General features: G+C 67.9%; 49 protein-coding genes and 3 pseudogenes. 28 read left to right on the top strand and 24 right to left on the bottom strand.

Going from position 1 to position 57,026, the window contains the following annotated elements; all coding sequences use genetic code 11:
• Positions 1-1,060 precede the first annotated feature (1,060 nt).
• The 5 genes from ABWI04_RS04645 (at position 1,061) to ABWI04_RS04625 (ending at position 10,628) form a co-directional block, all read left to right on the top strand.
• Positions 1,061-7,324, top strand: a complete 6,264-nt coding sequence (locus tag ABWI04_RS04645) for a DNRLRE domain-containing protein (protein WP_353831522.1) — start codon at positions 1,061-1,063, stop codon at positions 7,322-7,324.
• A 111-nt stretch (positions 7,325-7,435) separates the two neighbouring features.
• Complete coding sequence (locus tag ABWI04_RS04640; protein WP_345180059.1) at positions 7,436-7,882, top strand: hypothetical protein; 447 nt, start codon at positions 7,436-7,438, stop codon at positions 7,880-7,882.
• 1,131 nt (positions 7,883-9,013) lie between these two features.
• A complete protein-coding gene (locus ABWI04_RS04635) occupies positions 9,014-9,577 on the top strand; it encodes a Uma2 family endonuclease (protein WP_339153616.1) in 564 nt (187 codons plus the stop codon).
• Positions 9,578-9,812: 235 nt separating this feature from the next.
• Complete coding sequence (locus ABWI04_RS04630) at positions 9,813-9,938, top strand: hypothetical protein (RefSeq protein ID WP_353831521.1); 126 nt, start codon at positions 9,813-9,815, stop codon at positions 9,936-9,938.
• A 57-nt stretch (positions 9,939-9,995) separates the two neighbouring features.
• Positions 9,996-10,628, top strand: a complete 633-nt coding sequence (locus tag ABWI04_RS04625) for an RHS repeat-associated core domain-containing protein (protein ID WP_353831567.1) — start codon at positions 9,996-9,998, stop codon at positions 10,626-10,628.
• Positions 10,629-10,849: 221 nt separating this feature from the next.
• On the opposite strand, the gene ABWI04_RS04620 is transcribed toward ABWI04_RS04625, so the two are convergent.
• The 8 genes from ABWI04_RS04620 to ABWI04_RS04585 all read right to left on the bottom strand — a co-directional run bounded on the left by ABWI04_RS04620 (position 10,850) and on the right by ABWI04_RS04585 (position 20,456).
• Entirely contained in the window at positions 10,850-12,460 is a 1,611-nt protein-coding gene (locus tag ABWI04_RS04620) for a PucR family transcriptional regulator (protein ID WP_345180063.1), read from the bottom strand.
• A gap of 202 nt (positions 12,461-12,662) precedes the next feature.
• On the bottom strand, positions 12,663-13,679 hold the full coding sequence (locus ABWI04_RS04615; RefSeq protein WP_339153615.1) for an aromatic/alkene monooxygenase hydroxylase subunit beta: 1,017 nt from the start codon (positions 13,677-13,679) through the stop codon (positions 12,663-12,665).
• Between the two features lie 36 nt (positions 13,680-13,715).
• Positions 13,716-14,024, bottom strand: a complete 309-nt coding sequence (locus tag ABWI04_RS04610; protein ID WP_339153614.1) for an MmoB/DmpM family protein — start codon at positions 14,022-14,024, stop codon at positions 13,716-13,718.
• A 46-nt stretch (positions 14,025-14,070) separates the two neighbouring features.
• Positions 14,071-14,499: a Rieske 2Fe-2S domain-containing protein gene (locus ABWI04_RS04605; protein WP_353831520.1), complete on the bottom strand. Its 429-nt coding sequence runs from the start codon at positions 14,497-14,499 to the stop codon at positions 14,071-14,073.
• Positions 14,496-14,774 (bottom strand): toluene-4-monooxygenase system B family protein, encoded by a 279-nt coding sequence (locus tag ABWI04_RS04600; RefSeq protein ID WP_345180068.1) that lies wholly within the window; start codon positions 14,772-14,774, stop codon positions 14,496-14,498. The genes ABWI04_RS04605 and ABWI04_RS04600 overlap by 4 nt, the downstream gene beginning before the upstream one ends.
• Positions 14,775-14,860: 86 nt before the next feature.
• Positions 14,861-16,336, bottom strand: a complete 1,476-nt coding sequence (locus ABWI04_RS04595) for a YHS domain-containing protein (RefSeq protein ID WP_353831519.1) — start codon at positions 16,334-16,336, stop codon at positions 14,861-14,863.
• A 77-nt stretch (positions 16,337-16,413) separates the two neighbouring features.
• Positions 16,414-18,414 (bottom strand): hydantoinase B/oxoprolinase family protein, encoded by a 2,001-nt coding sequence (locus tag ABWI04_RS04590; protein WP_353831518.1) that lies wholly within the window; start codon positions 18,412-18,414, stop codon positions 16,414-16,416.
• A 5-nt stretch (positions 18,415-18,419) separates the two neighbouring features.
• Positions 18,420-20,456: a hydantoinase/oxoprolinase family protein gene (locus ABWI04_RS04585; RefSeq protein ID WP_345180072.1), complete on the bottom strand. Its 2,037-nt coding sequence runs from the start codon at positions 20,454-20,456 to the stop codon at positions 18,420-18,422.
• 541 nt (positions 20,457-20,997) lie between these two features.
• Between ABWI04_RS04585 and ABWI04_RS04580 the strand changes: the two genes are divergently transcribed.
• From ABWI04_RS04580 to ABWI04_RS04565, 4 genes are all read left to right on the top strand, one after another.
• On the top strand, positions 20,998-21,339 hold the full coding sequence (locus ABWI04_RS04580) for a hypothetical protein (protein WP_345180074.1): 342 nt from the start codon (positions 20,998-21,000) through the stop codon (positions 21,337-21,339).
• A 140-nt stretch (positions 21,340-21,479) separates the two neighbouring features.
• Positions 21,480-23,123: a purine-cytosine permease family protein gene (locus ABWI04_RS04575; protein WP_353831517.1), complete on the top strand. Its 1,644-nt coding sequence runs from the start codon at positions 21,480-21,482 to the stop codon at positions 23,121-23,123.
• Between the two features lie 156 nt (positions 23,124-23,279).
• Entirely contained in the window at positions 23,280-24,701 is a 1,422-nt protein-coding gene (locus tag ABWI04_RS04570; RefSeq protein ID WP_353831566.1) for an NAD-dependent succinate-semialdehyde dehydrogenase, read from the top strand.
• A 7-nt stretch (positions 24,702-24,708) separates the two neighbouring features.
• Positions 24,709-25,953 carry an NAD(P)/FAD-dependent oxidoreductase gene (locus ABWI04_RS04565; RefSeq protein ID WP_353831516.1) on the top strand — a complete coding sequence of 415 codons (1,245 nt, stop codon included), beginning with the start codon at positions 24,709-24,711 and terminating at the stop codon, positions 25,951-25,953.
• Positions 25,954-26,082: 129 nt separating this feature from the next.
• Here the strand turns inward: ABWI04_RS04565 and ABWI04_RS04560 are convergent, their stop codons facing one another.
• Positions 26,083-26,664 carry a M20/M25/M40 family metallo-hydrolase gene (locus tag ABWI04_RS04560; RefSeq protein ID WP_353831515.1) on the bottom strand — a complete coding sequence of 194 codons (582 nt, stop codon included), beginning with the start codon at positions 26,662-26,664 and terminating at the stop codon, positions 26,083-26,085.
• A 199-nt stretch (positions 26,665-26,863) separates the two neighbouring features.
• Positions 26,864-27,490, bottom strand: a pseudogene (aac(3), locus tag ABWI04_RS04555) (aminoglycoside 3-N-acetyltransferase); the annotation flags it as partial.
• A 137-nt stretch (positions 27,491-27,627) separates the two neighbouring features.
• Here aac(3) and ABWI04_RS04550 point away from each other — a divergent pair.
• The 3 genes and pseudogenes from ABWI04_RS04550 to ABWI04_RS04540 all read left to right on the top strand — a co-directional run bounded on the left by ABWI04_RS04550 (position 27,628) and on the right by ABWI04_RS04540 (position 29,661).
• Complete coding sequence (locus ABWI04_RS04550; protein ID WP_353831513.1) at positions 27,628-28,596, top strand: right-handed parallel beta-helix repeat-containing protein; 969 nt, start codon at positions 27,628-27,630, stop codon at positions 28,594-28,596.
• A 367-nt stretch (positions 28,597-28,963) separates the two neighbouring features.
• A pseudogene (locus tag ABWI04_RS04545) lies at positions 28,964-29,185 on the top strand (hypothetical protein); the annotation flags it as partial.
• Positions 29,182-29,661: a hypothetical protein gene (locus ABWI04_RS04540; protein ID WP_353831512.1), complete on the top strand. Its 480-nt coding sequence runs from the start codon at positions 29,182-29,184 to the stop codon at positions 29,659-29,661. The pseudogene ABWI04_RS04545 and the gene ABWI04_RS04540, both read left to right, overlap by 4 nt.
• A 160-nt stretch (positions 29,662-29,821) precedes the next feature.
• Here ABWI04_RS04540 and ABWI04_RS04535 read toward each other — a convergent pair whose 3' ends face one another.
• From ABWI04_RS04535 to ABWI04_RS04525, 3 genes are all read right to left on the bottom strand, one after another.
• Positions 29,822-30,061, bottom strand: a complete 240-nt coding sequence (locus ABWI04_RS04535; RefSeq protein ID WP_353831511.1) for a transposase family protein — start codon at positions 30,059-30,061, stop codon at positions 29,822-29,824.
• Between the two features lie 135 nt (positions 30,062-30,196).
• Positions 30,197-30,307 carry a transposase family protein gene (locus tag ABWI04_RS04530; RefSeq protein WP_353831565.1) on the bottom strand — a complete coding sequence of 37 codons (111 nt, stop codon included), beginning with the start codon at positions 30,305-30,307 and terminating at the stop codon, positions 30,197-30,199.
• Positions 30,308-30,562: 255 nt separating this feature from the next.
• Positions 30,563-31,909: a hypothetical protein gene (locus ABWI04_RS04525; protein WP_353831510.1), complete on the bottom strand. Its 1,347-nt coding sequence runs from the start codon at positions 31,907-31,909 to the stop codon at positions 30,563-30,565.
• Between the two features lie 1,779 nt (positions 31,910-33,688).
• Here ABWI04_RS04525 and ABWI04_RS04520 point away from each other — a divergent pair.
• Positions 33,689-34,687, top strand: coding sequence for a DMT family transporter (locus ABWI04_RS04520; RefSeq protein ID WP_353831509.1), 999 nt, complete (start codon positions 33,689-33,691; stop codon positions 34,685-34,687).
• Positions 34,688-35,527: 840 nt separating this feature from the next.
• Here the strand turns inward: ABWI04_RS04520 and ABWI04_RS04515 are convergent.
• Positions 35,528-36,058: a hypothetical protein gene (locus tag ABWI04_RS04515; RefSeq protein ID WP_353831508.1), complete on the bottom strand. Its 531-nt coding sequence runs from the start codon at positions 36,056-36,058 to the stop codon at positions 35,528-35,530.
• Between the two features lie 480 nt (positions 36,059-36,538).
• On the opposite strand from ABWI04_RS04515, the pseudogene ABWI04_RS04510 reads away from it, so the two are divergent.
• A pseudogene (locus tag ABWI04_RS04510) lies at positions 36,539-37,771 on the top strand (IS110 family RNA-guided transposase).
• A gap of 427 nt (positions 37,772-38,198) precedes the next feature.
• Here ABWI04_RS04510 and ABWI04_RS04505 read toward each other — a convergent pair.
• Positions 38,199-38,384: a hypothetical protein gene (locus ABWI04_RS04505; protein WP_353831507.1), complete on the bottom strand. Its 186-nt coding sequence runs from the start codon at positions 38,382-38,384 to the stop codon at positions 38,199-38,201.
• Between the two features lie 142 nt (positions 38,385-38,526).
• The gene (locus ABWI04_RS04500) at positions 38,527-38,886 is read right to left on the bottom strand and encodes a hypothetical protein (protein ID WP_353831506.1); all 360 of its coding nucleotides are present in this window, start codon (positions 38,884-38,886) and stop codon (positions 38,527-38,529) included.
• Between the two features lie 398 nt (positions 38,887-39,284).
• Between ABWI04_RS04500 and ABWI04_RS04495 the strand changes: the two genes are divergently transcribed.
• Positions 39,285-39,605 carry a hypothetical protein gene (locus tag ABWI04_RS04495; RefSeq protein WP_353831505.1) on the top strand — a complete coding sequence of 107 codons (321 nt, stop codon included), beginning with the start codon at positions 39,285-39,287 and terminating at the stop codon, positions 39,603-39,605.
• 15 nt (positions 39,606-39,620) lie between these two features.
• Here ABWI04_RS04495 and ABWI04_RS04490 read toward each other — a convergent pair whose 3' ends face one another.
• The 3 genes from ABWI04_RS04490 to ABWI04_RS04480 all read right to left on the bottom strand — a co-directional run bounded on the left by ABWI04_RS04490 (position 39,621) and on the right by ABWI04_RS04480 (position 41,292).
• Positions 39,621-40,031, bottom strand: a complete 411-nt coding sequence (locus ABWI04_RS04490; protein ID WP_353831504.1) for a DUF1330 domain-containing protein — start codon at positions 40,029-40,031, stop codon at positions 39,621-39,623.
• Positions 40,032-40,113: 82 nt separating this feature from the next.
• A complete protein-coding gene (locus ABWI04_RS04485) occupies positions 40,114-40,404 on the bottom strand; it encodes a nuclear transport factor 2 family protein (protein WP_353831564.1) in 291 nt (96 codons plus the stop codon).
• Positions 40,405-40,716: 312 nt separating this feature from the next.
• Entirely contained in the window at positions 40,717-41,292 is a 576-nt protein-coding gene (locus ABWI04_RS04480) for a DUF1579 family protein (protein ID WP_353831503.1), read from the bottom strand.
• Positions 41,293-41,334: 42 nt separating this feature from the next.
• Here ABWI04_RS04480 and ABWI04_RS04475 point away from each other — a divergent pair, with 42 nt between their 5' ends.
• Together ABWI04_RS04475 and ABWI04_RS04470 are read left to right on the top strand one after the other, a co-directional pair.
• Entirely contained in the window at positions 41,335-41,673 is a 339-nt protein-coding gene (locus ABWI04_RS04475) for an ArsR/SmtB family transcription factor (protein ID WP_353831502.1), read from the top strand.
• A complete protein-coding gene (locus tag ABWI04_RS04470) occupies positions 41,670-42,095 on the top strand; it encodes an SRPBCC family protein (RefSeq protein ID WP_353831501.1) in 426 nt (141 codons plus the stop codon). The genes ABWI04_RS04475 and ABWI04_RS04470 overlap by 4 nt, the downstream gene beginning before the upstream one ends.
• A 529-nt stretch (positions 42,096-42,624) precedes the next feature.
• On the opposite strand, the gene ABWI04_RS04465 is transcribed toward ABWI04_RS04470, so the two are convergent.
• Complete coding sequence (locus tag ABWI04_RS04465) at positions 42,625-43,170, bottom strand: hypothetical protein (RefSeq protein ID WP_353831500.1); 546 nt, start codon at positions 43,168-43,170, stop codon at positions 42,625-42,627.
• 428 nt (positions 43,171-43,598) lie between these two features.
• On the opposite strand from ABWI04_RS04465, the gene ABWI04_RS04460 reads away from it, so the two are divergent.
• The 3 genes from ABWI04_RS04460 to ABWI04_RS04450 all read left to right on the top strand — a co-directional run bounded on the left by ABWI04_RS04460 (position 43,599) and on the right by ABWI04_RS04450 (position 46,104).
• The gene (locus ABWI04_RS04460; RefSeq protein ID WP_353831499.1) at positions 43,599-43,949 is read left to right on the top strand and encodes a hypothetical protein; all 351 of its coding nucleotides are present in this window, start codon (positions 43,599-43,601) and stop codon (positions 43,947-43,949) included.
• Positions 43,950-44,213: 264 nt separating this feature from the next.
• The gene (locus ABWI04_RS04455) at positions 44,214-44,777 is read left to right on the top strand and encodes a dihydrofolate reductase family protein (RefSeq protein WP_353831498.1); all 564 of its coding nucleotides are present in this window, start codon (positions 44,214-44,216) and stop codon (positions 44,775-44,777) included.
• A gap of 982 nt (positions 44,778-45,759) precedes the next feature.
• Entirely contained in the window at positions 45,760-46,104 is a 345-nt protein-coding gene (locus ABWI04_RS04450) for a hypothetical protein (protein ID WP_353831497.1), read from the top strand.
• A 28-nt stretch (positions 46,105-46,132) separates the two neighbouring features.
• On the opposite strand, the gene ABWI04_RS04445 is transcribed toward ABWI04_RS04450, so the two are convergent.
• The 3 genes from ABWI04_RS04445 to ABWI04_RS04435 all read right to left on the bottom strand — a co-directional run bounded on the left by ABWI04_RS04445 (position 46,133) and on the right by ABWI04_RS04435 (position 49,662).
• The gene (locus ABWI04_RS04445) at positions 46,133-48,166 is read right to left on the bottom strand and encodes a HEAT repeat domain-containing protein (protein ID WP_353831496.1); all 2,034 of its coding nucleotides are present in this window, start codon (positions 48,164-48,166) and stop codon (positions 46,133-46,135) included.
• A 627-nt stretch (positions 48,167-48,793) separates the two neighbouring features.
• A complete protein-coding gene (locus tag ABWI04_RS04440; protein WP_353831495.1) occupies positions 48,794-49,378 on the bottom strand; it encodes a transporter permease in 585 nt (194 codons plus the stop codon).
• A complete protein-coding gene (locus tag ABWI04_RS04435) occupies positions 49,303-49,662 on the bottom strand; it encodes an SLC13 family permease (protein WP_353831494.1) in 360 nt (119 codons plus the stop codon). The genes ABWI04_RS04440 and ABWI04_RS04435 overlap by 76 nt, the downstream gene beginning before the upstream one ends.
• Before the next feature lie 101 nt (positions 49,663-49,763).
• On the opposite strand from ABWI04_RS04435, the gene ABWI04_RS04430 reads away from it, so the two are divergent.
• From ABWI04_RS04430 to ABWI04_RS04395, 8 genes are all read left to right on the top strand, one after another.
• Positions 49,764-50,822 carry a DNA polymerase III subunit beta family protein gene (locus tag ABWI04_RS04430; RefSeq protein WP_353831493.1) on the top strand — a complete coding sequence of 353 codons (1,059 nt, stop codon included), beginning with the start codon at positions 49,764-49,766 and terminating at the stop codon, positions 50,820-50,822.
• Between the two features lie 76 nt (positions 50,823-50,898).
• Positions 50,899-51,408: a hypothetical protein gene (locus tag ABWI04_RS04425; protein ID WP_353831492.1), complete on the top strand. Its 510-nt coding sequence runs from the start codon at positions 50,899-50,901 to the stop codon at positions 51,406-51,408.
• 587 nt (positions 51,409-51,995) lie between these two features.
• Complete coding sequence (locus tag ABWI04_RS04420; protein ID WP_353831491.1) at positions 51,996-52,760, top strand: DsbA family protein; 765 nt, start codon at positions 51,996-51,998, stop codon at positions 52,758-52,760.
• Entirely contained in the window at positions 52,757-53,605 is an 849-nt protein-coding gene (locus ABWI04_RS04415) for a cytochrome c biogenesis CcdA family protein (protein WP_353831490.1), read from the top strand. Before ABWI04_RS04420 ends, ABWI04_RS04415 begins: the two co-directional genes overlap by 4 nt.
• 381 nt (positions 53,606-53,986) lie before the next feature.
• Entirely contained in the window at positions 53,987-54,235 is a 249-nt protein-coding gene (locus tag ABWI04_RS04410) for a NucA/NucB deoxyribonuclease domain-containing protein (protein WP_353831489.1), read from the top strand.
• Between the two features lie 176 nt (positions 54,236-54,411).
• Complete coding sequence (locus tag ABWI04_RS04405) at positions 54,412-54,627, top strand: hypothetical protein (RefSeq protein ID WP_353831488.1); 216 nt, start codon at positions 54,412-54,414, stop codon at positions 54,625-54,627.
• Entirely contained in the window at positions 54,624-55,139 is a 516-nt protein-coding gene (locus tag ABWI04_RS04400) for a DUF6461 domain-containing protein (RefSeq protein ID WP_353831563.1), read from the top strand. Before ABWI04_RS04405 ends, ABWI04_RS04400 begins: the two co-directional genes overlap by 4 nt.
• Before the next feature lie 397 nt (positions 55,140-55,536).
• The gene (locus tag ABWI04_RS04395) at positions 55,537-55,887 is read left to right on the top strand and encodes a hypothetical protein (RefSeq protein WP_353831487.1); all 351 of its coding nucleotides are present in this window, start codon (positions 55,537-55,539) and stop codon (positions 55,885-55,887) included.
• A 44-nt stretch (positions 55,888-55,931) separates the two neighbouring features.
• Here ABWI04_RS04395 and ABWI04_RS04390 read toward each other — a convergent pair whose 3' ends face one another.
• Positions 55,932-56,450: a hypothetical protein gene (locus ABWI04_RS04390; protein WP_353831486.1), complete on the bottom strand. Its 519-nt coding sequence runs from the start codon at positions 56,448-56,450 to the stop codon at positions 55,932-55,934.
• Positions 56,451-57,026 lie beyond the last annotated feature (576 nt).

The following is a 57,026-nucleotide window of genomic DNA, read 5'->3' as shown; positions in this document are numbered from 1 at the left end:
TCTAGGTATACGTGCTTAAGTAAAAGGGCCGGTCCTGCGTCACCGAAGGCCCACATTTTGCCGTTCCGGATTCTCGTTGTTATGTCAGCGCTGCCATGGACTTGCCCAGCTGACGAGGTGCAAGTTCCGCAGCCGGTGGGCTGTCGCACGAGATGTGGCGTCGTAGACGACCAGCAACGGCTCGTTTCGGTTGAGTCGCGGAGCGCGACGTCTTTCAGGTCCACTGTCGGCCAGAAAATGGTTCGAAGTAAGGTGCTTTTGGGTCACCCCAACTGATGATTTGATGCTGACCGTAAAGCGGGCAATCATCGACGACTCCCTAGCTCGACAGCTCATATTTCTCTCAGGTTATTCTTGATGTTTCTGCGGAAGAACGGCTTGAGTGACTCAAGTTTCATCGATTTCAAAGTCGGATAATGGCATCTGGTTTGAGTCGAAGTCTATCCAGATTGACAGAATGAGATATTTCGCTCGCGACTTTCGTATAGGCAGTCCATATATCTTTGCTGGCAGCCAACGCGAATTCGCATCGACAATCTTTTGCGTTCCTATTTGGCGATGCCACAAACCTTGACTCGGCGTTGCTGTACGCTCTTGACCTGAGAATTTGCATAATGATTGCAAATATGGGCTGTGACCTTTAGACGGTGTGCGGGGTTGTCTGTCGCGATTGGGAGAGCTTTGCTGGGCAGCCTGCTTCTCTGTGAAAGTCGCCTCCTTTGCGAGGGGATGCTTGACGAGTGCTCGCGGTGACCTGGTCTACTATCCGCTCCGTCGCGGATCGTCTTGTCTTGCGATAGTTTCTTGGAGTCGGATTATCTCGTGAGCCGTCTCCCGGTACGGATTTCATGTCAGAGTCGTTATTTGTGATTCCTGAGCGACGCGTTGCCAGGGGAGTCCGTTGTCTGCACCTTGAGTGATCTATGTCATAGCCATGTGCGAGAACCTGACCGTTCCTCTGCGAGGACGCGCTGGTTACGTTTAGGCCGACGTTGGCGATCTTGCCTATGGGTCTGCCTCTGGAGCTTGTGTGAGCTGGTTTCGGCGTGTAGCAGCTGTTATGTCGGTGTCGTTGGCAGGATCGTTCCTCCAAATCAGCCCCTTTTCGCTGATGAACGCGGCGCTCGCGGATCCCGCGTCGCAGGCCGGCAAGCCGGGGCAATGGGCCACGAGCGCAGAGACTGCGGCCTCGGCTCGGATGCTCGCGCGATTGTCCCGACGACCTGTGGAAGCGTTGTCCGAGCGGACGGAGACTTCTTCGACCTGGGTAAACCCGGATGGCTCGCGTACAACTGAGCTGTACGCAGGACCGGTCCGCTTCGTGCAGGCGGGAAAGTGGATTGACGTTGACGTCACCTTGCAGGCAGTCGGTGCGGATGGTGCGGTGGTCCCGCGCGCGCATCCCCGGGGCCTGAGGCTCGGAGGCCAGGGCGGGAGACGACTACGATCCTTCGGCGAAGCGAAGGCTGCCGAGCGTGATGCCCGTGATCTGGTAACGCTCGGGTCAGGCGACGAGCAGGTTGTCCTGCAGTGGAGGGGTGGGCTGCCGAGGCCGCTTCTGGAGGGAAACCGGGCTACCTACCCCGATGCCATCGACAGGTCGGCGGACGTGGTGGTCGAAGCTACGCGAATGGGTTTCGAGCAATACGTGAAGCTCAAGAAGCCACCGACGGGCTCAGGTGGCCTCTCCTACACGATGCCGTTGAAGGTCAAGGGCTTGAAGGCGGACGCCCAAAGCGACGGGTCGGTGCTCTTCGCCGAAGCTGAGACAGGAAAACGCAGGGCGTACCTGCCTGCGCCGGTGATGTGGGACTCCACGTCGGCAGACGGGGTGAGCGACCATCCGCATAAGGCCAAGGTCGGGGTGAAGGTGAAGACGCGGCGTTACGGCGTCGATCTGGTATTCACGCCGGACCCGGGATTCCTTGCCGACCCGAAGACGGTTTGGCCGGTGACAGTCGACCCGTCCACGAGCGCGTTGGCGAACGTCTTCGACACTCGGGTACAGCGGGGCGAGACGGTCGACTGGTCTGCGGACTCCGAGTTGTACTGGGGCAATCCAGGAACCAAGAACGCTGACGGCACCAGCCGGGAGGCACGGGCGTTCATCAACTGGAAGACCGCACCGATTGCCGACGCGCTTGTGTCCAAGGCCACGCTGTCCTTGTACAACTTCCACTCGGGAAACTCCGATTGTGCGGCGTACACGTGGGAAGCTGTGGACACCGCACTTGCTTCAACGGCCTCGCGCTGGACGGCTCAGCCGGCTTGGAGGACCACCAAAGCGACCTCGACTGAGACCAAGGGGCGAGACGGCTGTGGAGGCGACGGCTGGATCAATGCAGACGTCACCAACCTAGCCCAGACCTGGGCATCGGCGAAGAACACGACTTCCGGCATGGGACTGCGGGCACCCGACGAGGTCAGCACCAAGTACTGGAAGCAAGTGAACTCGGGCAACGCGGCGAGCAATGTCCCCAAGTTGACGGTCACCTACAACTACCGTCCGAAGACTCCCACGAACCCACAGGCGGGTCCGCCTTACCTGGCGCACGGCGGCGTCTACGCAGTCAACACCCTCCGACCGACTCTGCGTGCGACGATCGGCGATGCCAACGGCGACAAAGTCAAAGGCAACTTCCAGATCTTCGATGCCGCGACCAACACACAGGTCGGAGATGTGCTGTCGTCAGCGTCCGTCCTCCCAGGTCAACAAGCCTCGGTCACAGTCCCGGACGGTGTGTTGAGCAACGGCAAGACCTACAAGTTCCGCGTAGGCGGCTATGACGGCACCCACTACGGCACTATCTGGTCGGATTACTGCGCCTTCACGGTGGACACCACCAGCCCGTCCGCGCCAAGCGCCGTGGGATCAACGGACTACCCGTCCAACGCATGGGTGAAAGGTGCCGGGCAAGCGGGAAAGTTCACCGCCACACCACCCTCTGCGGACCACCAATGGTTGGAGTGGTCGCTGGATGGGACGAACTGGAACAAGGTGGTAACGAGCGGCGCAGCGGGTGCCAAGACCTTCTCGGTGACGCCGCCCAGTGACGGCACCCAGGTTCTACAGATCCGCACGATGGACAAGGCCGGCAATGTGTCCGAGCCGGCCTCCTACACCTTCCACGTCGGTCCCGGCGGGTTCGACAGCCCGACGGAGGGCCAGCGCACGGCCCGTCGCGTGCCCTTGGTGGCCGAAGGCAACCCGACCAAGTATGACAAGGTGACGTTCGCCTGGCGGCGAAGTGACGCCGACCCATGGACGCCGATCCCGCCCGCTCACATTGCCTCCGGCGACACTGCGCTTTCCTCTTGGCCGGTCCCCCTGACCAACGGCAAGAACGCATCACTCGCCTGGAACGCGGTCACAACGGTCAACCCGGACGGCAACGTCCAAGTGCGAGCTGAGTTCGCCGGCCCCAACGGCGCCGTCGGCCAGTCGCAGCCGTTGGCCCTTGTGGTCGACCGCAACGCAGACGGTGCCGCGACCAAGACGGTCGGTCCAGGCGCAGTGAACCTTCTGACCGGTAACTACTCTCTGCAGGAGACCGACGTCTCGCTTTTCGGAATGTCGGTGTCCCGCACGGCCTCGTCCCGGTTGCCCGGCGCCGGGGCCGAGCAGGAAGGGCAAGCCCCCATTTTCGGAGGTCAATGGGTAGCGGGTGTCTCCGCCGACCCGACGGACACCGACTACTCTCACCTGCGTAAAACCTCGGAGACCTCGTTGGACGTGGTTGAGGAGGACGGATCAGCGCTGCACTTCACGGCCAATGCTGACCAGACGGGGTGGGTTCCCGAGCCTGGGAACGAAGACCTCAAACTCACAGGCTCCTTCACCGGCACGTTCACGTTGACCGAGAGCACATCTGGAGCCGTCACCCGCTTCGCCAAGACCGAACCGAACGCGGTCACCTGGCAGGTGACGACTTCCTTGCGGGCTGGCTTGGACGACACTACGGCCAACGTCGTGTCCGAGGCCGTAACGGTCGATGGCAAGAAGCTCGCTCGTCCGAAGCGAATCATCGGTGCCTCCAGCGGCGTAGCATCGAGCACCTGTGAGAACTCTCCCTCGACCCGCGGATGCCGCGTGCTCGAATTCACCTACGCCACCGCCACCACCGCCACGGCTAGCGCGTTCGGCGACTATGTCGGCCAGGTCAGCGAAGTAAGGCTGTGGGCCACCAAGCCTGGAGCCAGTGCCGCTGAGGCGATCCCGGTCGTCCGATATGCCTACGACGACAGAGGACACTTGCGGCGGCGATGGGATCCACGGATCACTCCGCTCCTGCAGACCCAGTACGGCTATGACGACGCCGGACGAGTAATCGAGCTGACGCCGCCGGGGCAGCTCCCCTGGACCTTCACCTACGGAAGCGCGGGGAAAACCGAGACGGCCGGTGCGGGCATGCTGCTGAAAGCGTCGCGCCCCGCGCTCAAGCAGGGCAGTACCGACACGGTTGAGGGGGACGCCGTCACGGCGCTCGTCTACGATGTGCCCGTCACCGGGGCCAAGGCTCCTGTGGAACTCGGCATCGTCGGACGGTCCCGGTGGGGGCAGACCGAGAGTCCGACCGACGGGACCGCGATTTTTCCCTCCGACGCGACACCCGCTTCCCACACAGGTGATGACCTGTCGGCCGGAGACTACAGACGCGCTGCCATCACCTACCTCAACGCCTCCGGCCGGGAAGTGAACACCGCGAACACCGCCAGCTTCGTCACGACGACCGAATATGACCGATACGGCAACAAGGTGCGTGCCCTGAGCGCCGCCAACCGGAACATCGCGCTCGGCGGAACCGCCGCCGACCAGCAAGCCCTCACTGAGCTGGGGATCGCGAACCTGCCGAGTGCTGAGCGCGCCGAAATGCTCTCCGAACGGACCACCTACAGCGACGATGGGGTGCAGGAACTACAAAAGCTAGGACCGTTGCATCAGGTGACCCTCGATCAGGATCTGATCGTCTCCAATGAGAAGGTCGCGGCATCTGGCTTGCTGGTCATGGCGCGTCCCTGGAAACAGAACGAGTATGACGCGGGACGCCCCACCGACGGTTCCGCCGTCGTCCAGGATCAGGTCACCAAAGTCAGCGAGGGAGCCCAGTTGCCCGCCTATCCCACCGTACTGGCGGACGGCCGAGTGCAGACCACCAGCTATGACTGGGCCAAGGGCGTTCCCTCCGCCACCACCGAAGACCCCGGAAGCCTGTCGATCACCCGGCAGGTCGAGTACGACTCCAGAGGCAGAGAGACCAAGAGCACGCAGCCCAAGAGCTCCGGCACGGACGCCGGAGCGAGAGTGACCACCTACTACAGCGCCGACGGCACCGGGCCCTGCGGTGGACGCCCCGAATGGGCTGATCTGGTTTGCACGACCGGACCGGCCGGAGTGATCACTGGCGGTGGCTCCAATCCATCGGAACTGGCGACCACCCGTACCGAATACGGACTGTACGGGCAGCCCACGACCGTCACCGAGACCGCCAACGGTGCGACCCGGACTACGACGACGACTCACGACGATGCCGGGCGGCCTGTCAAGACCACCGTCTCGGGCGGTTCGGGCGCGGCGGTTCCCGAAACTACGACCACTTATGACAGCGTCACAGGGCTGACCACGACCAGCGCTTCCCCGACCGGTGGAACGATCACCCGCGGCTACGACAAGCTAGGCCGGCAGACGTCCTACACCGACGCCGACGGCGGCATGACCAAGGCCGAGTACGATCGGCTGGGCCGCCCGGTCAAGGTGACCGACTCGGCACCGTCCACCACCACCTACACCTACGACACCGCGGTAGACCCCCGCGGTGTGCCAACCGCGATCACTGACTCAGTCGCCGGTACCTTCAGTGGCCGGTACGACGCGGACGGGCGAGTGTACGAGCAGACGCTTCCCGGCGGATACACCACGACCACCACCACCGACACGGCCGGGAACCCCGTCGCACGCTCCTACACTCGCAACAGCGACGGCATGATCGTGGCCAGCGACACCCAGACAGTCTCGATCTTCGGGCAGGCCACCACGCGGGTCGGCACACCCGGCGGTGTCACACAGCAGACCTACCGATACGACAAGCTGGGCCGCCTCGTCCAGGCTGAGGACACCACGGACAACATCTGCACCCGTCGCTCGTACGGCTTCGACGACAACACCAACCGGAACCTTCTGAGAACTCTGGTCAGCGAGCCGGGGATCGACTGCCCTGCCAGTGGAGGAACAAGCCTGACCTCCAACTACGACTCCGCCGACCGGCTGGTCAACAGCGGCTACGCCTACGATGCCTTCGGTCGCACCATCTCTGTGCCCGGCGGTGCTGGCTACTCCTACTACGCCAACGATCTGGTCCGTCAGCAGACCGCCGGGAGCCAGCGCAGGACCTGGCAACTGGATGCAGCCATGCGCTATCGGTCATGGACCACCGAGACGAACACGTCTGGCACCTGGAACCAGCTCGAGGCAAAGCTCAACCACTACGGAGACGACTCCGACAGACCCCGCTGGATCGTTGAGAACACCGCCACTGGCGCCATCAGCAGGAACATCGTCGGGCTCACCGGCGAACTGGCCGCCACCACCGCCAAGACTGGAGGTACCGCACTCTATCTGAACACCCTGCGCGGCCACGTCGCGGTCATCTTGCCACTAGACGCCGGTCAAGCGCCGACTGTCATCGACACCGACGAATACGGCAACCAACGCCAGGGCTCGCCATCCATCCGCTATGGCTGGCTCGGCGGGTACCAACGCTCTAGCGAAACCCTCACCGGGGTGTCGCTCATGGGCGTTCGCCTCTACGACCCCAACACTGGCCGCTTCCTGCAGACCGATCCCGTGCACGGCGGAAACGAAAACGCCTACGAATACTGCACCGCGGACCCGGTCAACTGCACCGACCTCGACGGCAGAATCTCTTGGCGAAAGCTCTTTCGGCACTTCATCGAAAGCGGTGTCTGCATGCGCCTGGGATTCGGTTCGTGTATCAAGGCGGTCAGCATATCGGTAAATGCTGCTAAATGGTCAAAAGGCCTGGGGGGCAGTGGAATCACCAACGCTGTTCGTCATTTCATCTGGCAGGGTAGCCTCACGTTCTATCTGGGCTACAGGGCGGCGAAGCTGATCGGAGACGCTCATGAGATCTACGAGTCTGGCAATGATACGGCGAAGGATCGATACAATAACTTCATAGCCCGGTGGTTCGCGCGTGCCTATCGAGGCACATTGCGGGTGTTCAACTACTACTGGGGAGCTAACGGCGTCTTCTACCTCCTTAGATATTATGGATACTGGTACTATCGTTACGGCTATCTAATGTAGCGACGCATCGGCGCGGCCAAAGCTTGGCCGACCCGTACCGCGCTCCTAGCGCAAGGGCGTGCGGAACGATGGGATGCGACTGTCTCACCGAAAAGCAAGGACGGTTCTTCGATGTCTGCCAAACGCGCCCTTCCTTGGGGGTTGGTAGCTTCGGTTCTGCTGGTTCAAACCCTGTCGGGGTGTGGCCCGACACAGCCGGTCGATCTTCGGTGCGGCAAGGATGCGAAAAGGGTTCTTCAGCAACTTGAAGATGCCGTGATTCCGTTCATCCCACGAGGTGATATCGGCTCAATCGAGCGACTCGAAGGATGTGATTCCGGTGACAACCCGACACTGACCGTCAGTTTTCGAGAAGGCGTCAGTCGGGCTGGCATCGTGAAGGGTCTTGCCGTTTCGCCTTGGAGGCCGGCGACGGCTGCGCTAGTCGAACGATATGGTGCGAGAATGGACTCCAACGTCTACGAACGCCCAGTGGCGTCACGTCGTGTCGTGGTCATGGTCGAAGAATCTCCGCTAAACCAAAGCGCTGTGGAGTTGACCGCGGAATTCTTTGACTGAGCCTTTAGGGAAGGTGTCTTTATGAGTGGTGATCGCCCCGGAAGTGCGGGTGGATGGATAATTGACCGGCTTCCGCGTCAAAGCGAGGCCGCGCTTTAATGACCTTTGGCTCGCATTGGTCCTCTGCTGCGCCAAGCGGGCACCCCTGGTTTACCTGACGCTGCCTGGGGCCCCATCGGAGAGCGCCTGCTCGTGGACTGTCACGGTAAGCCACCTTCGCGGTCGGCTGCGGTCGGCCACGCGCCGGTGACAGAAACAGCGCGCTATCTGTGGGAGAGCGCAGTGGACTTGATCTGCCCTGATGTGCGCTGTGCTGTGCTGAAAGATGTTGTCTGACCTGCGACGATGTCGAGAGGCGGCTTTTCTCGGGCTTGATCGATCGTGTTCACCGAAGAGGCCACTGGTTCGAACCCAGTATCGCCCACCCCAAGTTTCCACAGGTCAGAGCGTTGTCCATGGCGCGATCTCGTGTGTCGCGATGGTCGCTTCGTAGTCTCGGGAGCCAGTTTCGGGAGCCACCGTACGCTTCGCAGATTCCCGAAGCGCTCACCCAGGCGGTCGATCATGGTGACTGCGTCGTTCTGGTCGGCCGAGTTCGGCAACGGAAGCCGTACTGGCCTTCTTGAGAACCTCGTTGGCTCGCTTGCAGTCAACGTCTCGGGCGCAACCGCTTCAGCTGCTGGCGCTTGACCGAGGAGCGCGATGAAGGTCTTCGGCAAGGCGGCCGCTGACAGCGTCGGACCCGCTCTCGGCGGCCGCTGCCCTGGCCGACAGTTGCAGGCCCGCAGAGTTCGTCGTGCTTGACGACGCCTTCCGCGGCGGTGATGCGCGCCATGGTCGAGATGCCAGTGACCGGCTGTGCCCGTGCAGCCAGGCTGGGCGTGGGCCGGGTGGGCCGGGTGGGCCGGTCCTGGTAAGTGCTGTGTGCTGCTGTCCGGTCCAGGCCTCTTGCGTGGGACGTCCAAACGGTCATCTTTACACCGAAGGGGCCGTTGGCGACTCGCGTTGCCGTCGAGCGCAGGTGTTGCGGACCTTCCTCCAGGTCCGGGTCGACGTCCAGTCCGAGGGCGGGCCTCGGTGCTAGTTTGTGGATGAGCTGCCAGGACCGTTGAGACCGCGAGGAGAGCTCTGATGACGGCGATGCCTGAAGAGCCGCCGTTCGTCCGTGATGACCTGAGAGAGGCGCTCGCCGCGCTCGAGGTGATGCCGGGTTTCCGGGCCGAGCTGGTGGATGGAGAGATCATCGTGTCCCCGACTCCCGATGGGCAGCACGAGACCATCATCGTGGCGGTCGACGACTGGGTTCGTGACGTCCACGGCCTGCGGTTGCACCGAAACCTGACGCTGATCAGCCCGGAGGGGGAGTACGTACCCGACGGGATCGCCGCTCCCAAGGGTGCGTTTGCGGGACGCGAGTGGCACAGCAAGCCCGACGGGGTGGCGATGGTGTTGGAAGTGACGTCGGGGAGTCGGCGGGATCGCAAGGGCGCCGAACGGGACCGCGGGCCCAAGCGGCGCGGCTACGCTGCCGCCGATATCCCGCTGTACCTGCTGATCGACCGGTTGGACGGAAAGGCCACGATCTTCTCCGAGCCGCGCGGGGATGACTACGCCCACATCGTCTCGGTCGCCTTGGGGGAGGACCTCCCCATCCCCGCCCCGCTCGAAGGCGTGCTCCCCACCCGCGATTTCTGACCGCTCCCGCCCCGGCGCATGGAACCCCGCGCTGCGGGAGTCGTACCGTCGCGCGACTCCGTCGACCGATAGGCGGCTTCTTCTTCGTGGACGTCGGGACGGGCGAGCCCATCAGCGGCTCGCTCACCGAGGCCGCCGGCGGGCGAGTCGGAGCCGGAGTCGTCTGCCGCCGAGGGGCGGACCTACACCTATCCCGCGCCTCTGGGCGACAGCGGTGTCGCCAACTCGGCACGCGTTGAAGTCGCTCAGCGGAAACGACGGGACCACCGAGACCACCGACCTGTACACCTACGACAAGGTCGGCAACACCACCACCCGCCCGGCCAGAAACTGGTCTATGACGCCGCAGGCAACCGCCTGATCCGCAGGGACACCAACGGCATGACCCTCTAGCTGCCCAGGCAGGAAGTGAAGGTGTCTGCGGGCGGGGCCCATCACCGCGGTCCGCCACTACAGGCACGCCGGTCAGAACGTCGCCTACCGGACGGGTGTCTCCAGCTCCACCGTCCAGTTCCTCGTCCCCGAATACCAGGGCAGCGCCGACACCACCGTCAACGCCGTCTACCAGGACAACTGGAGCGTCCGCCGGTTCGCGCCTTTCGGCAACGAGCGCAGCAGCCCGATCGGTGTTTGGCCCACGCTCATGGACAGGGGCTACGTCGGCGGCACCAAGGACACCACCACTGGCTTGACCCACTTGGGCGCGCGGGAGTACGACCCGGTCACCGGCCGGTTCCTCAGCGCCGACCCCGTCACCGGCGGCGGTGACCCTCTAACCGCCAACGGCTACTTCTACGCCGGCAACAACCCGTCGACCACGCCGACCCCACCGGCCAGTACCGCGACGACGGCTTCCGGCCAGGGCCCAGCAGCTACGCCAACTACGGAGCACGCGAGCTGGGACGACGCCAACCAGCACCACAACTCCTTCAGAAGAGGAGGGGCGGCGGCTGCTGGGTCGGCTGCAAAGGCAGCGGGGGCGGAAACCCGGTACCGGTCAAGAAATCGTGCGGCTGGAGCTGCAAGGTCGGCAAGGTCGGCGGCTTTCTGAAGAAACACCAGGCCACTATCGCCGGAATCGCAGCAGGCGGCCTCTGCGCCGCCGCCACCGGCGGCACCGCAGTCGTCGGCTGCGCCGCCATCGGCGGATGGGTCTACGGCGTGGTCTCCCAGCACCAGAACACCCCATCCGACCAACAAACCCTCCTAGGCGGCTTCAAGGCCGGCCTCACCGGCGCTGCTATAGATGCTGGCCTCGCGTTGAGCGGTCTACTAGCCCAGTGCCGCCTTGGCGTGGCCGGTCCGGTCGTCGTGGAGGGTGAAGACCGAGCCCGCCCTGTTGCGCGCGATGACCTGGACGGCGAGGAAGACGTCGACGATGGTCGGCAGCGAGCGCAGCGATCCGCCGATCAGCTCCTCGGCTCGGCCGATCCGGTACCGCACCGAGTTGGGGTGGATGTTCAGCACGTTCGCGGTGTCGTTGATGCTGAGGTCGTTCTCCAAGTAGACGATCAACGTCTCGAGGAGGTGTTCGCTGCCCTCGATCTTGGCGAGCAGGTCGTGCGACCGCCGTATCAGCTGGTCCTCGTCGGCGGTGCTGACGGCGATGTCGGCGACGGCGAAGTCCTCGAACCGCTGCACCGCGGGGCCGTCGGCCGGGCGGTGCAGGCTGCGGGTCAGCGCCAGCCGCGCGTCCCGGTAGCTGTTGCCGATCAGGTCGAGCGAGGCCACCCTGCGACCGATGCCCGCCGACGCCTGGAGGTCGCGGGCCCGCAGGACGCGTACGGACTCGTCGAGTAGGCGGCTGTCGGAGCACTGCAGGATCACGACCGCGACGCCCTCGTGGGAACCCACCAGGTGCGGCGAGGAGGAGTTGGAGACCAACCCCCGCAGGATCTGCGTGACGTCCCTCAGCTGCTGCGAATGCAGGTCCGGGTCGAGTCGCCGCTGGCTCCAGTTCGGCAGGGCGATGGCGGCGACGAAGCACGGACCGTGCGGCTCGAACCCGAACCGGCGGACATGGTCCCAGCCGAACTTCTCGTAGCCGTTGTTCGAGACCAGCCGTTGGAGGACGTCGGCCCGCTGCAGCGCCTCCTCGTTCGCCGCGGCGCGCCGGCTGAGGGCGATGACGTCGAGCAACTGCTCGACAGTCGTGATCAGCTGGGACACGATCTCCTGCGAGGTGGGATGGCCGCGCCTCGCCAGCACGATCCAGCGGTGCGCCTCCTCCGGCCCGTTGATCAAAGAGGCCACGACGTGCCACTGCCCGACGGTGAACTGCTGCCGCTCCTGGGAAGACTTGTCGATCCGCTGCCAGATGACGCTCGCGGGGCCGTCCCCCGTGGCGGCGAGGAGCCGCCCGTCCGGGTAGTAGAGGATCACCGTGCTGTTGACCAGGGCGCCCAGGCGGCGCAGCAGCGAGTCCGTCGGATCGGGCGTCGACACGGCGGCGATGAGGCTGGACTGCAGCGCGAGCAACTGCTGGTAGAGGACCAGCTCGCTGCGGGCCACACGTTCGTTGACGGCGTCCTTGATGGCGCGCAGGGAGGAGTCGGCCGGAGCCGAGAGCAGCGGGAGGTCCGCGGCTCCGGCGGCCGCCACCATCGCCTCGGGCGGTTGGTCGGCGCCCGCCGCCAGCGTGTGGACGATTCCGACCGCGCCCGCGGCCTTCGCGGCCGCGACGAGCGCCTCCGCGCTGCCGGGACCCGCCCCCTCGGGCAGCCCGCTGGTGAGCAGCAGCACCGCCCGGTGCTCGGCCGCCGGGAGCCGTCCCAGTTGCAGCACCTCGGCACGGGCGATCTCCGCGGTCTTGGCCCGGTTGCCCCCGACGGTCAGCTGGAGCCCGAGATCGACGTTGCGTTGCAGGTCTCCGATAGTGAACATCGCACTCGTCCCTAAACGACACGTTGACGGGAGCGTTCTCGACACTCTACGGCGTGCGGCGGGTTGGATCCATCCTGAATTCGCTGGTCAGGGGGCTGAACTCGGGCGGGAACCGGACCGGCCCGGCGGCATGGCCCGCGGCGCCCCGCAGGGTCGCGCCGCCGCGGGACCGCCTCTCGGAGACCGGTCCGGTGCGACCGGGCTATCGGGCGGCGACCGGCTCCTGGACGAACGAGGCCCTGGCGCTCGCCGCCGTCCTCTTCACCTCCGCGCCGAGATCGCTGCCGGGCACCAGCACGTCGCAGTACGCGTCGATGGCCTGGTCGGCGAGCGCGCCCCACTTGTCGAGCCAGCCGCGGACCAGGTCGCGGTTCGCCTTCCCGTGGTCAGCGGATTCCAGGGCGTAGTCGACGAGCGCCCGCGACCACTTCTGGGTCCGGTCGCTGTCGACGAGCTGGGCACGGCACAGCAGGGCCAGCAGCGTGTCCCCGTTCTCCTGGGCGACGGCCGAAAGCGCCCGGAGCATGGCCGCGTCGATCGCCGGCCGGGCCACGAGGTTGACCGCGACGAACTGCTCGGCCCAGTCCCACGCGACGAGCGCGCGCTCCATCAGCTCCCGGAATCCCTGCCACGCCTCGTCGTCCTCCCAGCGGGCGCGCTCCTGACGGCCGAACCCGGCCGAGGGATGGGCGGTGGCGAGTTCCGCCGTCCGGTAGGCCACGCGCGAGACCCACCGCAGGTGGTCGCCCGACTCGAAGATGAAGCAGTTCTCGATCGTGCTCGACGGTGCGAGCGCCGCGAGGTAGGCGGCCGACATCTGCACGGTGTGCAGCAGGTACCGGCTCGGCGTGTAGAGGCGCGCCAGCTGGGCGACCCACTCGTCGGACATGCCGCTGTCGTGCTCGTTCTTGCTGTGGTCGTCGAGCAGGCCGTCGACATGCGACTCCTGCCCGTCCTGGATCATGTTGTACGTCCGGTAGACGATCTGGTCGGGATCCCGGAAACCGTCCCAGTCGGCGTGCCTGAGGGGCGATTCATTGCGGTATTTGACGTACCACTTGCTCAGCGGCACATCCGGCCCCATGGCCCAGGGGGCCTCGTCGTCGGTGCTCCAGAGCAGCTTGGTCGAGACGATCTCGTACTCGGTCGGCCGGCGCCGGTTCTTCGCCAGGTGACTCCACGTCTTCAATGGCCTGGAGACGTCGTTGGCATCGCTCATGGGTTTCTCCTCGGTCTTTTCCTTCAGGGGTGGACGTCAGGACTGCTTCAGGAAGTACCAGCGCATGTATTCGTCGTGCGTCTCGATCTGACCGGAGTAGCCGGTCAGGCTGACCTCCAGTTCCTGCATCGAGAACGTCCGGCCGAGCAGCTGCTCCATCGTCCGGCGCCGGATCACCAGTCCCCCTTCCGCCTCGACCCGGACGTAAGTCCGGTGGTCGGCGACGTGGATCTCCTTGTCCGGGTTGTCCTGCTCGATCGCCTCTACGGCCACGACGGAGATGTCGCCGCCGCGAAACAGCGGGCCGGCGAGATTCGACCCGCCGTGCACCGGTGTGGTGGTCATGTTCTGTCCTGTTCTCGCCTCGACGAGGTGATCGGCGGTCACCGTCTCAGGCGTGCGAGTACTTTCGCTTGATTCCCTTGACCGACACGAGGACGTTGCCTTCGCGGACCTCGACCGGGTACCGGGCGAGTTCCGCGTCGTCCGGATTCACGCCCTGACCCGAGCACGCGTCGAACTCCCAGAGATGGGCCGCGCAGATCAAAGTCGTGCCGTCGAAGTCGCCGTTCTCGAGCGGATGCTCCTGGTGCGGGCAGATGCTCTGCAGGGCGCGGATGTCACCGTCATCGGTGCGCAGCAGAAGCACCTTGACACCGGCGACCGAGCAGAGCCGCATCTCCCCTGCCCACAGGTCGTCCTCCGCGCAGACCTCGTGGAACTCGGCCTCCGGCGCGGAGGCCGTCCGATCCCCGCCCTCCCTGCGCCGGTCCGCCGACCCGACCCCCGCGGGAAGGTCGGCGGACCCGGCGCCGTTCACTCGCCCTCCGCCACGAACACGTCGATCTGCTGGAAGTGCCGGAGTCCGGCCTCCTCGACCGTCATCGTCCGCGGGAAGGGCGCCGCGTCGTCGGTGTCGGTGGTCAGCCGGACCAGCAGGGTCGCGCCCGGCTTGGGGTGGCGGGCCTGGTATCCCACCGCGGGAGCCAGGCAGGCCTCCACGACCTCGTCCATCGTGTAACCGGTCTCGACGTCGATGATCCGGGTGTGCGCGTCGTACTGGAGCCGTCCGATCACGGCAAGGGGCGTAGACATCTCGGTCTCCTCTCGTTCCTGAAGGACGGCCGGGGGCGCGGGCCGCGGCCCGCGCCCCCGGCCGGTGCGGGGGGCGGGGCGTGCCGTCAGGCGTGCGCCCAGGCCAGGTCGTGCGCGTCGGTCCCGCCGGGGCTGATGACGCCGGCGCCCATGTATCTGAGGATGTTCTCCGGCGTGTTGGGGGAGATCTCGCCGTTGTACATCCGGTCGGCGATGGTGTCGAAGGTCTTGTACCGGTCGGGCTCGAGCTCGAAGATCCACTTGCAGACGGTGCTGCAGAAGCTGTACAGCCGGCCCTCGTGGTCCAGCTGGTGCGCGCGGGCCTGCCAGACCGTTCCGCCCTTGTTCGAGATCGGGATCTGGCACATGTTGCATATGGCCGGCATGCCGATCGCCTCGGACTTCTCCGGGTGCCCCGCGCGGATGTTCTCGATGATCACGTCCCAGTACCGTCCGAACGTGTCGTTCCAGCCGGGGTACTTGCTCTCCAGCCAGGCCCGCTCGCGGGGGCCGACGTTGCCCGTCGGGTTCCACCACAGCGTGTTGCGCCATGCCCACGTTGCGGCCGCCTGGCAGTGGTGGTGGGTCTCGACGTCCTCGAGGAAGATGTCCCAGTACCACGGGCGCTCCAGCCCGAGGTCGAGCAGCTGGCGCTCGAACTGCTCGCCGACGAACTCGGTCATGTACTCCTTGAAGGAGCGGTCGCGCTTGTCGAGCGGGATCCAGTAGTCCATCGGGATGCCGGTGAGGATCGCGAAGAGCCTGTGGATCCGCCAGAAGGCGATGTCGACGGCCTCCTGCGCCTCCGCCTTCCGCCCGTTCCTGATCAGGATCTCCAGGACCGGAGTGCCGATCTGCGCGTGCCGCGCCTCGTCGGACTGGATGCTGGTGATCAGGTTGGAGAATGTGTAGTCCCCCATGTTGGCCGCGTCCGCCGACAGGCCGATCATCTGGATGTTGGTCAGGCCGGTCTCGAACGCGAAGTTGAGCATGACCGAGGTCGTCACCGCGTCCCGGGTCATCATCACGTCGTCGAGCGCGTGCCGGCCGGCGATCGCGGCCCAGTTCTTGCTGTGGTGCGCCTGGTGGGCCCAGTCGAACTGGCGGTCGAGGGTCACCAGCTGGTGCGGGAAGTACAGCTGGATCTGCCCGTGCCGCATCTCGTCGAGCATGCCGAACGTCGCCATGTTCCGCATTCCCGGGGCCTTCGAGAAGCGGGTCATCCGGGCGTCGGACTGGCACGCCGCGTACTCCGACAGGGCGATCGCCCCGTAGTGCAGCTTGAGCATGCTGAGGTAGGCGGGGTCGGCGTCCTCGTAGTAGCGGGAACGGGCGAGCGCCGCCTTCACCGAGTAGGCGCCCGCGTCCTTCTCGCGCTGCACGCTCACGTACTCGCGGTACGAGACCTTGTAGGGCTCGTCGAAGGACTCCCACTCCTCGACCGGGATCCCGTAGGGATCGCTCTGGTCCGGCGGGAACAGCTCGTCGATCTCGACGTACCGCGGCGTCCAGTTCGTGTCGCGGGCGATGTCGTACCAACTTGATCGTTCCAGCAGCGCCATAAGGAACCGCTCCTCTCGATTTTCCCGCGCGCTCACGCCCGGGAATGGCGACCATGTTTTGTCAGGAATTCGTGCCGCTACTCGGCGAGCCAATGCGAGCAGCAGCGCTCGCGCAGGATCGCGCGATATTTCTGGGTGGTTTCCGGAAGAAGCTCGCCCGAGCCCCAGTCGACGATCACGCCGTACTGCCGGACGAGGTCGTAGGCGGTCAGCTCGCCGTCCCGGTACCGCTGGGCGACGCGCACCGGGTCGGTCTCCAGGAGACCCGCCCGGGTCGCCCGCAGTCTCCGGCGCTCGGCGGCGGTCGCGACCTCGTCGACCCGGTGCAGGTCCGGGTCGTCCGCGTCGCGCACCACCACCACGCCGTAGTCCTTACGGGCCCGGTCGATCGAGACGTAGCCGTCGATGACGTCCTCGCGGACGGCCCCCGGGGCCCGGCGGAGGGGATCGCCGTACCCGCCGCCGCCTGCCGAAGGCCGCTCCAGCGAGTCCCCGGGAACGACCGGGACCCGCGACGCCAGGGCGCCCAGGTACCTCTCGCCGCTGGAACCCGGGTTGACCCACAGGCCGTGCGGGCAGCTGGGCGACCCGCCGAGGCTGCCGATGATCACCGATCTGGCGCGGTCGGAGCAGTAGGACATCACCGCCCCCTCGCAGTCGGTGAGGATCACCTCCTTCACCATTCCGAGCCCGCCGCGGAACTCGCCCGGCCCGCCCGAGTCGGTCTTCAGCTCGCAGGTGCGGGTCACGATGGGGGAGGTGAGCTCCTGCATCTCGGTCGACTGCAGGGCGTGGCCGACTCCGAAGATCGACGCCGTGGCGCTGGACCCGTCCTTCCCGTTGCGCCCGCCCCAGCCGCCGGCCATCCAGTCGTAGTACATGAACTGCTCCTGGCCGTGGTGGCGCACGTCCCTTCCGCCGAGGAGCAGGTATTCGAGATTGAACGAGGTGGCGATCGCGCGCCCCGGCATGATCTGGGACCAGATCCGGAAGATGGCGTTCACGATCTTCTCGTACGGCCCCGCGTAGAACCCGGTGACCGCGGTGGGCCAGGACGCGTTGACGACCGTCCCGCGGGGGCCGAAGTCCACCGTTACGGCCCGGTAGAAACCGGAATTGAGCGCCACGTCGGGGAAGAAGGGCTTGGTTCCGGCGATCACGGCAGAGAAGCTGCCGCCGAAGGCCGAGTTGAGGAAGCTTCCGATGGCGGGATGCGATCCGCCGAGGTCGTAGTGGACACTGTCCCCGGAGATCCGCATCCGCACCTTGATCGGGACCAGGCCCTCGCCCGCGCCCGGGTCGCCGTCGATGAAGTCCTCCGCCTCCCACGACCCGTCGGGCAGCTTCGACAGCCGCCGGCGCACGACGCGTTCGACATAGGCCTGGGACGCCCCGAACGCCGCGATGACCGTCCGCCGGCCGTAGCGCTCGATGAGCCGGTGGACCTCGCGCTCGCAGACCCGGGTCGCCTCGGCCTGGGCGCGCAGGTCCCCTTCGGCGTCCTCCGGGGACCGCGTGTTCGAGGCGATGAGCCGTCCGACGTCCGCCAGGTAGCGTCCGCGCGACCAGATCCGGACCGGGGTGATCCGGAGCCCCTCTCCGAAGTGCTCGGTCGCGCTGGGGTCGAAGGAGCCGGTCGCGGAGCCGCCGACGTCGGCCCAGTGGCCGTTGCACTGGGCGACGGCGATCAGCGCGCCCTCGCTGAAGACCGGCCGCAGGACCCTGACGTCGTTGAAGTGCGTGCCGCCGCAGTACGGATCGTTGAGGATGAACACGTCGCCCTCATAGATGTCGCCGCGGAACGCGTCGAGCACCGCTTTCGCGGCGAAGTGCAGCGTTCCCACCTGCACGGCGACATCCTGGCTGCCCTGCGCGACGGTGTCTCCGGCGGCGTCGCACAGCCCGCCGGAGAAGTCGCGTGCGTGGATCACAAAGGAGTGGCAGGTGCGCAGCAGCTGTTCGGCCATCAGGTCTACGGCGGTCATGAACGCGTTCCGCAGGACTTCGGCCGTCACCGGGTCGAGGTCGTCCGCCCGGTCGTCTTCGATCATCTGCAGCAGTGCCCGCTGATTCGCCATGATGCCTACCTGTCCGCGTTCATGGAGATGCGCAGGTTCTCCATCGGGTCGACCAGCGCCGTCCAGTCCGGGGGGACCAGCGTCGTCGCGTCGGGTTGGGCGATGACCGCGGGGCCGGTGACCTCGACGCCGGGGTAGAGGTCGGACCGGTCGTACACCGGTGTCTCCAGCCGGCATCGCGGCTCGACGAACCTGACCATCCGCCGCCCCACCGGTTCGACCGGCCTGCCGTTTCCGCGGCCCGCCACCCCGAACCGCGGCCTGTCGATGACGCCCAGGGCCGAGACCGACAGCTGGAAGAGATCGACATCGGAGTGGTCGCGGCTGAATCCGAACTCGCCGCGGTGCTGGACGTGGAACTTCTCGACCAGGCCGTCGATCGCCCGGACCGGCTGGTCCACGGCGATCGGCATCGAGCGCGACTGCCCCCGGTACCGCATCTCGATGAACCGCTGCATGCTGATCCGCTCGGTCTCGACGCCGTCATCGAGGAGGCTCTTACGGGCGTGCGACTCCAACCTCAGGAACGTCGATTCGATCTCGTACGGGTCGGCCGCGTGCGCCTCGCGGATGAACATGGCGCTGGAGTCGTGCCTGATGTCGACGAGCAGGCACCCGAACGCCGAGGTGACACCCGGATGCGGTGGGATCACGACCGCCGGGAGGGAGAGCTCGCGGGCCAGGTGGACCGCGTGCATGGGGCCGGCGCCGCCGAAGGCGACGAGCGCGAAGTCGCGCGGGTCCTGCCCGCGGCGGATCGACACGATCTTCAAGGCGTCGGCCAGATTCGCCGACGCGACGCGCAGGATGCCGACCGCGGCGTCCTCGAGCGAACAGCTCAGTTCCTTGGCGATCCGGCGCACCGCCCGCCTGGCGAGCTCGACGTCGAGGATCTGCGACCCCGCGGCCAGCGAGGTGTCGATCTGCCCCAGGACGAGCTGGGCGTCGGTCGTGGTCGCCGCCGTGCCGCCGAGCCCGTAGCAGGCGGGGCCGGGATCCGCGCCGGCCGACTGCGGGCCGACGCGCAGCGCGCCGCCGTCGTCGACCCACGCCATCGAGCCGCCGCCGGCTCCGATGGTCAGCACCTCGAGGTTCGGAAAGCAGATCGGGTGCCCGAAGTCCACCGACCAGTTCCGTGTGATCTTCAGTTCGCCGCCGGACACCATGGAGATGTCGGCGCTGGTACCGCCTATGTCGAGGCCGAGTGAGTTCTCATAGCCGCAGGCCAGCGCGATGTGCCTGCTCGCCACCGCGCCCGCCGCGAGGCCCGAGGACGCGAGGCGCGCGGCGTGCCGCTGCGCGGCCTGCGTCGTCATCACGCCTCCGCCGCCGTGCATCAGATGGAGCCTGCCGGCGTATCCGGACTCCGCCAGCCTCTGCTCAAGGCTCGCCGCGTAGTGGCCGATCAACGGTGACAGCAGGGCGTTGGCCACGGTCGTCGAGAAGCGTTCGTGTTCGAGGATCTCGTCCAGCACCGCGCTGGAGACCGAGACGGCGACGTCGGGCAGCTCCGCGCGCAGGAACTCCATCATCGCGATCTCGTGCACCGGGTTGACGTAGGAGTTGACGAAGCAGACGGCGACCGTCCGGACCTGCCTGCGCCGGAGCGTCTCGACCAGTTCGCGGGCCTCGCGCATGTCCAGTGGCTCGATCACCCGGCCGGTCGCATCGACCCGTTCGGTGACGACGAGCCGGTCGCGGCGCGCGATGTAGGGAGGGGCGACGTCCTTGTAGGCGTCCCACAGGTCTTCCTTCGTCCCCCTCCTGATCTCGATCACGTCGCGGAATCCACGCGTCGTGACGAGGGCGGCACGGGGGAACGTGCGATTGAGCAGCGCGTTGGTGGCGACGGTGGTGCCGTGGCAGAAGAACCAGGTGTCGGCCAGATCCGCGCCGGCCTGTGCGATGCCGCGCATCACACCGTCGATCGGGGAGCCGGCCGTCGTCGGCACCTTGGCCACGCGGGGCGCTTCCCCGTGCTCCCCAAGGACGCAGACGTCGGTGAAGGTACCGCCGACGTCCACCGCGACGCGCGATGCCATCCCGCACCTCCTGCACCTAGGTGTTCGGGCCGGGGCGGGCGCCCCGGGAGTGCCCGATTCAGACGTCATGCCTGGTCGTTGCCCTAGATACTCGTCCGGGCCCCTAGAGCAAGCAATAGTGAAGAGTGAGAGAACGACACGATCGGATTGTTCAGGTCTCCCACACACCGGCTGTGGATTCGAGCCCACGTCCGGGATCTGGAAGGGGCCGCACCGTCAGCCGGCCGGCGGCTCACCGGTCCTGGGCGGGACGGCCGGCCACGCGCGAGCCCGGCGACGGGACGCAGCGGTCGGAGACCTGCACAATCCGATCACCCGGTTCTCTCACTCTTCACTATTGCCCGCCCCAAAGGCCGGGGCGAGTATCTAGGGCGACGACCAGGGATTACACCCTGATCAAGCACTTCACATCTGATCGTGGACCCCCTCACCGCGTTCGTTCGATTTCGACCGAGCGTCCCATCGAGAACGTCAGTGAAAGGCGTGCCGGCGGTTATCTCTGCCGGGGAACGTGTCCAGCCGGCAATTCAAGGAACAGATCATGAGCAAATCCAACGCCGCCGCTCGGCCCGCCGGCCGGACGTACACGAGCTGCGTCACCGGGTCGCGGACCAGCCGGCTCGACCTCACCGGGACGACCCGGCCGGCGGCCGCCGCCCACCGGCACACGCGCGACACCCTGCTCCGCTGGGGCCTGGCCTCCGACCTGATCGACGAGGCCCTGCGGGTCGCCTCCGAGCTGGTCGCGGGCGCCGGCGGGAGCGGGGCGGGCGCGGCCCGGGAGATCCGGCTCACTCTCCAGGACGGCCACGTGAGCATCGCGGTCGACGACCCCGGGCCTTTCCGGCGCACGTTCGCCGGGCGATCGGCCATCGGCGACTAAGGCGACGCGCTTTCCCCAGGCGGCAGCCGCGAGGAATTCCTCGTCCTCACCGGCTTCCGCCGTCTCGACGACCCCGCAACCGACGAACCCCACGAACCGAATCGTCACCCACCCGACGAGATCTCTCCAAGGAGACGGCCATGAGCGAACGCCTGGCACCGGGAAACAGACCGCTCCACATCATCGACCACGACGACCCGGAGGTCGTGCGCAACGCCGCGACGGAGGACTACGCGCTGCACGTCGCCCCCTTCACGTGGCGCTCCGGCCGCGTGTCGCTGCTCATGGCCTGGTACGCCTTCGCGAGCGCGATGTTCTGGCTCATCGTCGGCGCCACCGTCGCCCTCGTCGCGGGCACCGTGGACACCCTGATCGGGCTCGGACTCTCCGCCATCGCCTACAGCGTGATCGGCGGGCTGATCAGCCGCTACGCCGCACGCACCGGGATCTCCAGCGCGCTGTTCTCGCGCTGTCTGTTCGGCTACCTGGGGTCGGTGGTCGCACCACTGATCATCGGGGCCACCGCGCTCTACTACGGCGTGTTCGAGGGCTCCGTCATCGCGTCAGTGCTGCACCAGTACACCGATTGGGGCTCCATCCAGCTCTGGTACTTCGTCGTGGCCGCCTACAGCATCCCCATCGTCATCGGCGGGGTGCGCCAGTGGCTGGACAAGATCAACGGCATCCTCCTGCCCTTCTACTACATCGGGCTCATCGTGGTCGTGATCTGGGCGGTGGCGCGCCACGGCTACTCCAACGACTGGCTCACGGCCGGCCCGGTGGCCGACACGAACTTGCACGCGCCCGGATGGTTCTTCGCGTTCACGACCTACATGGGCGTCTGGATCATGATCCCCTTCACCTGGGACTACGCGCGGCTGGCCAAGACGGGCGACGCCGCGTACCACCGGCGGCTCACCTTCGGCCCCCTCTTCTACATCCTGACCCTGGTGGTCAACGCGGTCGTCGGCATCTACCTGGCCCACACCCTGGTGACCAACGCTCCGCTCAGCGAGCTCTCCGCGGTCGAGGGCATCGTGAAACTCGCGGGGATCTTCGGGGTGGCGCTGGTGTGGATCAGCCAGACCAGGATCAACACGGCCAATTACTACCTCGCGAGCATCAACGCCGAGAGCTTCTTCGCCCGCGCGCTGAAGATCCACCTGTCGCGGCGCGCCTGGGTCGTCCTGGTCGGCATCGCCGCGTTCGGCCTCATGCTCACCAACCCGATCTCCTACCTGCTGAAGTCACTGCAGTGGCAGGGCGTCTTCGTCGTGGCGTGGGTCGCGATCGCGCTGGTGTACCTGGCGTTCGCCCGGCGCGACCGGCGCCCGGCCGAGGAGTTCGAGTTCAGGCCCGGCCGGATCCCCGCCTTCAACGCCGTGGGCCTGCTCTCCTGGCTCGCCGCGTCGGCGGCGGGTATCACCCTGGTCCAGGCGGCGGGCTCGTTCGGTGCGACGTGGTCCGCGCCGATCACGTTCGTGCTCGCGGCGGTCATGTACGCGGCCGGCCGCTTCGCCACCGGCGAGCGGCAGGTCGTGCTGCGCCGCCCGTTCGACCCGCGCTCGGAGGTCGAGAACCCCTGGGAGGCCAGGGTCCTGTGCGCCTCGTGCGAACGGCACTACATCGCTCAGGAGATGGACCGCAACCCGGCGACGCCCGACCGCGCCCCCATCTGCGCCGAGTGCGGCAGCAACGACATCGCCTACCTGCGCGCCTCCTATGCCGAGGCCCGGTCCGGCTCGGCCGGCCACAGCGACGTGAACCTGGTCGCGTCCGACTGACCGCGCGGTCTCGGGCGCGCGGGACCGCGTGCACCAACCCCCGGCCGCACCGGCGGCCGGCGGACACCACACAGGGCTACTGAAGGACGTCCGATGCAGCAAGGAACTGACACCGTCGGCCAGCGGACCCCCGGGTCGGCGTCCCCGCCGACCGGGATGCTCGTCGGCGGGGAGTGGCGGGAGTCCCGCGGGGGTACGAGGTTCCCCGTCCTCGACCCCGCGACCGGGGAAGTCATCGCGACCGTCGCGGACGCCGGCGTCGAGGACGCGGCGGACGCCCTGGACGCGGCGGCGGCGGCGTTCCCGCGGTGGTCGGCGACATCGCCTCGGCGACGGGCCGCGCTGCTGCACGAGGTCTTCACGGCCGTCCACGACCGGGCCGAGGACTTCGCCGCGCTCATCACCCTGGAGATGGGCAAGCCGCTGGCGGAGTCGCGTGCCGAGGTCGCCTACGCCGCCGACTTCCTGCGGTGGTACTCGGAGGAGGCCGTCCGCCTCACCGGTACCTTCCGCACGGCACCGGACGGCACCGCGCGCCATCTCACCCTGAACCGGCCGGTGGGGCCGTGCCTGCTGGTGACACCGTGGAACTTCCCCCTCGCGATGATCACCCGGAAGGTCGCGCCGGCGCTCGCGGCGGGCTGCACGGTCGTCCTCAAACCCGCGGAGGAGACACCGCTGTCGGCTCTGCTCCTCGCCCGCGTGATGGCCGAGGCGGGGCTGCCCGCGGGGGTGGTCAACGTGCTGGGCACGAGCCGGCCCGGCCCGCTCGTCGAGGCGGTCCTGGGCGATCGGCGGATCCGCAAGCTCTCCTTCACGGGATCCACCGAGGTGGGCCGCAGGCTGCTGGCGCTGGCCGCGCCCGGCGTGCTCCGAACCTCCATGGAGCTGGGGGGCAACGCGCCCTTCGTCGTCTTCGACGACGCCGACGTCGACGCGGCCGTCGAGGGCGCGGTCGCGGCGAAGCTGCGCAACGGCGGGCAGTCCTGCGTCGCGGCGAACCGCTTCATCGTCGCCGACTCGGTCGCGTCGCGGTTCGTCGGCGGACTGGCCGAGCGGCTGCGCGCCCAGGTCGTCGGCCCGGGGGACGATCCGCGATCGACCCTCGGGCCGCTGATCAACGAAGCGCAGCGGGATCGCGCGGTCGGGCTGGTCGACGACGCCGTGGCGCACGGCGCGGAGCCCGTCGTCCACTACGGCGCGGCCGGCCCCGGTGACGCGTTCCTCAGGCCCGTCCTGCTGGATCGGGTCCCGCCCTCCGCCGAGATCGCACGGAAGGAGATCTTCGGCCCCGCCGCCGCGGTGTACCGGTTCTCGACCGAGCAGGAGGGCCTCGCTCTGGCCAACGACACCGAGTCCGGTCTGGTCGGCTACGTCTACACCCGGGACCTCGATCGCGCCGTCCGGGCCGTCGAAGCGCTGGAGTGCGGGATGGTCGGGGTGAACCGGGGACACGTCTCCGACGCCTCGGCGCCGTTCGGCGGCGTGAAGCAGTCCGGCCTGGGCCGCGAGGGCGGCGAGCTCGGTGTCCAGGAGTACCTGGAGACCAGGTACGCCTCGATCGGCGCATCCGCGTGAGCCCGGGGTGAGCGTGTCGACCGTCGTCATCGTCGGCGCCTCGGTCGGGGGCGTGCGCACCGCCAGAGCGTTGCGTTCGTCCGGGCACGCGGGCGAGATCGTTCTCGTGGGCGCCGAGGAGCACTTGCCTTACGACAGGCCGCCGCTGTCCAAGGCCTTCCTCGCCGGAACGGCGACCCGCGGGGAGTTGACCCTGCTCGGCGAGGACACGGCGGACGCCGCCGGGATACGGCTGGAGCTGGGGACTCCCGCGACCGCCGTGGACGTGGCCGGACGTGCGGTCGAACTTGCCGACGGCCGGCGCCTGGCGTTCGACGAGCTCGTCGTGGCCACCGGTGCCCGGCCACGTCCCTCCCCGTGGGGCGCCCCGCCCGGCCTGCACGTGCTGCGGACCCTGGACGACGCGGTCGCGCTGCGCGAGGACCTGAGGTGCGGCGGGCCGCTGGTCGTCGTCGGCGCCGGCTTCATCGGCGCCGAGGTCGCGGCGACCGCCACTGCGATGGGTCTCGCCGACGTGACGCTCGTCGACCCGGCGCGCGCTCCGCTCGGCCGCGTGCTGAGTCCCGCCGTCGCCCGGCGCTTCGCCCGCCTCCATGCCGACCGCGGGGTGCGGACCCGGTTCGGGGCAGCGGTCACGGGCGTCGAGGCCGTCGACGGCGGGCTCGTGGTGGGGCTGGACGACGGATCCCGCCTTCCCGCGGCCACGGTGGTCGTGGGCATCGGCGCGGTGCCGAACGACGAGTGGGTCCGCGGCTCGGGACTGACCGTCGCGGACGGCGTCGTGTGCGACCGGTACAGCCGGGCGCGCGGTGCATCGAACGTCCACGCCGTGGGCGACGTCGCCCGCTGGTTCCATCCCCGGCGCCGCCGGCTCGTCCGGGCCGAACACTGGACCAACGCCGTCGAGCAGGCCGAGCGCGTCGCCCACAACATCACGCACCCGGACGATCTCCAGGCACACGACCCAGTCGAGTACGCATGGACCGACCAGTACGACTGGCGGATCCAGATGGTCGGCCGCACGGGCGGAGGCCTTGACCACGTCATCCTCCCCGGCGCCGATCCGGACCACGGCTTCGCGGTCCTGTACGCCGACCCCGCCGGGGAGTTCGCCGGTGCGGTCGCGGTCAACTGGCCCCGAGTGGTGATCGCCTGCCGGAAGGCGCTGCGTGCTCCGGTGTCCCTCGCCACGATGCGGGAGAACATCACGGCCGCGACCGAGCGGCCCCGGAGAACCCGCACAGGGCCCTGACAGGTCTCCGGCTCATGTCCTCCGTGTGCTGGTGCCCGCGCTCGGGCGCGAACCGGCCGGACACGCCGAGCGTGTCCGGCCGGGTTCCGCGTCTCTTGCGGCGGGCCACGTCGTAGAGGGCGCAGCCGATCAGTTCGAGGGAGACGCAGAGGCGTTCCGGGCTGACGTTCTGGGCGATCGTGTCCTCGGGGGTGTGGAGAGGGGCTCCAGCCGGCTGGGCGACTCACCGCCGCGCCAGCTGAAGTTGCCCGCCGGGATGCCGCGCTCGTAGAAGGCCTCGTGGTCGCTGGAGCCCCGGGCGGTGGGGCCCTTGCTCTGGTCGGCGTAGCCGAGCCGCTGCGCGGCGGCGTTCACGGCGGCCGTGGTGGTGTCGTCCGCGCCGTCCACCGGCAGTAGCCAGTACGTGCCCGCCTGCGGGTGGCTGGTGGCGACCATGTCGTTCTGGAAGCAGCCGGTGATCTGCTCGGCGCCCGCGTCGTCGAGTTGCCTCACGTAGTGCCGGGCGCCGACCAGGCCGTTCTCCTCCGCCCTCCACAGGCAGACGCAGACGGCCTGCTGGGTGGGGAGCCGCTTCAGGACGCGGGCCAGTTCCAGGCACAAGACGGTTCCGCTGCCGTCGTCGTTGGCGCCGGGCGAGCCGGGGACGCTGTCGTAGTGCGCGCTGACGATGACCGCCTTGCCCGCCACCTTGGGGGTATCTGGCCATGCCACCGGCACACGCTCACGCCACCAGCCCGTCCACTCACTGAACCGCCATCCCCCGATAACCCTGATTAGCTCGGCTCGCTGGGGAACAGACGAGCCTCCTTGTTTACGGTGGGTTGCACGCTGCCGCTCCCGGCGGGACGTCAATTGCGGGAGAGCGCAATAGACTTGATCTTCCCTGAACTTCGCTGTGGCGTGCCGAAGGGCGCCAGACCCGCCGGCCGTTCACGAGGATGGGCTGTTCGTAGTCCACGAACCTTTTGCCGGGCGCCTCCGCGTGATGCAGCAGTGTCATGGTGTCGAGGGGAGCGCCCAGCAGCAGGACCCGGCCGTTATGGGCCACCGGCCGCGCGAGCGGGCTGTTCGCGCCATGAGGGTCGTCCCACGGATGGTCGGCGGTCAAGTCGGCCGCCGCCCCCAGGGCCGCGAAGCTGACGTCCGGGTGCCGGCTGCGCACCGCCCCCGGCCACCGGCGCAGGGCCTCGGGGAGACGTCCGTTGCCGTGGTCGGCCTCGCTGAGACCGGGGTCGTAGGCGGGGTGCTCCGCGCGCAGAGCGTCCTGCCAGGGCTGAGGCCAGGTGACGAAGTCATAGGGCGGTGCGTCGTTCCAGCCGCAGTACGTCATGAGCGTGCCCCACGGTCCCACCACGTCACCGAGCACGCCGATGACGGTCTGCGGCCCGCCGGCCACGCAGACGATGGCGGACATGCGGGTGTGGAACATGACCGCATCGCCGCGGCCGAGGCCGAGCACTTCCAGGTCGCGGCTGATCCGGCTCCGGGTCACCGGCCCGCCGGAACCGGCGAGCAGGCTCCTCTCATCCGTGATCATGATCATGGGCGGGGTCTTCCGGCCGGAGCGAATTCCTTTCCGGCTGGACGGGATCCGGGGGAGCCGGGTTTAATCCTGCCAAGAAAACGTTCACGGTGGGAAAGGGCGAGGACATGCGCAGAACTGTGCTTCTTTCGATGTCGGCCGCGGTGGTGCTGGCCGGCGCCGCGCTCGCCGCCCCGGCGAACGCCGCGCCAGGCGAGGTGGTCTTCTTCGTCGACCCCGGCCAATCCGGCGTGTCCGGCCTCGCGAAACGGGATGGAAATGCCAAGTCCACGGCCTTCACGTCCTTCCGGCAGGTCCAGGACGTCGCGAAGCGCCGGGGCGTCAAGCACGTGCGGCTGCTCATCGTCGGAGGCGTCCACCACCTCACCGAGCCCATCGTCTGGGACTACTCCCCGAAGGGGTCGAGCATCGTCTTCGACACCGCCCCGGGCACGGGCCGCGTCGTCTTCGACGGGTCGCGGATGAACACCGCGCGGGCCGCCCGCTACCCCGGCCAGACGACCTGCGCGACCTACCTCCTGTGCATCAAGGCCGGGTACGGGAGCTTCACCATCTCCGGCAAGACGTTTCAGAACGCCCCGAACGGGATCAGGCTGAAGGGCAACACGAATATCACCATCACCGGGAACGTCTTCAAGAATCTGAGCGGTTCCAAAGGGTACGGCGGAATTCACACGGAGAGCTCCTCCGGGCTGAAGATCAAGAACAATCTGTTCTCCAAATTGAAGAACTCGGGCAAGATGCACGGCATCTATCTCGTCCGGACTTCGAGGAGCACGATCTCCGGCAACAGGTTCGAGTACGTGACGGGCGACCCCGTCCGCGTCCGCGTCAGCAGCAACAACCTCGTCAGTGGCAACAAGTTCTATCGCTCGGGCTCCTATGCCACGTTCAGCGAGTGGCGGGACACGACGAAGGGCGAGGGGTGCGGCAAGGGCAACGTCTTCAGCAAGAACATTTACGGCAACAGCTACGGCAACAAGAAGAAGCCCATGATCCTTTGGGGCGGGAAGGGCAGCCCGCCGGTCTGGGGCAAGTGCTCCACCCCGTCGATCAAGAACGGCGGCGGCAACAAGTACAGGACCACCAAACCCTGGTAACTCGCCCGCGCGCCCCTGGGGACCTCACGCTCACGTCCGGGCGGGGATCCCTGCCGTAGGCCGCGGGCGCCCGGACATCATGGTCGCTGTCCGACGTGCCGAGACAGGGAAGACGATCCGGTGATTCCGATCTACACGACCGATGGCGTCCCGATCACGAACGCGGGGCCGGTGGAGCGCGCCTGGCCGGTCTGGACGGACGAGGCCGAGATCGGGCACGGCCTCGACCGCCTGGCGTACCAGGCGGCGCAGCAGGGCGCGCACGCCATCGTGGCGTTGAAGATCACCGCCTACTGGGTCCCGGCCGGGGACACCTACTTGATGCCCGTCAGGACAGTGCAGGACCTCATCCCCCGCGCACGGCATCAACGCGATCGAGAGCACCTTCGCCACGATGCGGCACCGCACCAAGGTCACCAAAGGACCCGGCTCGCGGGCCGCCGCGTCGGCCATGGCGTGCAAACTGATCGAGCCGGCCCAGGCCCGCCGGCGCGTAGTGAACGCCCCCCGCCGGGTCGCCCTCGTCCGCGCCGGGGCTCGCTACGACCGCAGCCGGCTTGTCGAGCGTCCCAAAGGAGCGGCCGCGTGAGCAGCCCCACTGACGGCCCCGCCGAGCCGGACGAGCACCGCCGCTACGCCTGCCACCTGCGGGCCCTGGCCGCCGTGGGCGCCGACGATGAGCCCACGTTGGTGAACGAGATCCTGCAGGACCCAGACCAGGAGATGGCACAGTCCGCAGTGGCCCGCCACATCGACGACCGGGCACGCCTCCTGCTGACCGACGAACGGTTTCCTGACTGGGTCCACACCATGACCGGCGTCATCGGAGAGCGGGACTTTCTCACCCGCCGCTTGACCGAATGGACGCTGCTGGCTGCTATCGCTCAGGACGAACCATGGGTGGCCGCCGAAGTCACCGCGGCATCCGACTGGTTCCAGCGAAAGGCCGTCGAAGTTCTGACATCACCCGATGCCCTCGCCCTCCTTGCCAGCCAAGGAAGGACACGACGGGTTCGGGCGGCAGCCAGCCAACGGCTCCGTCAGCAAGGTCACCAACACGGCTGACTTGATCTAAAGTAATTACTCTTCCTCGACCAGCAACGTCCCCACCCGGCGATGCGCAATACCGCCGCCGCACCCAAGCGCACCACATACCCCGGCAACCCCAACCAGGCCCACTTGGAGGAGGTCGTCGAGAACGGCGAGGAGGCTTTGTTTGCCGAGCTTACGGCGCTTCCTGCGTTTGAAGGGGATTCCGATTGCGCCGCACGCTCCGACGTATCTCTTGTCGGCGTTGCAGGCGATCGTGCGGTTGGTGAGCGCGTCGATGATGCCGTGCGCGGGCCGCGGTCAGGTCGTGCGCCGAGCCCGGCAACGCGGGCGAGGCCCAGATCAGCCGGCCGTGCGGGCCGGTCAGGAACTGGATGTTCACGTCGTGCCGGTGGTGCTTGCCGCTGTAGTACAACCGGCCGTTCGCCCGATGCCCGGTCGATCGGCGTCAGGGTGCCGTCCGGGTTCCATACGCCTTGCGCTGTGCGATCCGCATCGCCTCCCGCAGGTCCGGGGTCAGGTCAGCCAACAGGGGATGACCTCGCTGACGCTAGCGGTGCGCGTTTGCGACGCCGACGCCGAACGTGGCGGCCAGGCGGGCGAAGGTCTCGCTGCAGCGAAGGTGCACCAGCACCAGTAGCGCCTGGCCGCCGGAAGACAGCGCTCGCCAGCGCGATCAGCACTCGATCATCTCGGCCACGAAGGTGCGGGTAGCGGGCGGCAGGATCCAGCGCAGCGCGATAGAACAACACCAAAGATTCTGGCAGTGCGGTTGTTTTGGTCGACTTCGGATCTACCAGGGGCCTCGCCGCGTTACCGGCCGACTCCGCCCACCGCAACGACTCTGTGACCAGCACGGTCAAGGTCAAAGAAACTCATTCTTTGCAACCGATGAATGGGGTTATAGCTGATGCACCTAAGAACACCATCGGCCGATCCCCTCACCTGCGAGGATTGAGCGGTTGAGGGGGACCTGAGCAAGAAAGCTACTTCGCAGTGCGCTGTCCGCAATTAGCTCTGCTTTACGCGCTATCTCACGCCGCGCCTTACCAAGAAGGGCTAGAGCTTCCTCCTGTTCGTCTCCAGCAGCCATAGCGACCGCAGCGTGGTACAAGACGTCTTCCGTTCGTAAGGCCGGCATATCTCCGACCTCTTCTAGAATGCGTACGGCTTCGCGGGTCTGCTCCTGAGCAGTAGTCACATCGTTCTGTCGCAGCGCAATACGACCACGCAGGGAATGCGCTGCGATCTTGCTACGGATCATGCCATTGCGCTGGGTTTCGACACAGGTGGCGACGGTCAACTGTTCTGCTTGTTTAAGGAGCTGCTCGGATCTGTTGGGAGCGAGTAGCAGAATCTCGGCATACAGCTTACGGACGAGGGGAATAAGGTTGGCCAGCAGCGTCCTCTCTGTCTCCGCCCACGCATCGGTAATCAGTTCAAGGGCTCGAGGGTAGCCAGCTGATTGCTCTGCGAAAAGGCGTGCGAGCAGGGCCGTGTTGTAGGCGTGCCAACCACTGTCACCTCCGCGGGCGCTCTCGAAGCTGAGAGCTTCCCACAAGATCGCCTCGGCGTGATCATGAAGGCCGAGGCCTTTGTACACTTGGGCTAGGTAGTTGAGTGCTATGGGCAGCTCTACATTCAATGGATCCTCGCGTAACCGCTCGGTGCAACGGCGCAGTCGAGTCAAGGCCTCGCTGAGGTCTCCACTGTCAAAGAGAGTGATGCCAAGTTGCATCTCTCCCAAGTTGCGGGTGCGTCGGAGAACCGGGTCATCGCTGTCGCGAAGACGTGGGTCGGAGATGTACATGTGCTCTGCCTCTTGCAACTGAGTAAGCCCGTCAGTCAACCGTCGTTTGGAGACTTGGCGTCCATACTCGACACGGGCAACGAAGAGCGAGACATGATCAGCATGCTGCTTGGCTAGATCCACGGCCGTGCGGAGCTTGCCCAGGGAAGGCACTAAGCCTTGGGTTACGAGTAGGGTCTTGCCACACAGCAGCTTAGTGCGGATCACGAGCTCGGAACTCTGGCAGCGCCATGCTGCCGCTTCTGCCTCGGCAGCTAGGGCGTCGATGTCTGGCCTATCAGCAGCCTGGTATTGACCTCGCCAGCGGACTTCGGTCAGTGAGAGTAATAGTTCCACCGCCTGCGCAAAACGCTTGTCCCGACTTTTCTCAAGTTCTGGCATTTCCCGGACTGCATGAATCACTTCGATGCCGGCGGCGGCCAGTGAGGTGCGGGCGCTCGATGATGTCGTCATCCACATCGATGGTGGTGACGTGGCCGGTCGGGCTGGCCAGGTAGGCGAGCAGACCGGCGGTGAGGCCTACGACATGCACCGACGCCACCACGCCAACCGCTCCGCTCACGCCCCCAGGACCCCTCCCACGCGAGCCCACCACCGGAATCTGAACACGCCACCGCTACCGAAGTGGGCCAAGACTTCGCCCGTCTCGCGGTCCCATCCGGGCCAGCGGTGGCGGCCGGCATTCAACGGCCGCCCTTGCCCTGCCTACCCGCGACAAGATCGCCTTTCAGGCGTTCCCGTTCGCCAACGCTGGAGACAACTCCGAAGACGCTGCCGCCCTTCGCTCTAACCGTGACCGTTCCGCCGCCCTAGGTATCGACCTGCCTCAAGGTCGCCGCATCCGCCGCGACGGTGTTGGCGAGCCTCCCCGCGGCCATGTCCATCGCGAAGTGGCACTTCTGGTCAGGGTGAAGTCGGTGAGGGTGGCGCCGGTCAGGTCCAGGGAGATGCCCGCCCAGTGGTGTTCGGCGGTGGGCTGGACGTGGGTGGTGAGGAGGCGTTGGGGGGTGAGGCGGACCTGGTGTTTCTCACGGGGGCCTGGACCAGGGGCTGCGGGTTCGAGGGGAGCGGGCCGGTTGTCGCGGGCGGCACGGTAGCGGGCGGCGGTGCGGCGGGCCCTCTCCCGGTGTTCTTCCTGGGGGTCGGAGTCGCCGGTCGGGGGTGTCGCACAGGGCATGCGCAGGTAGGCGCAGATGATGTTGACGATGGTCTGCCGGTGCCGCTCGTTGTCGTTGGCCAGCCGTTCCAGGGTGTAAAGCGCGGTGAGTCGGACCGGGGCCTTGTCGGAGCCGAGTTGCTCGGCAGCGGCGTTGTACAGCTCGGTGACCGCCGCTCGGCCGCGCCCAACTGCCCCAGCGCGGTCGCCAGCTCGGCGTGCCGCTGCCGCCGGAACGCCAGCATCAACCCGACTGCCGCGCCCCCACCGCCGCCGGCGGCCAGGCCGGTGCGCACGGCGTCCACCCGGATCTTGGCCCGCTCGGTTCCGGGCGGGGCGTCATCGGCCACGTCCAGCAGCCAAGCGGTGGTCAGCCAGATCGCCAACGCTGCCGCCCCTGCGGCCGCCAGCATCCAGAACCCCGCCGCCAACGGCCGCACCCGCAACGGCCGCACCCGCAACGGCCGAGCCCCCGCGCCGCTTCCGCGCCATAGTCCAGCGCCGCTGCACTCGCTCCAGTCCACGCCCCACAGATCCACTCACAACCGATCATCCAAGGACACTCGGGAACCGATCAGCGCCGATTCGCCACAACGGGCAAGGTCGCCCGAACGAGTCGAGCTAGACGGTGGGGTCTGCGGTGCGCAGTCGTTGCCTGGCCGCCAGCCTGACCGAGGGCTACCGCCTGGACGTCCTCCGCACCCACCAGGACCAGCCGATCACGCTCCCATCGCCCCGCGAGATCAACATCGACCCCGCCGGCATGGCGGCCGCCGTTGCTCTCGGCGACCTCCCTGGCCTGACCGATGAGGTTTCCGCGCCGCGCCCGTCTGTACGTATGGCCCGTGCCTCAGCACGGGCGCCTCGGGCGAGCCGGCATCCAGTCCGGACGCCTTACAAAGGTCTGGCTCTTGGAGCCATGACGTTTGTCCCGGCCGGTCCGTGGTCGGGGCGTGCCCGGTTCCCTGCAACCGAGAGTGCGTCCTGGCCGACAAGGTCGGGGCGCATGGGCGTTCCTTGGAACTCCATTCGCGTCCCGGCCGAGAGCCGGGGCGCTACACAAACGAGAGGTAACCATGTCCGACAACCGTTCCCGCCGGATCCGATTGGTCGGCGGGGGGATCATCGTGGCCGAGCTGGCCGTTCAGCAGACCGGCTTCGCGTTCACCTCCACGCTGCCCGCTCTGGCGGCGGCGCTGGTGGTGACGCTCGTGGGTTCCTTCGCGCTCGCCAGTTACGTGGGCAAGCGGCACGGCCTGGGGATCCGCGAATTCGACGCCCCGATGTGGAAGCTGGTGGCCAGGCTGGCCTTCAGCAACACCCTGATCGGCATCGCGTACATCTTCGCGGTGCAGAAGCTGGGGCTGGGGCCGGTGGCCGCGATCGGAGCCCTGGGCGTGCTCAGCGTCGGTCTCACCGACGTCTGGCACAGCATCAGCGCCGACCAGCCGAGCCCGGTCAAGGCTTGGGGCTGGCGGCAGTTGGGGCTGCGCGGACTCGCGCTGCTCGGGGTGCTGGTGTTGACCGAGCCGTGGCTCGGTGAGATCGACCTGGTCGGCCTCGCCTGGGCCGTGGCGGCCGCCTGGTGCTTCTGGAACTACATCAAGGTGGTCTTCGGCGGCCTGGCGGCGCTGGAAGCGGCCCAGAACGAGACCAACGGCGAGGACTCGGCGCTGGTCAAGCAGGGCCTGGCCGTCGCCAACCTGCTGTCGGTGCCTTCGATGGCGCTGGTGGTGCTGCCCTTTGGCGGCTGGGGCGAACTGTTCTCGGACTTCGTCCCTACTATCGGCTGGGGCGCGGTGGCCGGCCTGCTGATCCTGTTCGTCCCGGCGCTCTTGCAGGCCGCGGCGGCTGGGAAGGTCTCCGACCGGGTGACCGGAGTGCTCTACTGCCTCGACACGCCGCTGGCGGCGCTGGTCGGAATGGTGGGTGTGCTCTTGGGCCTGCTGGACGAGACGCAATGGCTCGGCCCCTGGGGCTGGGTCGGCATCGGTCTCGTCGTAATCGCCGCGCTCTTCAACACGCTGGTGAGCCCTGAGCCCCCCAGTATTGAGGAGTACAGCACGCAGAACTGACACGGCGGCGTCGACAGACACCGCCGAACATGACCGGGGGAGGAGCACCGCTCCTCCCCCGGCCACTTTCGTAACGCATTCGTCCCACTTCGCGGAAGCGACGACGACGTCGCGCGCACGGCCTCCCGGGTCACCCAGACCCGCGCCGCGGCGTTCCGGCAACTCGTGCTCCAAGCCCCTGCACCCGTCGTCGCTCAGGCCCTCGGATACCACCACGGGACCGCCCGCCAAGCGCCTCACCGCCGCCGGCGGGACCTGGAACCGCTACCCCGGCAGCCGCCCCGTCTGACGCGCCGGTCCGGCCAATACGACACAGACGAATACGGCAGGGTGCCGGTCTCGGCAAAGGCCGACCTGCGGCGAGCCGCCGCATTGGGCGCAAAAAGTGCGGATACCTGAGCACACCCGGAACCGAAATCGGCGGGCTCAGGGTCATGGGCTCGTGGTTCTGGTGCTCGCGCTCGTTGTCTCGGCAACGCCGGTCGGGACGTCCTGCAGCCGTCCCCGGGACGCGCTGGGACGTCCTCTAGCGGGCCGTGGACGTCTAGCCGGACGTCCTCGCTAGGCCTAGCGGTCCCGCTAGCGGCTTATGGGCGGCTGAGTGGCGTCCTAGCGTCTAGCGGCGCGCGGACGGCCGGGCCGGGACCGGCCCCCCAGGCCGCATGCCCGGCCCGGACGGGCCGCGCCCTGGCGGCGGCCCGTCCGGCCGCCGCCCTTCATCCCCAACAGCCCTATTCGGCAACGGACACGAGGAAGGCGGGAGGGGTCACCCCTCCCGCCCTCTGCTTGGCCGTGATACGCCTCACGGCGCTTTTGAGGCCTGAGCCAAATCTCCTTGGCTCAAGCTGCGGTGTCGACTCGGTTGGGCCGGATGGAGTAACTCAGGATCGCCGCGGTCGGCGGCAACCCGCGGCGGCCCAAATCGGCCTGGTAGACGGCCTCGCGGGTGGCGGTGCGGATCGTAAGCGTGTCGAAGCTGTGGCCCTTGGTCGCAGTGCAGCCGTTCAGCACCTCGGTCGCGATGAAGACGGCGTACTCGCCCTTGCTCAGCTGGTTGGGCTCGATGGAGTAGAACACGATCATTGAGCCTCCACCTCGCACCAGCGTCTTCAGCTCTTCCGGGCACCGCTCGTGCTGCAGCGCCGACCGGTAGAGCTCCGTGAGAGCGGTACCAGCCCGCCGGGGGAGGGTGAACGTGTAGGTGCTCTTCTCCGAACCGAACGGGCGCACAGTTTCGAGCGTGATGATCACGAACCACTCGCCAGCTCCGGGACCTCCCGCCGAGCCGGAAGCAGCGAGGAGGCGCTTCAGCTTGGTCCAGATTGCCGCGGCGGTACTGACGGCGCTGGTGCGTCGAACGAACGTCGACATGATGGTTACCCCTTTTGTTTGTAAGGCGTCCGGACTGGATGCCGGCTCGCACGAGGCGCCCGTGCTGAGGCACGGGCCATACGTACAGACGGGCGCGGCGCGGAAACCTCATCGGTCAGGCCAGGGGAGGTCGCCGCGAGCAACGGGGGCCGCCGTGCCAGCGGGGTCGATGTTGAAAGACGTAAGAAAGTTCTAATCAGGGTCGTCGGGTGTCCAGACCGAGGCTGGCAGGTGGGCCTCGCCGCGGTGGCGTTGGTGGCAGGTTGCCGGTCGTGGTTCGAGCTGCCTGCGCGGTGACCCCTGCGAAAGTTCTGAGCCTTGGAGCTCTCGGATGAGACTGGGGCCCGCGCGGGTCGCTGGTATCGCGAACGGCTCCATCGGAGGGAAGGCCTCAGAGCCTTGTGATTAGGGCGCCGCGCGTTCCCGGCCAGACCGCCACCTGCACTGACAGGTCACGGGTGATCGAGGGAGAGGACCGGGGTGAAAGCATTCTGCGGGATCGACTGGGCCGAGGACCACCACGACGTCGCTGTGGTCGACGAGGCCGGCCGGCTTCTGGCCAAGCGCCGAATCGACGACAGCGCCGAGGGGTTCGAGGACTGCTGAAGCTGCTGGCCGACGTCGGGGACGATCCCGGCGATCCGATCCCGGTGGCGATCGAGACGCCGCGTGGGCTGCTGGTGGCGGCGCTGCGGAGCACGGCCCGGAAGGTGTTCGCCATCAACCCGATGGCGGTGGCCTGCTATCGCGAGCGGCGCTCGGTCGCCCGCAAGAAGCCCGACCACATCCGACGCCATGACGCTGGCGGGCATCCTGCACACCGATGCTCACGCTCACCGGCCGCTGCCCGACGACACCGATCTCGCCCGCGCCATCGCGGTGCTGGCTCGGGCTCACCAGGACGCCATCTGGCGGCGGACTCGCGCGTTCAACACGCTGCGGTCGCTGCTGCGCGAGTACTTCCCGGCCTTCCTGGCCGCCTTCGCCGGCGACCGATCCACCAACCTGGCCGGGTGCGACGCCCGCGCCCTACTGGCGCTCGCGCTCACGCCGTCGGCGGCCACAAGGCTGTCGCGCACCCGCATCGCCGCGGCGTTGCGCCGGGCCGGTCGGCAACGCGGCATCGACGAGCCGGCCCGCCGGATCCAGCAGGCCCTGCGGCCGCCGCATCTGCATCAGCCGCCGCTGATCGAGGATTCGATGGGCGTGCAGGCCCGTGCGCTGCTGGACGTCCTGGACGCCGAGTGCGTCAAGGTCGACCGGCTCGGCCAGGCGGTCGCCGAGGCCTTCGCCCAGCATCCCGATTACGAGATCATCACCAGCTTTCCCGGCTTGGGCGATGAGCTCGGCGCCCGGCTGCTGGCCGAGATCGGCGACGACCGGGCCTGGTTCTCCGACGCCCAGGCGCTGAAGGCCTACGCCGGGTCAGCGCCGGTCACCCGCGCTTCGGGGCGCAGCGTGTCCATCACCCGACGCTCGATCAAGAACAATCGCCTGGCGACCACCGGATTCAGATGGGCGTTCTGCGCGGCAGCCAAAGCCGGGCCACCGCGCAGCCACTACCAGCAGCGACGCGACCACGGAGACCGGCACGCCGCCGCATTGCGCAACCTGTTCAACCGGATGCTTGGACAACTCCACCACTGCCTCCAGACCAGGCAGCTCTACGACCAGACCAAGGCTTTCGCCCCGCCCGCCACCGCAGCGGCTTGACGGCTTAGCGCCATCGGAGGTCTCATCCGGGATGCCCATCGACGGGCTTTGGTGCCGCTGAGCTGGGCGTTCGCGCACGGGCTCGTCCGACTGGCCCTCGTCGTCTCGTGGTCCTGGTGCTCGTCGTCGGCGACGCGGTCTGGCTCCGCCCGACTCCGGAGTACGACTGTCGTACACCTCCGCCACCGGGTGTCAATAGGCGTTGCCGCTGGTGGGCGGAGTCGCCGCCAGGGCGGCCGCGGCGCAAGGCCTCGCCCTCGGACGGGTCCTGACCTGCGATGGCTCCTATTCGATGGCGGCCGGTTTCAAAAGCCGGACCGCCGACGAGGCGCGCGGCGGAAAACATACGTTCCCGGGGGCATGAAAGTGGGGCCCGGCATAAGCCGGGCCCCTGAGTCCTGGGCGATCGTCAGCGCTTCCGCGCTGGCTATCGCTGGTTGTCGCTGGCGGCAGGGTTGTCGCCGACGGCGGGGTTGTCGCCGGCGCTGTTACCGTTGTCGCCGTTGCAGACGCGACGGTTACCGTCGCGGTCGATCATGATTCCGTAGACGGTCGGGTTGTCCGGGTCGTCGAAGCTCCGGACGTTTGCGATCCCGAAGACCACGTCGCTCATGGTGTTCATCCTTTGTTTTGGTCTGGTCGCCTCGTCGGGACCTGGTGTCGGGACGAGCTGGTGCGCGCCTGGGCTGATGCACCAGGCGTCGAGGTGACGGCGGGAGGGGAGGTTTTCCCCTCTCGCCGCCGGGTGCCGGCCTTCATTCGCCGCTGAAGGCTCCGGTGATCTGGCCAATGATCTGGCCGATGACGAAGATCAGCAGGAAGCCCACGACGGCGATCGAGAAGACGAAGGGGCCGCCGAGGAAGTAGTTGCCGAGCTGGATGACCAGAAGGGCAACCACGATCCAGCGGGCTGCGATCCTGGGGCCCTCCGAGCTACGGAAGCCGAGCCCCAGCAGGACACCGAGCAGGCCACCGCCCACGCCGACAGGTATCACCGCGATGAAGTCGGGCCGGTCGTAGAGGTGGATGGCCAGTTCGGCGATGTACCAGCCGATGACACCGCCGATGCCACTGGCGGCACTGACGGCGCCGGCGCGTCGAACGAACGTCGACATGATGGTTACCCCCTGTTTGTTAAGGCGTCCGGACTGGATGCCGGCTCGCACGAAGCTCCCGTGCTGAGACACGGGCCACACCTATAGACGGGCGCTGCGCGGAAACCTCATCGGTCAGGCCAGGGGAGGTCGCCGAGAGCAACGGGGGCCGCCATGCCGGCCGGGTCGATGTCGCGTTCCCAAAGACGGTTATAGGATGCGATGGAGTGGTAACAAGGAGTGATCCTATGCTGCATGGGACGCCGCGCCTGGACGGCGTGGCTTTGCGGGCGTCTCGCCTGGCCTGTGGTCTCAGCCTGGATTGACTCGCCGAAGCGCTCGGCGAAGGGGCCACCCGCTGGCAGCTCATCGACTATGAGGCCGGGCGCCGGCGCCCCGATCCGCACGGCCTGGTCGCCTTGGCAGTCCGGTTACAGGTGCCGCCCGAGCATCTGGCAGAGGTCGCACCGCACCAGGCCACCCTGGCCGACCTGCGGCACTGGGCCGGGCTCACCGCCCAAGACGCGGCCGCCCACTTCTGGTTCTCCCGCTGGTCGCTGCTGCGCATTGAAAAGACCGGTCAGATACCGGCCCTCGGACAGCCCAACGACCCCCGGCAGGTGTTCATCGCGACCGCCGCCGACCTCTACGCGCGCCCCTGCGCCGCAATCCTGGCCGCGCTGGCCCGCACCGAGCAGCGTGCCCCCACCCTCCCGGTAACCGACTGGACTCACTTTTGATCGTGTCCCGCCAGGTCACCGCCCAGTGAGGACACAACCCCGCGCCGCCATCTGACCCCCTCCAGCACAACCATCCGCGCCGAATGATCGTTTCCGGCAGATGCTCAGACCCGTGTGTGGCGGACCCATCAGTAGGTGTGGATCACACTGGGGGAGAGCGACCGACGTCGGGGGTTGAGGAGGGTTGGGGGCTGTGGATCGGCTGGGCCTGGGTGAATTGCTGGCGGCGGCCGAGGATGCTGCGCCGGTGGAGTCGGTCGATGTGGTCGCCCGCAACCAGGCGCCCTCCTTCACCTCATGCTGCTTGAAGTGCACGAGGTACCGGCCGCCGTACGGCCCGAACGTGCCGGGAAGCCGTTCGATGTACTCGGCGATCTCCGGGTGCGGCGCGGCATCCCGCAGGTGCGCTATGACATAGGCGTTCATGGCTCTTCTCGATTCGTGCGAATGACCGGGAGCGGCCCCGGCTGCATGGCGGGCCGGGGCGGATCGTTCGTCCCGACCGGGTTCAGGCCGCGGCAGGCACCTTGTCGAGGAAGCCTAGGACCTGGGTGATGCGCCCGTCCTCTCCGATCACCGCGACATCGAAGCCGATGACGACCGGTTCGGCGCCCCCGGGGCCCAGGTGCCAGGTGAACCGGGCGACGCTGTGGTGCGCGTCGACCGCGCCGCCGAGGCTGAAGACGAGCCCGCCGAACTGCGCCTGAACCGCCGCGATCGTGGCGTCGAGACCCTCCCAGCCGCGGACGGAAAGCAGCGGGTCGGTGTACACCGCGTCCTCGGCGAAGACCTCCGCCAGGACCGCCTGCCTTGCGGTGCTGTCGGTCTCGTTCCACGCCGCCAGGTAGCGCTTGGACCAGCTCGTTCACGTCGCTCATGTGTCTCTCCTCAGTGCTCGTGCTCTCTTGTGACTACGACACTAGGGAGCCGGAGAAGACGGGGAATCTGACGCACTTAGGTACTTTCGCGCCAGTACTGCTGAACGCGCCGACTACGCCGAGAGTCCATGACCGGCAACCCCTTCATCGGCGCCAGGCCTGGCGAGGCGGTCCTCTCCGGGGACGCCAGGTTCGATCAACGAATGGCAACGCCGTAAGAGGGGCTAAGCAGTTCAGGCGGTCGAACCAGGTCGATCTGACTCGGCCGAGAGCCTCTCACCTGTACGGACGGCGCTCGGGCTGGAAGCCCTCCCGAAGCTCATGTCCATCCAGTGCTGCCAGTTGGAGCCGTCGTCAGTGCGCTCCCATTCGGCCGTCATGGACTCGCCGTCTTCGGCGATCACCAGCGTCGCCCGTTCCGTCTCGCCGGCGAACGTCCAGACACCCCTGTCGTCGACGCTTGCCCGCATGGTGACGAAGTTGCCGTGGTTGTCGAAGGAGCGCATGGGATAGCTCCGGCTCTCTGGATCGTAGGGCCCGATCATCTCGATGACCTCGACGTGCTCCTCGTTCATGCGCACGTCCACGCGATGGATGAGGAAGTGCTCGCCCGCCAGCCACTCGTAGGTGTCCGACCCGGTGATGCGGATCTCCGGGTCAATCCCGGTGGCCGGTATGCGCCCCTGTGATCGCCAGCGGCCGACCAGCGCGTTCAGGTGGCGGTTTTCCGATCGCGGGGGTACGGGCGTTGCCGTCTCCTGGCATGGCGATCCTCGTCTCCGATAGTATGTAAGATGTTGCTTAAACACTTACATAGCCCTCCTGCAGTGCGCAAACGAAGGCGGTGACCCATGGAGGATGCGCTGCGCGCCGTGGCGGACCCGACCCGCCGCGCCATCCTCGTCCTGGTGCGGGACCGCGAAGTATCGGCAGGCGAGATCGCCGAGCGCTTTCCCGAGATCAGTCGCCCCGCGGTATCCCAGCATCTGCGAACGCTGACGGCGGCCCGTCTCGTCGACGTCCGCCGCGTCGGCAACCGCCGCTTCTACCGGCTGCGTCCCGACGGGTTGGCCGAGGCGGTGACGTTCCTGGAAACGATGTGGCCCACCTCGCTCGGCCGCCTCCAGCACGAAACTGAGCAGGAAGAACGCGCACACACCAGCGACCAGGACGTGAAGGGATCGTTGTGAGCAGGACGATTGAGCAGACGCTGCACATCCGTGCGCGTCCTGAGACGGTCTGGCGGTACTTCACCGACCCCGCACGCCTGGCGAGATGGTGGGGAACTGCCGAGCTGGACGCCCGCCCCGACGGCATTCTGCAGGTCGCGATGCACGAGGGCCCGCGCCCGGTGATGCGCGGACGATTCGTGGAGCTCGTACCGTACGAACGTCTCGTCTTCACCTTCGGCTGGGAACCCACACCAGGGGCGCCCGACATCGCGCCAGAGTCCTCCCGAGTCGAAGTCACCCTGACCCCGGACGGCGACGGCACCGAGCTCACCCTGCGCCACAGCGGTCTGCCCGCCGTACTCGATGAGGAGACCAGCGACGGCTGGGCACACCTACTCCATCGTCTGGGCGAAACAGCAGAAAGCCAGGAACTCCGCTGAGCGTGGTCGTTCGGCGGAGCGACGTCCAGCGGGCGGCTCTGGTGAGAACTGGGCGATCAACTGCCCCGGGCCGGTGTCGGGCGCGCTCTACCCGGTCAGTGGCCCGATCGCGTCATGACCGGTGTCGGCCCGTGGCGGGTGTGTCCCGGTGGCCGATCCCACGGGCCACTCCAGTCGCAGGCGCCCGTGCAGCCCGTCCGAGTCCGAGTCCGGGGTGCACATACTCATCGCGGCAGCACCTACCTCGGCCCCCCCGCCAGGCACACACCCGGCCTGGGCACAGGTGCACATCCGGCCACCGGCATCTCGACCGTGGCGAGCCTCCTCGCTACAGAGGTCGTGAAGCGCGACGAACTCTGCGAGTTCACAACTGTCGGCTATTAAGAGTGACCGTGGCCGCCGGGGGTCTGAGGACCGGTCCCGGCTGCCACGGCCGTGGTGTCGTTTCATATCCCTCCGGTTCCGCTTCCGTAGGCGGTTGGGAAGGGAATGGTGGTGAAGAACTCCACGTAAAGCAGCGTCCTTTTGTTCAGTCGACGATTATGACCTTCATGTCGGCGGAGTAGTAGCCGCTGCCGGCGGTCTTGTAAGTGCAGCCGCGCACGATCCGCAGCTTCACCTTCGGACCGAAAGCGCGACGCGCCTCGGCGAGCACGCTCTTTCGGATCGCCTTCTTGCTGCGGCCGAAGTCGTACCCAGTGTGGTAAGAGCGGTTGTCAACTCCGCCATCCACGTTCTTCGAGCCACCCAAGACGAGCACAGTGATGGTGACGCCGTTGTTGCCGGTCACGGTGACGTTGGCCTCGACTCGTGGGCCGACGGTCTCGACCTTCACCTCGGGGCTGTAGAAGACACCTTCGAGGTTGATGGAGACCGTGTAGTCGCGCACCACCCGCAGTTCCATGTCGGGGCCGAAGAGGGCATGCGCCCGGGCAAGCGCACTCTCCTCGATCGCCTGCGCATCGATGCCGAAGACGCGTTCGAAGGAGTGGACATAGTGCTCGCCGTGCGTGTTTCCCAAGGTGCCCGGCATGGTGAACTGGACGGTGGTCCTGCGGCAGGTCGTGTGGCACATGTTGAATCAACCTTTTCGTTACGGACTGCACGAAGCAGAGCAATCCCACTGAGGGGGAGCCGTGCAAGACCGTGGCAGAGTCGGAGCCGAAAGTCCAGCCGAGTTCGCGATCAAGTTGATCCTCGTCCAACAACCCGCGCCGCGCGGCGGCCCGCGCCGTCCGGCCCTCGCTGACCAACGCGAGATGGGCGCCCACCTGGCCTCCACCTGGATCTGCGGCCTCCGCGCGGCGACGTAACGCCGCACGATTCGATAGCACATCTGCGCACCATGCTCGTCGTCCGAGTGCCGTCGTCCTCCGCTGGCGTTGCGGTTTCTCCATCTCGGGCCGAGTTCCGCTTGCGTATACGCCGCGGGTGTGGCCTATCGTTCCTGAATCGCGCGAGCCGGCATCCAGTCCGGACGCCTTACAAACAGGGGGAATCATCATGTCGACGTGTGTTCGACGCGCCAGCGCCGTCAGTGCCGCCAGCGTCCTCGGCGGCGTCTTCGGCTACCTCGCTGCTGACCTGGGCATCCGCATGTACGACCGTCCCGACTTCGTTGCGGTGATACCGCTCGGTCTGGGCGGTGGCCTACTCGGTGCCCTGCTCGGGCTCGCCTGGCGTCGCTCCGGCGGCGCCAGGCTGGCTGTCTACTGCTTCACCGGGGCCTTCCTGATCATCCAGGGCGCCAACTACGCCCTCGGCGGGGCCTACGCCGCCTTCTCGCTCGCCCTCATGGGCTTCCAGCTGGCCGTCTACAGTGGCCTGGTCATCGGAGCCATCAGCGGCAAGTGAAGGACAACACCCGGCGGCGGGAGGGGAAAGTTTCCCCTCCCGCCGTTTTGTGTTTCCACTCGCCGATCGCCTCCAACAGCGTCCCCCAGCTCTCGCCGCCTCGGATCGCTCGCCCGAGCCCAAGCCGGCAACGTGCATGCGGTGCGGCGGATGAACGTTTGGCGTGGTGAACCCCTCGGTGTGGGGCCGGTGTGGCCTGACCGATTAGGTTTCCGCGCCGCGCCCGTCTGTACGTGTGAGATCGACTCACAGGAGGCTGGCACTATGCGGAAACTGACATACGGCATGAACGTGAGCCTGGACGGCTACGTCGCCGCGCCCGGCGACGAGCTCGGCTGGGACGCGCCGAGTGACGAGCTGTTCCAGTGGTGGTCCGACCGGGTGGGGGCGACGGGCCTGGCTCTGTACGGGCGCAGGTTGTGGGAGACGATGAGCTCCGCCTGGCCGACCGCCGACCAGCAGCCCGGCGCCACACCGGCGCACATCGAGTTCGCCGGCCGCTGGCGGGACGTGCCGAAGGTGGTGTTCTCCTCCACGACCAGGAAGGTCGACTGGAACGCCCGTCTGGTCACCGGCGACGCGGTCACCGAGATCACCCGGCTCAAGGCCGAGGATGGCGGCCCGATGGAGATCGGCGGCGCCACGCTCGCTGCGGCGGCGATGCGGGCCGGGTTGATGGACGAGTACGTGCTGGTCACTCACCCGGTCCTGGTGGGCGGCGGCTTGCCGTTCTTCACCGCGCTGGACAACTGGGTGAACCTGACCCTAGTGGAGACCCGGACGTTCCCGGGCGGCGCACTTATGACCAGGTACGAGACAAGGGCCTGAGTCCTTCGACGGGCCTGGGGACGACCCGCAGAGGCCGCATCCCGTGGCCCGTCGAAGAACTCAGGGCCTGGCGGCCGGGAGCGGGAAGTGCGGTGGCGCGGATGGGGCACAAGAGGGTGCAGTTGTCGCTTGGTGAGCATCGGGTTCAGGCCGCTGCCGGCGGCGAGCGGGTCGGGCAGGGCGGCCACGATGCGGCGCAGAAGGGCTAGCAGGGTGCCGTCGTGGACGAAGCGGGCCACGGAGGTGACGGCCTCGTCCAGGGTCACGCCGCGGGAGGCGGCGGCTACGTCGATGCCAGCGACCCACGGCAGGCCGGAGTTCAGGTGGCGGTCGGCTGCGGCGATGGCAATGGGGCGCCGGCCCGCCGGTGCCAACCGAACACCCAGGGCGGGTAGGCGTCTCGCTCGAGGACGGATTCCACGGCGTTGCGCAGAGAGCGCCGCACGAGACGGTCGGCGAGAGTGGGATGGTGATCCAGTAGTCCTTACCCCAGGCGTGGAACTCGGCGATCCGCGCGGGGGAGGGCTGCCACGATCCGTCGGTCAGGCGAGCCGAGAGCGCGGCGAGACGGGCGGGCAGGTCCTGACGGAAGGCGCGTCAGGTCATGCCGTCGGCGCCGGGGGCTCCGGTGCCGCCCATGCACTGGCGGGCGGCCCGTTTCAACGCGCGTTCGCTGGCGACCTGTCGCATCACAGAGTGCGCGGCCGGGCCCGGTCGTGGCCGGCCGCGCACCGGTCCGGCTCCCAGCCAGACCTGGCCGCGGTGGCGCGCAGGAACGCAGTGGCCACCGCGGCGCGGGTGTGGGCGGCGACCTGGCGGGGGCCGTGCCGGGCGGCCGCGTGGTCCTCGTCGCGGTCCTGTAGCAGCTGCGCTATCAGCTGATCCGCGAGGCGGCCGATCCGGAGCTGTCGACCCAGCAGCGGGGCTGGCTGGCCCGGCAGATCGCCCAGACCACCCACGAGGTCCGTTCGGGGAACCGGTCGTGGTCGCCCGCTCCACGCTGGACCGATGGATCCGGACCTGGAGCGAGCGCGGGTTCGACGACATGGTCCCGCCGTCCCGCAAGCTCACCCCGCGGACCCCGACCGAGGTCTTGGAGCTGGCGGCCGCCCTGAAGCGGGAGACGCCCGAGCGGACCGGCGCACAGATCGTGAGGATCCTGCAGGCGACCACCGGGTGGTCGTCCTCGCGGACGCTGCTGCGCTATTTCGAGGGCCTAGAGCTGTGGCAGCGCCCGGACGGGCGGCCGGCGGCCTCGTTCGGCCGATTCGACACGGGAGTTGGCCTGCCGCATCGGCCTTCTATACAAGATCGCCTTCCCCCATGACTGGCAGTCCTGCGGGCTGGGCGGTGGATCAGTGTTCGGTGAGGGCGAGCAGGGTCGCGGCAAGCTGTCGCATCTCGCGGTCCTCGGTGAAGCTGCGCCAGCCGCCGGAGGCGCGGTGCCGGTGGTCGGCGTCCATGATCGCGCGGAGCTCGTCGCGGCGGCCGTTCGGGGCGGTGCCCAGTGCGGCGAGGTGGCGGACGGCCGGCAAGCTCGCGGGGCGGTGGTCGCCGTCGGCGAGGCGGTCGAGTTCGGAGGCCAGCACAGCGGACCCAACCGCGGGCCGGCCAATCCTGCCCAGCGCGTACGAGGCCGCGAACCGGACGCGCTCGTGTCTGGAGTCGATGAAGTACCGCACCCATGGTTCATGGGCGGCGGCGTGGGGCCCCAGGTCCGCGATGTACGGCAGGAGGTCCTCCGGCAGGCTTCGAGGTCCGGCTTGAGCGTGAACCGCGTCGATCAGGCGCGCGGGGTCGCCCGTGATCCTCCAGTGCGCCCGCGCGAGGGCAAGCCACCGGAGGCCATCGGGCCGGTGGCCGATGTGCCCGCGCTGCCGCAGCTCCTCCTCGACGGCCGGGCCGGCGTCGCCGGCCGCCGGGCCCAACGCCGCGAGCGCCTCCGCGGCCGCCGCCTCCAGCCGGCTGCCGAGCAGGCCGATCAGTTCTGGGACGGCCGGAGTGCCCGCAGCGCCCCACGCCCCGACCAGCCGGACCAGCCCTTCCTCAGCGCGGGAGGGCCGCGCCCGCACATGGGCGTACGGCGGGGTCTCGGGGACGTCGCCGAGACGGTCGCGGATCACCGGCAGCAGCACCGCGGCGTGGTCACCGAGCGGTGCCAGGACGTCCGCGATACCCGGCAGAGCCGTCGAGTACCAATTCAGATTGCCGCCGCCCAGGTCGCCGGGGCCGTAGACGAGGCCCTCGTCGCCGAGCCGAGCGGCTAGGTGCGGCAGGCACCGCGGGTCGCCGCGCCACGCCAGGCCCCAAGCGGCGACGTCCGCGATCAGGTCGGTCCCGGAGCCCAGGCGCCGGTCGTCGTCCAGCCTGGCGGCGAGCAGGTCCGTGTGGGTGGCGGCGTCCGGGCCCATTGCCGCGATCACGTGCAGGGCGTGCAGGGCGTTCTCCACCGCGTCGTCCCCCGCGCGTTCCGCCAGGACGGGGAGCAGCTCCGCGGCCGCGGACCGCCACGCCGCGGCCAAGACCGCCGCGATCTTGACCCCCTCGCCGCGCCGGTCCGCGTCACCGTGGCGCCCGAGCACGGCGCTGAGGCGGATGCGGGCCGCGAGGTCGTCCCCGAGCCGGTCGTCGACCCAGTGGACGAGTTGCCGTGCCGTTCCGCTGTGCAGGCCGAGGAGATCCGGCGGCTCCAGTTCGGGCACGTACCGCCACACCTGGACACTGGGTGCGGCCATCGCTTCAGTCACCGCGTCGGGGTCGGCGCGCTCCGCCCCCACGAGGCGAGCCAGGGAAACCGACGCCGCCATCCGGACGTGCGGACTCCCCTTGGCGGCCCTGTCGCGGAGCCAGATCAGCGCCTCGGGCAGGATGGCGGCCGAGCATTGCCGGGCGAGGTTCGTCACGGCCAGCACGGCGCAGAGCCGCACCGCCTCGTCGTCGTCCTCGGCCCACGCTCCGCACAGGGCGCGCACCGCCGGTTCCGGGTCACCGACCGCGGCCGCGAGCACGCGCGTCGCCGCCAGCCGCACCCCGGCGTCCGGGTCGTCGAGCAGCGCCAGGAGCCCCGGCAGGACACCCCGCAGCGCCGATTCCCACTCCGGATCATGATGGTCGTTCGCCTCGCGGCTCATTCGCGCTAACAGGTTCAGCGCGTCGGCGCGGACCCCCACCTCGCCCGACGCGGCCAGCTCGGCCAAGGCGGGTAGCACCGGTATCGACTCCGCGTACAGCGAACCGGGCAGGAAGAGCCCGCCGCCCCCATTCCGTGGATCTTCATCCATGTCCGTCTGCTCGGCCAGTTCCCGCACCAGGTCGAACAGGGGCCCCGGCCCCCCGGAGGCGAACCGCAGCCGTGCCCAGTCGATCTCGTTTGGCTCCGACAAGGCCATGCTCCGCACCCTCCTCGCCATGGTCACCCGGATACTGCCACGTTCCCAACCGCCCGTCGCACGAATACCGGATACGGACGGCCCGAAAGCGTAGGCATGATCGAGCAGGAGGTGAAGACTTACCGACGATCTTGAGTACTTCGTCGCGGAGGCGGCAGGCTGTCAGCTAGAAGGTCGCCCTGGGACGCCTGCACACCGGTCAGGTCGTCACCATCCACGTCGCCGAAGCCACGCTGGCCATCGAACTGGGCGGCGACGACGTGCGGACAGTCCGCCGGACCATCACCCAGCCCGTCGCAGCATCAAAGCGCCACCTGCCCCACAAGGCGGAAGAACCATTGGACGTGCTGGTTGAACGACTGCCGGGCGCTGGCTTGTTCAAAGAATTCTTGGAGATCGGCACCAATCGCGAACGGTTCCGGATTGGGCGAGAAGTCGATGGTTCCGCTGCAGGCCCATGAACAGCCCGCCGACGCCTGACGGCCCGGCCGCGAATGCGGCTGGGGACCGCGCTCACCCGCGCAGCCCAGGATTTCCTCCCGCGGAGGCGGCCCGTCAGGTGGTGGGTCGCCGATCTTCACAGGTAGCGGAGCCAGAGGTACGGCACCGACAGCGCCACGGTGACGATCAGGCCGTATTTAGTGAATTGCCAGAAATTGATCGGTGTGCTGTTGCGGGCGGCGATGCAGAGGACGACGGCGTTGGCGCTGGCGCCGATGGCGGTGGCGTTGCCGTCGAGGCCGGCGCCGAGGGCGAGCGCTCACGACAGGACGGTGCCGTCCCTGCGGGTTGCTGTTGGACGAGGTCGGAGACGATCGGCCTCATGGTGGCGACGTAGGGGATGTGGTCCACGATGGCCGATAGGACGGCCGAGGCCCCAGCAGGAGCATGGTCGCGAACCCTAGGCGGCCGTCGGTGATGTCCGCGGCGGCGCGGGAGATGTCGCCGATGACGCCGCTCTCGACCAGGCCGCCGACCATGACGAACAGGCCGGCGAAGAAGACGAGCGTCCCACTCGACTTCTTCCAGCGCCTGCTCGGTGGTGACCTTGGTGGCGGCCACCAGCAGTCCGGCGCCCAGTAGCGCCACCACGGACGGCTCGTGGTGAAGTACCGGGTGCAGCACTAACGCGACGATCACCAGCCCGAGCACGGTGAGGCTCTGCCAGAGGAGCCGCCGGTCGGTGATGGCCTCCTTTTCCTGCAGGGCCATGACGGCGGCGGCGCGGTCTCGTCGTAGACGAACGCGCTGCGGAACAGCCAGCGGCGCAGCAGGCAGAAGGCCACTATCAGATCGACAATCAACGGGGGCAGGTTGACCAAGAAGTCGTTGAACGACAGGTCAGCGCGGCTGGCGGTGATGATGTTGGGCGGGTCGCCGACCAGCGTGGCGGCGCCGCCGATGTTGGAGGCCATCACCTCGGCGATCGGGTACGGGACGACCTTCAGGGCGAGTCGTTCGCAGACCAGGAACGTGACCGAAGCGATCAGGAGCACGGCGCTCAGGTCACGCCGGCTGGCTGTTGCGGGGGCGAGACGTTGTTAACGGCTGGCGGCTCGGTTGACCTTCGAGTTGCTTGAGGCCCGACGATGTTCGGGTGACTGACCCGGAGTTGATGTCGATCGGCGCGTTCGCCAAACTCGCCGGACTGACAGCGAGCGCGTTGCGGTTCTACGACGATGCCGACGTACTCCGTCCCGAGCAGGTCGACCCGCTGACGGGGTACCGGTTCTACAGCGAGTCGCAACTCGTGCGGGCTTCGCAGCTGCGCCGGCTGCGTGAGATCGGGATGCCGCTGCCCGACATCGCCAGGTTCTTCACCGTCAGTGCCCAGGACGCGGCGCGGCTGATCGACGATCAGGTAGCCAAGGTCGCCGCGGAGGCCATCGGGGTTCAACGAACAGCCGCGGCGCTCAAGGCGTCCCTTGGCGAGGGCGCTTGCCTCAACCTTTGCGTGCTGCCGGGTCCGGTCCTCGCTACGGCGGTCGATCAGGTCCTGGCCACCACCGTTCGCGACGCCGAGGTCCCGGTCCTGGGTGGTGTGCGGCTGGAAGCAGACCCCGACGCCATTTCGCTGACCACGACCGATCGCTACCGCCTTGCCACGCGGACGCTGGTGCCGAGACGACTGTCTGCCGCTTCTTGGGCAGGGACGCTCGCCGGAGACGATCTCCAGGCCACAACCTCGCGGCTCCGACGAACCCCCATGGTGACGCTGGAAGCGGGCGAACGGACTCTGGGCTTCCGCATGGTCGACGGCGCCGTGATGCACTGCCGCCTGCTGACTGAGGGCTTCCCTGACCACCGGCTTCTGATCGGGTCACTCCCCGCGGCGACGCATCGCGTCACGGTCGACAAGCAGCAGATCCTCAAGGCGCTAGAGCAACAGGCACCAGAGAAGGTAGGTCTGCGAGTCGCAGGCGGCCGACCAACCGTCCTGCTGCCCGGCGGCACCGTGGACCTCGACGGCACGGCGACTGGTCCAGATCTGACGCTCTGGTTCGAGCTGACCACGTTGTACCCCGCGTTGAGCCACGCCCTCGGCAGCGACTTGATGGTCGACCTCCGCGGGCCTGACCAGCCGGCCACGATCCGATCAGCCAACGACGGCGACCTCACAACGCTCGTCATGCCGTGCCGAGACCCTGCGCCGTGACCGGCGGCCCCAACACCTGAACAACGGCCCAAAAGCCGCGACCGCCACCGAAGATGACAAGGACTGAACCGCTCTCATGACCGCAACTGCCGCCGCGCCCGACCCGACGATGGAAGCCATCGGCAACGCCGTGGTCCTCGGACGCGAGGGCGACATCGAATCGGCCCGGCGCGACCTGCTCGCCATCTGGCAACAGATCGGCGTCGCAGGCGACCCGTTCCACCGCTGCACGCTCGCTCACTACCTGGCCGACCTCTACGAAGACGCCGCAGAGGCACTCATCTGGGACGTCCGCGCCCTCGATGCCGCCGACGCCCTCACTGAGGAACGCGCCCAGCAACACCACGCAACCCTCCACGTCGCCGGCTTTTACCCGAGCCTCTACCTCAACCTCGCCGACAACCTCCGCCGCCTGGGCTCCTTCGGAGCAGCCGCCGAGCACATCAATAGCGCCCAGCAGCACACCTCCGCGCTGCACGACGATGCCTACGGCGCCACCATTCGCACGGCCATCAACGAGGTTCACCAGGCCATCGACAACCGCGACAGCACACGCCGAGCATCCGCGCCCGGCGCGGCCCAGTGACGCACAAGAATGCGCCGCTGACCGTCGAAGGGCGCCGTCGGCTCATCGAGAGATGCCGCACCAGAGCCATCGCCCACGTCGCGGCTGAACCGGTTGACCGCGGCTGCCGGGGTTGATGCCGGCACCCGTGCGCACAGCATGAGTCTCGCCGCGCCGGCATCCGCCAAGGCGGCTGACAGCACGAGAAGCACCCGGCGGTGCGTCGTCCGCGTCGAACCTCTGTTCCCACTAGCCCGCAAAATCAACAGTCATGTGGCGTTCTGGTGTGACGTACGTGTCGGGCGCTGCTGCTTGATGACCGCGCATCCGCGGCGCGACATCATCGTCATCGGGGCGGCGCGACCAGCCTCGCCGCAGCGCGCACCGGCGCCGGTCTCGAATCCCCCAACGCTGCTGGTCGCCGACGGTCCGATCGTCGGGGATCGTACGTTCGCTGGATGCGTCCCGACCAAGACACTGATCGAGCACGCCGCGCGGCGCGCTTCGTTCGCGCGGGCGATGGCCGCCGTACGCGGGATGCGCCCCAGACGGTCGCCGCTGCCGCGCTCGTTCGGTGGCGGATATACCTTCGAACCACGCCATCGGCGGTGCAGGAATCGATGAGAGCTAGGGGATGCATGTCGGGCAGAGCGCGAATACTGGCCGGTGCGGTCGTCGCCGTTCTGGTGCTTGTCGGGCTGACGGTGGCGACCCTGACAGGACGCGACGACCGTCCTCCAACGGCCGACGACGCGGGCGGGATCGAGACGATCGAGGCACCCTCGACCTCCGGCCCGACCACCTCGCCGGCGGTCACACCGACGGTGGCGGGACCGAAGCCGCCGCCCAGCGATGCGGCGTTGCGGCTCGGCATGGAAGCGGCACCGGTTACGGTCGTGGAGTTCGGCGACTTCCAGTGCCCCAACTGCGGGCACTTCGCCCGCGACATCAAGCCCGCGCTGGTCCGCAAGTACGTCGACACCGGCGTGGTCCGGATCTACTGGCGGGACTTCCCGGCCTTCGGCAAGGAGTCGATGCGTGCCGCCGTCGCCGCACGCGCCGCCTCACGGCAGGGTAGATTCTGGGACTTCCACGACGAGATGTACGCCCATCAGCCGCCCCTGCGCAGCGGCCGGATCACCGACGACTACCTGCGCGGCATCGCCCGCAAGCTCGGTCTGGACGTCGCGCGGTTCGACGCCGACCGGCGCGACAAGGCCATACGGAAGGCGGTCCAGGACGACTTCGGGTTCGGGCAGGCGCTCGGCGTGCCCGGCACCCCGGCGTTCCTCATCAACGGCCAACCCTTTTTCGGTGCCCAGCCGCTGCCGGCGTTCGAGAAGGCCATCGACAAGGCCCGCGCCGCGTCATGATCGAGATCGGGTATGCCGGCGCGTTCCTGGGCGGCCTGTTCGCGCTGATCAGCCCGTGCAGCGCCCTGCTCCTGCCGGCGTTCTTCGCCTACGCCTTCCCGTCCCGCACAGCCCTCATTGGGCGCACCCTCGTCTTCTACGCGGGGCTGGCTGCCGTCCTGGTCCCGCTGGGTCTCGGCACGGGATGGACCAGCCGCCTGGTGTACGGCCATCAGATGGCACTCACCACCATCGCCGGCGCCCTTCTGATCGGCCTCGGCGCCGTACAGATCCTCGGTGGCGGCTTCATCCTCCCCGGCCTGAGCCGGCTGACCGCCCAGCTCGGCGGAGACTCCCCTGCGGCCGTCCTGGTGCTGGGGGCGGTGTCCGGCCTCACCGGCTTCTGTGCGGGGCCGATCCTCGGCGCGGTGCTGACCATCGCCGCCACCTCCGGCACCGCCCTGCGCGGCGGCGCGCTGCTGGCAGTCTACGCCGCCGGGATGACCGCGCCGTTGTTCCTGCTGGCCGCGCTCTGGGACCGGTACGACCTCGGCCGCCGCCGTTGGCTGCGCGGTCGCGGTGTCCGCCTGGGCCGGCTTCGCCTGCACACCACGGCGCTGGCCTCCGGCCTGGTTTTCCTCCTCCTGGGCGTCCTGTTTCTGACCTTCGGCGGCACCCAGGGCCTGACCTCCCTCGCGGCACCGCTCCGGTGGGAGACGGCCCTGCAGACCGCCGCATCCGCTGTGGACACCCGACTGCCCGACCTTCTCCTGATCGCCGCGGCCATCGTCGTGGTCGCGGTCGTCACGGCCTGGCGGCTGCGACGTAGCCAAGGCGGTACCCGCCCGCAGGGCCGCGAGCGTTAAGCGCTGATCTCTTCAGGACGGGGCAGGACTCTCCTGAGCTGCGGTCTTGTTTCGACGACGCCCTCGGCGCCGAGTGCAGGGAGAGTGGTCGCAACTGCGGCCGCATCTCCAGGCGAACGGTTCGGGGCCGCGAGGACGGTGTCGCTTTGACCAGCACCTGGCCGCCGCGGGGCCGCTTCGGTGACGCGGGCCATCGCAACGCCGTGTCCTTTGGCCGACCGGCCAGCCGACACATCTTTGTCCAGCGTGCTCAGGGTGCCTGATAGCGACTGTGAAAAGCAGCAACTTTTGTTTGCTGGTTTGGGGGTGAGGCGGGGAAGGTGTTGCCGATGAGATTCAGTAATGGCGCGGTCACTGGGTAGCTCGAAGATGGCGCCCCGGGTGCTCCATCGCACCAGCCACCTGACCGACCTGCACCGCGCGCAGATCTGCGGGCCGGCCAGGCTCCCCGCGGGCTGGAAGGAGCCTGCGGGCTGGCCGGTGCACCGGGGCGACCCCCGGCATGCGTCCAGCTGCGACGAGTACGCCTTCGCCTTCACGAACGAGGGCGGCCGCAAGCCCGGCAACCGCTACGCCTGGGTGCCGCTGAGCGAGAACCGTCGCCAGGGCAACCGGCTGTCGATCTTCTAACGGCAGAATCGCATCATGAACGCACGCTCGGTCAAGACCCGAGGCGACGCCTTCCGCGTCACCGTCTAACCCTCGCGGGGCGAGCGTTCCCGCGGTGCGACGCTTGGCCACAATGGAGCCGACCGGACCGAACCGGCTCGCCCCGCAAGCAGAGCACTTCAACGACGGAGATGGTGATGACCGGGTTGGCGTGGATGGACGGCCGGGACCTGCCGTTGCTGAGCCTGACCTTTGCTCGCGACCTCACCCCGCGGCAGCTGCTGGAACGGATGGGCGGCGCCGACCCGGTCACCCTCGCCGTCCGCGACCAGGACGACTTCTACGACGACTACGGCGATGCCCGCGATGACGAAGACGCCTACGTCGTCTCCGCTGGACGGTACGGGTCCTGAGCCTGGAATACGCCAGCTGCCTGTGCGTCGAAGACGACGGCCTGCTGCCCAGGGTCTCGACACAAACGGCCGCCGCGACTCTGCAGGCCAACGAGAAACCCATGGTCGAATTCCGCTACGCCGAAGACGGCCACCTGGTCACCGGCATCAACACCCTGCTGAGCCTGCGCCCCGACGACCGCTTCGGCAGCGACCCCCACCGATTCGACTCCCGGCTACGCGACCTCGGCGCCGACCCCGACCACAACACCTCCCCTGAGCCTACGCCGCCTCTTCTACCGGCTAATCGAAACCCTCGGCGCCAGCATCGCCCAAGACGACCTGACCACCGAACCCGTCCTCAGCTGCCAACTCCGCCCGCCGACAGCTCGGGAGCACGACGCCGACCCACACCGCGGATAAGTCGCCACTGGCCGTTCCCACCGGCGGCGTCCTCACCGGTCAGCAGGCTCAGGGCACCCGCGAGCGCTCTCGCTCCTGTGCGGGGGCCGCGTCGCCCTTGCGGGGGTTAGTGTTTCGGCATGGCCGAGTTGTCCACGTTCGGGTAGTTGTTCGAACCACTGCCCGACCGGCTGCCTCCTGCGGTTCCCGGCCGCATCGGGTGGGGCCGCGCGGCCGCCGGGTTCAGGACCGCGCTGGACGGCTGGGGAATGTCGGCGGTGGAGCGCGTTGAGCGGCGTGTCCGCCGGGGCAAGGCACAGGCCGTTGTCCGCGAGGCCTACCGGATGGTGCTGGCCGAGCAGGACACCGAGTGGCGCCGGCCTGCCGCGTTCGCCGCCGCGTGGCGGGAGCACCTGGCCGATCTGCTGAGCCGCGACGACCTCGACCTGCCCGGGGGCGATCATCGGCGTCGACACCGGCCTGGCATGGGAGCTGTACGCGCTGGCCGACCGTGCGCGCTGGCGGGAGATGGCCGACGCCGAGGCGACACCCAGCCGCCTCGTCCGCATCGCCGCCTGGCCGACATCGACCTTCACCTTCACCATCGCCGCCGTCGGCGGCACCTCGATGGGCAGGGTGACCTACGGGATCTGCGAAGAGTGCGGGTTCGGCGTCCTCTACAAGATCTCGTTTGCGCCGGACTGGCAGTTCTGCGGGTTCGGTCGCCTCGCGCTGAACCAGCTCGAATCCCGCCACCCCGACGCGACGTGGTTCACCTCCGGGCAGTACTCGCAGGCCATAGGCTTCTACGCCAATTACCGGCAAGGCAGCATGAGCCCCTGGACGCCCGAGATCCGGCCCTGCCCTCACTTCGATTAGCTGAGCGGCCGCCACCAGGGCGGGATGCTTCGCCCTCCGCGGGGTCAGTCATCGGCGAAGGCCAGGAAAGTGACGGTGGCCTGGTCGCCGATTCCGATCAGTGCGCGATCGAAGGTGTGGTCGGTCACGGGCGACCAACTAACGCCGTCATGGAAGTTGCCGGTGTCGAAGCACCAGGCGGGAAAGACGCAGTTGGACCACCAGCGGGTCTGCGGCCCGAGCAGGTACGCGACCTGCTGCAGGATCGGGCGAACGATGTCGGGCGTCCACGGCCCGGCCTGGCCCCTATAGGCCAGATCTTCGGTGCAGGCAGTTACCAGCAGCGCCATGATCTGGTCGTCGGAGAACGTGAGCAACTGCAGACTCTCGTCCAACTCCTCAACCGTGGGCGGCCAAGATCGCGCCGGGTAGTCGCCGCGCGGCATGTCCGGAGCCGACACCGCAGCGTGCAGCAGATGGGCAGGGGAGGCATGGGGGTCGTGGCCGACCGAGACGCGCGGATGGAAGGCAGAAGGTGAGGCGAGAGGGGCCAGCAACCGCCTGATCTCTGTTGCGGTGGTCATGAACCACAGTTGTACCGACTCGCAAGGCGAGCATGATCGGCCACATTCCTGCCAGCGTCTGGCAGGACGACGGCTGGCCGAGGCCAGCACCCTCCGCCATCACCAACTCGCCCTTGATGCGCCCCACATGGGGACGCATTCGCATACTGGATGGGCAGGCCGCGCTGAGACCGTCCGCCCTGGCCACCGGTCACCTCCCAGCCGCAGCACCCGGCGCGGCGATCAACGCTGGCCGCCTGCATACCGTTCTGGGCGAGTCGGTCCGCGCGGCGGGCTGGACGTTGGAAAGCGCCCCCTCAGCACCATCACGACGAGCACGCTCAGTGTTTGTTAGGCGTCGGTGCGCCAGTGGATCGGCTTGGCGTGCAGGTCGGCGGCTTGGTGTTCACCGAGTCGCGAGACTCATTCCTCGATCGGGACGAGGTTGCCGTCGGGGCCGTAGGTGTAGCGCGTGCGGGTGTGGGTGCGCATGAACTCCTGGATGTCGGCTTGAGTGATCGGGTTGGTGACAGGGGTCGGGAATCCCAGCAGGCGGATGGCTTGAGCGTCGATGTCGGTGTCTCGACGGCGGCCTTC

Origin of the sequence: Actinomadura sp. NPDC000929, from assembly GCF_040492065.1 — a bacterium.
Lineage (GTDB): Bacteria > Actinomycetota > Actinomycetes > Streptosporangiales > Streptosporangiaceae > Spirillospora > Spirillospora verrucosospora.
This window is presented reverse-complemented; position numbering and strand designations above follow the sequence as displayed.

Excerpts from the sequence above, each read along its gene's own strand:
- ABWI04_RS04645 (WP_353831522.1), top strand. The coding sequence starts at position 1,061 with ATGTCGGTGTCGTTGGCAGGATCGTTCCTCCAAATCAGCCCCTTTTCG.
- ABWI04_RS04640 (WP_345180059.1), top strand. The coding sequence starts at position 7,436 with ATGTCTGCCAAACGCGCCCTTCCTTGGGGGTTGGTAGCTTCGGTTCTG.
- ABWI04_RS04635 (WP_339153616.1), top strand. The coding sequence starts at position 9,014 with ATGACGGCGATGCCTGAAGAGCCGCCGTTCGTCCGTGATGACCTGAGA.
- ABWI04_RS04620 (WP_345180063.1), bottom strand. The coding sequence starts at position 12,460 with ATGTTCACTATCGGAGACCTGCAACGCAACGTCGATCTCGGGCTCCAG.
- ABWI04_RS04615 (WP_339153615.1), bottom strand. The coding sequence starts at position 13,679 with ATGAGCGATGCCAACGACGTCTCCAGGCCATTGAAGACGTGGAGTCAC.
- ABWI04_RS04610 (WP_339153614.1), bottom strand. The coding sequence starts at position 14,024 with ATGACCACCACACCGGTGCACGGCGGGTCGAATCTCGCCGGCCCGCTG.
- ABWI04_RS04600 (WP_345180068.1), bottom strand. The coding sequence starts at position 14,774 with ATGTCTACGCCCCTTGCCGTGATCGGACGGCTCCAGTACGACGCGCAC.
- ABWI04_RS04595 (WP_353831519.1), bottom strand. The coding sequence starts at position 16,336 with ATGGCGCTGCTGGAACGATCAAGTTGGTACGACATCGCCCGCGACACG.
- ABWI04_RS04590 (WP_353831518.1), bottom strand. The coding sequence starts at position 18,414 with ATGGCGAATCAGCGGGCACTGCTGCAGATGATCGAAGACGACCGGGCG.
- ABWI04_RS04585 (WP_345180072.1), bottom strand. The coding sequence starts at position 20,456 with ATGGCATCGCGCGTCGCGGTGGACGTCGGCGGTACCTTCACCGACGTC.
- ABWI04_RS04580 (WP_345180074.1), top strand. The coding sequence starts at position 20,998 with ATGAGCAAATCCAACGCCGCCGCTCGGCCCGCCGGCCGGACGTACACG.
- ABWI04_RS04575 (WP_353831517.1), top strand. The coding sequence starts at position 21,480 with ATGAGCGAACGCCTGGCACCGGGAAACAGACCGCTCCACATCATCGAC.
- ABWI04_RS04570 (WP_353831566.1), top strand. The coding sequence starts at position 23,280 with ATGCTCGTCGGCGGGGAGTGGCGGGAGTCCCGCGGGGGTACGAGGTTC.
- ABWI04_RS04550 (WP_353831513.1), top strand. The coding sequence starts at position 27,628 with ATGTCGGCCGCGGTGGTGCTGGCCGGCGCCGCGCTCGCCGCCCCGGCG.
- ABWI04_RS04525 (WP_353831510.1), bottom strand. The coding sequence starts at position 31,909 with ATGACGACATCATCGAGCGCCCGCACCTCACTGGCCGCCGCCGGCATC.
- ABWI04_RS04520 (WP_353831509.1), top strand. The coding sequence starts at position 33,689 with ATGTCCGACAACCGTTCCCGCCGGATCCGATTGGTCGGCGGGGGGATC.
- ABWI04_RS04515 (WP_353831508.1), bottom strand. The coding sequence starts at position 36,058 with ATGTCGACGTTCGTTCGACGCACCAGCGCCGTCAGTACCGCCGCGGCA.
- ABWI04_RS04505 (WP_353831507.1), bottom strand. The coding sequence starts at position 38,384 with ATGAGCGACGTGGTCTTCGGGATCGCAAACGTCCGGAGCTTCGACGAC.
- ABWI04_RS04500 (WP_353831506.1), bottom strand. The coding sequence starts at position 38,886 with ATGTCGACGTTCGTTCGACGCGCCGGCGCCGTCAGTGCCGCCAGTGGC.
- ABWI04_RS04490 (WP_353831504.1), bottom strand. The coding sequence starts at position 40,031 with ATGAACGCCTATGTCATAGCGCACCTGCGGGATGCCGCGCCGCACCCG.
- ABWI04_RS04475 (WP_353831502.1), top strand. The coding sequence starts at position 41,335 with ATGGAGGATGCGCTGCGCGCCGTGGCGGACCCGACCCGCCGCGCCATC.
- ABWI04_RS04465 (WP_353831500.1), bottom strand. The coding sequence starts at position 43,170 with ATGTGCCACACGACCTGCCGCAGGACCACCGTCCAGTTCACCATGCCG.
- ABWI04_RS04460 (WP_353831499.1), top strand. The coding sequence starts at position 43,599 with ATGTCGACGTGTGTTCGACGCGCCAGCGCCGTCAGTGCCGCCAGCGTC.
- ABWI04_RS04455 (WP_353831498.1), top strand. The coding sequence starts at position 44,214 with ATGCGGAAACTGACATACGGCATGAACGTGAGCCTGGACGGCTACGTC.
- ABWI04_RS04445 (WP_353831496.1), bottom strand. The coding sequence starts at position 48,166 with ATGGCCTTGTCGGAGCCAAACGAGATCGACTGGGCACGGCTGCGGTTC.
- ABWI04_RS04440 (WP_353831495.1), bottom strand. The coding sequence starts at position 49,378 with ATGGCCCTGCAGGAAAAGGAGGCCATCACCGACCGGCGGCTCCTCTGG.
- ABWI04_RS04425 (WP_353831492.1), top strand. The coding sequence starts at position 50,899 with ATGACCGCAACTGCCGCCGCGCCCGACCCGACGATGGAAGCCATCGGC.
- ABWI04_RS04415 (WP_353831490.1), top strand. The coding sequence starts at position 52,757 with ATGATCGAGATCGGGTATGCCGGCGCGTTCCTGGGCGGCCTGTTCGCG.
- ABWI04_RS04405 (WP_353831488.1), top strand. The coding sequence starts at position 54,412 with ATGACCGGGTTGGCGTGGATGGACGGCCGGGACCTGCCGTTGCTGAGC.
- ABWI04_RS04395 (WP_353831487.1), top strand. The coding sequence starts at position 55,537 with ATGGCCGACGCCGAGGCGACACCCAGCCGCCTCGTCCGCATCGCCGCC.
- ABWI04_RS04390 (WP_353831486.1), bottom strand. The coding sequence starts at position 56,450 with ATGACCACCGCAACAGAGATCAGGCGGTTGCTGGCCCCTCTCGCCTCA.